The sequence below is a fragment of the Nocardia transvalensis NBRC 15921 genome, from assembly GCF_000308875.1.
GTDB lineage: Bacteria > Actinomycetota > Actinomycetes > Mycobacteriales > Mycobacteriaceae > Nocardia > Nocardia transvalensis.
Window position 1 is genome coordinate 1 of the sequence record NZ_BAGL01000067.1, and the last position, 57,057, is coordinate 57,057.

The following is a 57,057-nucleotide window of genomic DNA, read 5'->3' on the forward strand; positions in this document are numbered from 1 at the left end:
CGGGCGCTGCGAGGTGCTCGCCGGTGCGGACAATCTCGACGCCGTCCTGCTGCACATGGTCCTGCTGGGGCACGACTTCGAGGTCCTCGATCCGCCGGAACTCGGTGCGCGCTGCCGTGCGCTGTCGGAGCGGCTGCGGAAGGCCGGTGGTCCGCTCGCGGAGCGCGGCGACGCTGCCTGTAGCCTGGAACGCTGATAACGCGCATCCAGGCGGGTTCACCCCCGGCCCGGGGCCAGAAGGGAGATACGGATGGGTAAGCGAGGACGCAAGAAGCGCGGCCGCAAGAAGAACGCCGCCAACCACGGCAAAAGGCCCAACGCCTGAGTCGTGCGCACGGCACGGCCGTAGCACCGAAAAACGAAGAGCGGCACACCATTCCGATCAGGAACGGGTGCCGCTCTCGTCGTGTCTACGCTTGTCGCCGGCGGGTCAGACCTCGCCGGTCTCGATGCGCGTCTCGGTGATGGTGACGGATTTACGGATCTCCAGGGTCAGCCGCTCGCGCAGCGACTCCGGGGCGCGGTCACCACCGCACTTGGTGCTGAGCAGGCGCTTCAGCTTCTCCTCCAGGCCGTACGCCTCGATACACGGCGAGCAGTGGTCCATGTGGTGCTGCAACCGCTCGCGGGTGGCGTCGTCGCACTCCCCGTCGAGCATGAGCCAGACGTCGGCAAGGACCGCCGTGCAATCCAGTTCCAAGTCGTCACTCACTGGTTGACCTCCTGCCGAGCATTTCCCGTCCGGTCCCGATCGAATCCCCGCTCGTGCGCGACATCGGCCAGCAGGCCCTTGAGCTGCTTGCGGCCGCGGTGCAGGCGGGACATGACCGTGCCGATCGGAGTCCCCATGATGTCGGCAATCTCCTTGTAGGGGAAGCCCTCCACATCGGCGTAGTACACCGCCATCCGGAATTCCTCCGGTAGCGACTGCAGTGCCGCCTTGATGTCGTCGTCGGGTAGCGCCTCGAGCGCCTCCATCTCCGCGGACCGCAGACCGGTGGAGGTGTGCTCGGCGGTGGACGCCAGCTGCCAGTCGGTGATCTCGTCGGTCGGATACTGCGCGGGCTGGCGCTGCTTCTTGCGGTAGGAGTTGATGTAGGTGTTGGTCAGGATCCGGTACAGCCAGGCACGGAGGTTGGTGCCCTCGCGGAACGACCGGAAGCCCTGGTAGGCCTTGGCGAAGGTCTCCTGCACCAGGTCCTCGGCGTCGGCCGGGTTGCGGGTCATGCGCAGGGCCGCGCCGTAGAGCTGGTCCAGCAGCGGGAGCGCATCACGCTCGAACCGCCGCGCCAGCTCGGCATCGCTGGCGGTGCTGCGGGCAACTCCGGGCTGACCGTCAGCCGTCTCGTCTTCGGGGTCGTCGATCGCCGGATCGGCGGGCTCCCCGATTCCCGTGTGCTCGGCTTCCTCGCGCTCGCGCGCGGTGTCGTCGCTCGTCACGCCCATCCCTTCGATCGCCGTAGCTGTTGAATCTACCGCGAGCGGGGTGGGCGCCGGGAACCCGGTGTCGGGCGTCACGGCGTCGATCGGGGCGGACGACGAGGACCATCCGGCGATCACCGGGCGTTCGTCGACCAGCACGGTCACCGCAGTCTCCTTCGCATTCGATGGGTTGTGCGCCTCGTCCGGGTCCTCCCTGGACGGGCGGCGTACCGCGTGCAACATGGCCGACGCCCACTGTGTTCCCGGCCGTGACAGCTCACCCCTACTGTTGATCGGCATGGCAGGTGCTTCGACCCCGGCGATCCGCGCGCTGACCCAGGCGAAAGCCGCACATCGCGTGCATTCCTACGCGCACGATCCGCGCAGCGACTCCTACGGCGCCGAGGCGGTCGACGCGCTCGCGGCCGATCTGGGCGTGGTGGCCGAGCAGATCTTCAAGACGCTGGTCATCGAGCTGTCGACGGGCGGCCTGGCGGTGGCCGTCCTGCCGGTGCCGCGGACGCTGTCGCTCAAGGCCGCCGCGGCCGCGTTGGGCGCGCCGAAGGCCGCGATGGCCGACCGTGCGAAGGCCGAGCGAACCACCGGCTATGTACTGGGCGGCATCTCGCCGCTCGGGCAGAAGCGGGCGCTGCCCACGGTGCTGGACGACTCCGCGCTGCGCTGGGACCGGATCCTGTGCAGCGCCGGAAAACGCGGGCTGGAGATCGAGCTGGCGCCGGCCGATCTGATCCGGCTGACCTCGGCCGTGACCGCCTCGGTGCTCGCCTGAGCGGCTGTTGGACAAGAATGTAACCGTTGAGGGAGGTGACCGTCGCGTGGACAGTGACGAGGTGATCGACGTGATCGGCCAGCAGCTGATCCGGCTGGGCCGCATTCGCGAACGCACCAATGCGCAGGTCGCGGCCGCTTCCGGAGGTGAGATCGAGATCTCCGCCTACAGCATCATCTTCCGGCTGCTCGCCGACGGCCCGATGCGGTCCGGCGCGCTGGCGGAGGCCATGTTCTCGGATGCCTCCACGATCAGCCGCCAGGTGGCCGGGCTGGTGAAGCGCGAATTGATCGAGCGCCGCGCCGATCCCGACGACGGGCGGGCCAGCGTGCTGGTCGTCACCGACGCCGGCCGCGAACTGGCCGGCCAGCTGCGCCGACGCCGGATGGAGATGCTCGAGCACATCGTGGCGGACTGGGATCAGGGCGACCGCGAACAACTCGCCGTCCTGCTGCGCCGGTTCGTCGACGACTACGAGACGGCCCGCCCGGCCCTGCTGACGCAGCCGGACACGCCGGGCTCACGGGTGTAAATCACATAAACCACATAAACCACACCCGTATCTGTGCATTACTTGTCACGGCCAGATTCGTTCGACCGTGAGGATGTGATGCGGAAATGTCCCACCGGCAGCGTGTGCGCTCCATGGTCGTCGCCTGCGGCGCGATCCTCGTCGTGGGTTCGGGTGTGCTGACCGTCGCCCCCGCCGGGGCGGCGCCGGACCCCAACTTCCCGCTCGGCAACAGCCCGGGCGTGCCGAACCAGCAGTCTCCGGAGAAGCGGCTCGACAAGGTTCCGGAGAAGACCGAGAAGCTGGGCGGAAGCGCGACGGGCAAACTTCTCGATCTCGGCGAATACATCATCAAGTGCGGACTCAATATCGCCACGCCGACGGTGAAGTGCGAGTAGCACACATCGCGGTAGGAACGCCCGGATGACGGGCCGCCCGCTGGGGTTGGCGGGCGACCACGCGACACAGGACAGACGCGGGCGACCGGCAGGCCGGGGTTCAGATCAGACTGATCTGCCCGGCCTGTTGTGTATCCGCACCCGCCGCGGGCGCGCCCGGCGCGGCGGCCAGCAGTTCCGGCCCGTTGTTGCGGACGCTGTTGACCAGCGACGACACCGGCCGCGCCACGATATCCGACACCCGTTCCGGCCCAGGCGTTTCCAGCAGCTCGTGCGGGGCCGGGTGGTCGGGGTCCAGCCAGGCGTCCCAGTGCTCGCGGGGCAGCACCAGCGGCATGCGGTCGTGGATGCGGGCGAGGTCGCCGACCGCGTCGGTGGTCAGGATCGTGCAGGACAGAATCGGGTCCATATCCTCCACCTCCCGGTCGCGCCAGGTGGACCACAGGCCGGCCATGTAGAGCCGGGAGCCGTCGGCGTAGGACATGTAGAAAGGCTGCTTGACGGCTTTGCCCTTCTTCGCGCCCTCGCCCGGCGCGCTCTCGACCAGCCACTCGTACCAGCCGTCCATCGGCACCAGGCAGCGGCGGCGCTTGGTGGCGTCGCGGAAGGAGGGGGCGGTCTCGGCACGGTCAGCGCGGGCGTTGAACAGCGGTTTGCCCTTGGCCGGGACGCCGGGCTCGGCGGCCTTGGTCCACACCGGGATCAGGCCCCAGCGCATGCGCCGGATCCGCAGCTTAGCCTCGTCGTCCTGATGGTCGCGGTCGTGCCGCTCGACCACGGTGAGCACCTGGTTGGTGGGCGCCACGTTGTAGTTGGCGCGGTCGAGATCGGGCGGATCGCCCGTCTCGTCGACGGCGTCGAGCTCGGCCGCCAGCCGGGCCGGATTCGCGGTTGTCGCATATCTGCCGCACATGGTTCCCATGCTGCCACCGCCCACCGACGAATTCCGGCTCCGCAGCCACCAGCCGCCGACGAAGTTCGGCTCTCGGACGTCGGCCGCGTGGCCGAATGCCACGAAACATGGCCGAAAATCCAACTGAAGGCGGTTGACATCACATCTAGGGTATGAGAACTTCGAGCCGTAACTCTCTCACTAGGGGTCGCCGAATCATGTCCACCACCGAGTCACTCGCCGAGACCACGTTGACCTCGGTCGATCCGGCCACGGGCGAGGTCATCGCCAGCCACCGGATCGCCGACGAGCAGGAGGTACACGCGGCCGTCGACAGAGCCCGTACCGCCGCCGCGACCTGGGGTGCACTGACCTACGACGACCGCAAGCGCCACCTGTTGCGCTGGGCCAGCCGGCTGGTCGAGAAGTCCGACGAACTGTGCGATCTGATCCACGCGGAGAACGGCAAGCCCAAGGACGACGCCTTCCTCGAGCTGCTGCTGGCGCTCGAGCACATCTCCTGGGCGGCCAAGAACGCGGAGAAGGTCCTGAAGACCAAGAAGGTCTCCCCCGGCGCGCTGATGTCCAACTTCGGCGCCTACATCGAGCAGCGCCCGCTGGGCGTCATCGGCGTGATCGGGCCGTGGAACTACCCGGTCTACACGCCCAACGGCTCGATCGCCTACGCGCTGGCCGCGGGTAACACCGTGGTGTACAAGCCGAGCGAATACTCCACCAGCATCGGCAATTTCGTCGCGCGGGCGTTCTCCGAGGCCAATCCGGACCTGCCCGATGGCGTGTTCACCACCATCAACGGCTATGGCGCGACCGGCGCCGCGCTGGTGCGGTCCGATATCGACAAGATCGCCTTCACCGGTTCGGCGGCCACCGGCAAGAAGATCATGGCGGCCGCCGCCGACAAGCTCACCCCGGTCCTGCTGGAATGCGGCGGCAAGGACGCCGTGATCGTCGCCGCCGACGCCGATATCAAGGCCGCCGCCGACGCGGTCGCCTACGGCGCGACCATGAACAGCGGGCAGACCTGCGCCGGCGTCGAGCGCGTGTACGTGGACGCCTCGATCCGGGACCAGTTCGTCGACGAGGTCAAGAAGATCCTGTCGAACGTGCACCCGGGCTCGGACAGCAAGGCCAGCTACGGCCCGATGACCATGCCGAGCCAGATCGATATCGTGCGCCGCCACATCGAGGACGCGCTGAAGAACGGCGGCACGGCCGTGCTGGGCGGGCCCGAATCCGTCAAGGGCCCCTACATCGAACCCGTGGTGCTGGTCGACGTGGACGAGAACTCCGCGGCGGTGCGCGAGGAGACCTTCGGCCCGACCGTCACCATCCGCACCGTACAGAACATCGACGAGGCCGTCCGGCTCGCGAACGACTCCACCTACTCGCTGGGGTCGACGGTCTTCTCCCGCAAGCAGGGGCTCGAGATCGCCCGCCGCATCAAGGCCGGCGCCACGTCGGTCAACTCCGTCCTGGGCTTCGCGGCCATCTCCGCGCTGCCCTTCGGCGGCGGCCGCGACTCCGGTATCGGCCGCATCCACGGCGCGCCCGGCATGCTGGAGTTCACCGCGCCGCACTCGATCGCGGTGCAGCGCTTCGCGATTCCCGGAATGGCGCTGCTCAGCTACTCCCGCACCGAACGGACGATGAAACTGCTGCGCAGGGTCGTCCCGCTGCTGCACGGGCGGAACAAGTAGCCCGGGTGCCGGAGCCGCCGCATTTCCCCTGGTCGGAACTCGGATTCCGAAATCGACACGGAACAAGGTCATGACCGAGCGGCTACCGGCGCCTCCCATGAGCGAAGATGGGGGTGTGAGTTTCTGGCCCGCGCCCCATACCGCCCACGCCGTGCAGGCGACCGTGACCCTGCCCGGGTCGAAGTCGATCACCAACCGGGCATTGATCCTGGCCGCGCTCGCGGACCGGCCCTCGACGATCACCGGTGCGCTGCGCAGCCGCGACACCGAGCTGATGATCGGGGCCCTGCGCGCCATGGGCACCGAGATCACCGGTGACGCCGACACGTTGGCCGTCACGCCCGCGGAATCCCTGCACAACGCCACCGTGGACTGCGGGCTGGCGGGCACCGTCATGCGGTTCCTGCCGCCCGTGGCGGCGCTGGCCTACGGCAATGTGGCGTTCTTCGGCGACGAACAGGCCCGGCTGCGCCCGCTGAGCACCATCCTCGACGCCGTCCGGCAGCTCGGGGTCGAGATCGAGGGCGATTCGCTGCCGTTCGTCGTACACGGCTCGGGTTCGCTGCGCGGCGGCGCGGTGACCATCGACGCGTCGGGATCCTCGCAGTTCGTCTCGGGCCTGCTGCTGTCGGCGGCCCGCTTCGACGAGGGCGTGACCGTCCGGCACGAGGGCGCCCCGTTGCCGTCCCTGCCCCACATCGCGATGACGGTGCAGATGCTGGAGCAGGCGGACGTGCGCGTGCAGGCGCCGAGTAGCCCACGCGGCGAACAGGTCTGGACGGTCGAGCCCGGCCCGATCCATGCGGTGGACTGGGATGTCGAGCCCGACCTGTCCAACGCCACCCCGTTCCTCGCGGCGGCCGCGGTGACCGGCGGCGAGGTGACCGTCCCGCACTGGCCGTCGCTGACCACCCAGCCGGGCGACGTCATCAGGGAGATCCTGGTGCGCATGGGCGCCGAGGCCCGCCGCTCCGACGGCAAGCTCGTCGTGCGCGGACCGGACCGTCTCGCCGGCATCGATATCGACCTGCACGACGTCGGCGAGCTGACCCCGACCGTCGCCGCGCTGGCGGCGCTGGCCGATTCTCCGTCGCGGCTGCGCGGCATCGCGCACCTGCGCGGGCACGAGACCGACCGGCTCGCGGCCCTGTCCACCGAGATCAACCGGCTCGGCGGCAAGGTCTCCGAGACCGAGGACGGACTCCAGATCGAGCCCACCCCGTTGCAGGGCGGGCCCTGGCACTCCTACGCCGACCACCGCATGGCCACCGCGGGCGCCATCCTCGGACTGCGGGTGCCGGGCGTGGAGATCGAGGACATCGGCACGACGGCCAAGACGCTGCCGAACTTCGTGGAACTCTGGAACGCCATGCTCGCCGACGGCCACGTGGACGCCGAGGCGGCGGGGGCGGCGCACTGAGACGCCGCGAGTACGACGAGTCGGATGTCCGGGTGCGCCCGGGCAAGAGTTCGCGTCCTCGCACCAAGACCCGTCCGGAACACCGCGACGCGGTACCGGCCATGGTGACCGCCGTCGACCGGGGCCGGTGGAGCTGCGTCCTCGACGGCGATCCGGAACGGCCGATCGTGGCGATGCGCGCCCGGGAGCTGGGCCGCACCCCGATCGTGGTGGGCGACCGCGTCGACGTGGTGGGCGATCTGACCGGCCGGCCCGACACCCTCGCCCGGATCGTGCGGGTGGCCGAGCGCACGACGGTCCTGCGCCGCACCGCCGACGACACCGATCCGTTCGAGCGGGTGGTGGTGGCCAATGCCGGACAGCTGGTCATCGTGGTGGCGCTCGCCGACCCGCCGCCGCGCACCGGATTCGTGGAGCGCGCCATGGTCGCGGCCTACGCGGGCGGGCTGCGACCGATCCTGTGCCTGACCAAGCACGATCTGGCGGCCGAATCCGAATTCGCCGCGGAGTTCGCCGATCTCGACCTCACCATCGTCTTCGGCGGCCGCGACGATCCGCTGGACGCGATCGACGCGCTGCTGCGCGATCAGCTCAGCTGCCTGCTCGGCCATTCCGGCGTCGGAAAATCCACTCTCGTGAATCGCCTTGTGCCGGAAGCGGAACGGGCCGTGGGCGCGGTGTCGGGAGTCGGCAAGGGACGGCACACCTCCACGCAGTCGGTGGCGTTACCGCTGCCCGGCGGCGGCTGGGTCATCGATACGCCCGGAATCCGCTCGTTCGGCCTGGCGCACATCACCCCCGACGATGTCATCCAGGCGTTCGCCGACCTCGCCGACGCCATCGAGGACTGCCCGCGCGGCTGTACCCATCTGGGCCCGCCCGCCGATCCGGAGTGCGCGCTGGACGACCTGCCCGGCAAGCAGCGCCGCGTGGCCGCCATCCGGCTGCTGCTGGTCGCGCTCAATTCGAACGATCCGTGGGTGGTCGGCAACGGTTAGGGGCGATCGGAGATCTCGTAGATCACCTGCCGCCCGTCACGCACGACGATCGACATGTGCTGGCGGTAGACGATGACCTCGCCGGCCGGGCGGCGCTCCTCGACGTCGACGTCGAACTGGTCCGGTGCGCGTTCGACGATGTGGACGCAATGCGTTGTGCCGACCGGGATCTCGGCGTCGATCGCGCGCTGGAGATGGTCGGCGGAGGAGATGTTGACCGTGTCGCGCGCCACGAAATCCTGTGCGTGCCCGCCGTTGCGCTCGGTGTAGTAGGCGTATTCGAAGCCGAGGATCGCCGCGGCGCCGCTGGCGGTGTCGCCGGGTCCGTTGCCGACCGTCAGGCCGCCCGACCGCTCGGGGGCGCAGGCGGGCACCGGTGGCGGGGGTGCGGGTGTGGGCGTGGGTGTGGCGGCGGGAGCGGAGGTGGTGACGGGAGCGGCGACCGCGGGCACGGGGTTACCCGCCACCGGATCCATCTCGGCGGAGGCCATCGTGATGATCGCGCCGACGACGACGCCCGCGGCGGCCAGTGCGATAGCGACCACGATCCCCAGGCGGCTCAGTAGCCAGCTGCGCGGCTTGCGCGTCGCGGGCGCCAGTGCGCGCTGTACGACGTCCGGGTCCAGTGCCCATTTCGGTGATCGGCCTGTCTCCGAGCCCATCACTTCCCCTTCCTCCTGTCCCGCAAGAGGTCTCGCGCCTCGACGACAATGCACGGCGCGGCCGGAATCCACAAGTGGGGATACTTCCCGGCGCTGGGGATAATGGGTAGTTGCGGCGGGATGCTACAAGGCGCACGCGCGAGGGGCGCTTCGAGAGCGGTCGCACCGCCCATTTTCCGGAGCACATCGAGGATGCGGGCGGACGAAAACGGCGAACAATGAGTCGCGCGCCACAGAATTGCCGTATCTATTTTCTTTTCGAAGTAATTCGCTGCGCAATTCGTGAGTCGACCCATGTGATTACCCCGGCCGCGACATGATGCCGTCGCCGGAGAGCCGTCGGCACGCCCGCCTCGAGGTCCGCTATGAGTAACGCCCCGGAAACACGTCGATCGCGCAACATCCGCGAGCCCGGCGGCGTGCCCACGGCGGCGTGGCCAGCCAGGTACCGGACACAGCCCCGATAATCGTGACGCGCGTCTCAGACCAGCGATGTTAGTCGCATCACATAACAGACCAGAGGGCATGTTCGCGGGCGAATCGGCGCCGCCGGGCCCCGGACCGGCCCCCTTCCGCAAAACCCCACTGGAGAGACGAATCGGACAGCCCTACTCGCAAGTAGAAATTCTGAGTCGGAGACATTTCGCTAATGCGTTTGTGACCCAGCTCTCCGGAGGCGCACGCGATGGCGGTTGACCGGCGAACTGCATGGTTCTACGGTCGTTAACCGATGGTCGATGTCGCCCATTACTACATTTGGTTTCAAATAAATTCGACCGGAGCTGAAACGGGAGACCCCCGCTCACACTCCGGCTCGAGAAAAGATAGAAAGCTTCAGGCCCGCAACCAATGGTTCAGCCAAACCCACGGCACACCAACCAAGTCCGGCACGACCGCCCCGAGACCGGGCGGCAGCCATACGATCTCGCGGTCCCACCCAGTGACCCGCGCGTGAACTGGGGTTTCCTGTGTTCGGCGGCACTGAGCCTGACCACGTTCTCCCTGCTCTTCCACCCCTGGCTGACCGCCGAGGGCCCGAAGGGCCGGGTCACCTCCGATGCCTTCGGGCGGATGGAGGGCGTCACCTCGTCGTTCAACGACCCGCGGGCGGCCGAGGGCTTCGAGCCGCTGCACATCAATGGCAGCTGGGGCGTTCTCACCGCGGCCCTGGCCGTCACGACGGTCTTCGCGGCGCTGATCTACCTGTGCGACCGCGGTGCGTCTCTGGCCAAGTTCGTCATGGGATCCAGTGCGGCACTGGCTCTCTCGGTGTTCTGCACCCTGCTGTACCTCAATGCCAAGGCGCCCGAGTTCAAGACCCTCGCCGAGGAGTCGTCGAGCGGCAGCGGGCTGCGCAACCTGTTCTCGGGCAATAAGCCGGCCGCACACGAGGTCGCCAGCGCGGGGCTCGGATTCGCGGCCCTGCTGGGTGGCGTCACGGCCCTCGGCGCGGTCCTGATCGCCGTGGCCGCCGCCCTGCCGAAGCGCGTCGTCGAACAGTCGGACGCCGAGCAGCCCGCCGTCCTCGCACAGCAGGCCGTTCCGGAGCCCGCTCCCCAGGCGGCCGAGCCCGTGCTCACCGCACCGGCTCGCACCACCGCTCGCACCCGCAAGCCGCGCATCACCGCGCAGCCGCGCACGGCCACCGCGCGCGCCACGGCCCGGCGTCACCCCGACGTCGAGGGCCTGCGGATCCAGCTCCCCTACCGCCCGATCGCGGAGGGCAGCAAGGCCGAGTACATGTCGCTCGTAGGCTCCGCCTCCCAGCGCTAGCACCCGGCCCGACAGCGCCCGCTCCCGATCGGAGCGGGCGTTTCGTCATTACCATGGCGGTATGCCCGTCGAACCGGTTCGTGTCGCCGGAGCCGTGGTGGACGTCGCGGTCCCGGCCCGGCGAGGCGGTATGGCCGGGGTCAGGATGGCCGGATTCCGCGGCCGGACGGAGAGCATATTCGATCTCCAGATGGTTCCGTATCCGGCGTTGACGCTGCTCATCGATTCCGGTGACGCGATGCTCGTCGACGCCGCGGACGGCGAACAGCGGCGCGGGAACGTCGTCGTCGGCCTGGCACCGGTCGGCGTCCGGGCGGGTGCGCGGGAGACCGACGCCTTGCAGATACGGCTGTCGCCGGTGGTCGCGCACGCGGTCCTGGGCGCCGCCTCGGAGCTGGGCGGCGCCGTGGTCACCCTGGACCGGCTGTGGGGACGCGATGCCGTCCGGCTCCAGGAACGCCTGCACGCCACCACGTCCTGGGACGAGCGGTTCGCGATCGTCCACACCCTGCTCGCCCGGCGGTACGAGGCGGGCCGGCGGGTCGATCCGGAGGTCGCCTACGCCTGGCGCCGAATCATGCTGAGCCGAGGCGGAATTCGCGTCGACCACCTCGCCGCCGAAACCGGCTGGACCCGCAAGCGCCTGTGGTCCCGATTCCGTACACAGCTCGGCATCACCCCCAAGCGAGCCTCGCAACTCGTCCGCTTCGACCGTGCCGCCCATCGGCTGGCCCACGGCCACAGCCCCGCCGAGGTCTCGGCCGCGACCGGCTACGCCGACCAATCCCACCTGACCCGGGCCACCCGGAGCTTCACCGGCCTCACACCCACCGCCCTCGCCACCGCCCCATGGCTCGCCGTCGACGACGTCGCCTGGTCGTAAGGCTCCATCTTTCTTGTAATCAGCTTGCTACGTAACGCTTTTCGACATCGGGTCGTCGGCCTTCGAGCAATTCGAACAGGATGCGGCCCATCGATTCCCGCGCCGTCTGCTTGTCCTCGGCGCGGGTGATCGCCAGGGCGGCCGCGGACAGCGATCCGTACAGCACGTGTGAGAGGGCGGTGGCGTCGGCGGTGATGATCGACCCGTCCTCGCGCAGCGCCGTCAATGCCGCCTCGAGCGCACCCTCGACGTGTCGTTCGCCGTGTTCCCACCACTGCACGAATCCGAGCGCCGTAGGGCCGTCCCGGAAACAGATCTGCTGGTAGGCGGGGTCCAGACAGCGATCGAGAAAGGCATTCAGACCGGCGACGACCGCCTCCCACGGCGTCGTCGCCGACCGGGAACTCGCGGCGATCGCCGCGACGGTCTGCTCGTCGACCAGCTCCAGGGCGGCCTGGAACAGCGCCCGCTTGTTCGCGAAATGGTGATACACCGCGCCCTTGGTGACGCGGGCGGCCGCGGCGATCTGATCGGTCGAGGTGTTCTCGAACCCGTTGGCCGCGAACAGCTTCGCCGCACCCTCGACCAGCGCGCGCCGCGTATCGGCCGCGTTCTCGTCCCGCCTCGACAGCATACTCCGAGTATGTGACATTCCGGTCTTCAGAATCAACCCCGGCAGGCACAGACTGGGCCCCGACCACGAATTCGACACTCGGGAAGAACCTCGACAATGCCTGTGCGACAGACCCCTTGGGCCGCCCTCCGCGACCTCACCGTCACCACACCGTGGATGGACGGCACCGCGGCCTCCTCCGCCGGCCCGTACATGTTCAGCCTCACCCAGTTCACACCCACCCGGCTGACGGACCTCCCGCAGATCTGGCGCGCGAGCCGAGCACTGTCCGACCAACTCGTGCGCATCGACGAGGCCATCGGCGTCACGACCTACATCCGCCCCGCCCACCACGCCCAAGTCGGCTCCCTCTCGATCTGGACCGACCCGCGAGGCCTGAACACCTTCATGACCCTCCCCGACCACATCACGATCATGAACAAATACCGCACCCGCGGCCTCCCCGTCCGCTCCGCCACCTGGTGGTCCCACTCCCTCGACCCCGAAGCCGCAGTCCGCGAGGGCCTCCACCTCCTCGACACCCACGACACCCAACGAGTCAGCACCCCGAAGCCCGCAGAGGCCGACCACGCGCAATCACAGGATTGAATCGGACAAATCCGGATTTCGGTAGCTGTACCGATGTGGGCGATGTACCTACGGAGCCAATGTAGGTGCCGAATATCTCGTCGAATCCACGAATTCCGGGAGGAAATACCAGATGCGGAAAAGGCAGTTCGTGTTGCGGAGTGCGCTCGCCGTCGCCGCGGTGGGTGGCGTGATCGCGACGGTCGCGCCCGCCGCCGTCGCCGCGGGGCCCCGCGCCGATCTCGGTGATATCCACACGCTCGGCGATATCTGCTACGGGCGGGGCTGGGTGAGCGGGTCCGCCGATGACGCCCAACCCGGCGCCACGCAGTTCTGGGTGACCTTCACGAGGTGGACGCCCACGTTCGGAAATCAGTGCGGCGTCACGGTGATCGTGCAGTGGCGCAACCTCGACACCGGCGCTGAGGGCACGGTCCCGGTGCCGGTGGCCGACACGGGAACGGCGACCAACGCGAACCGGCCGGTGCTCGTGAGCGCCACGACCGGGTCGGGCCGCGTGTCCTTCACCGCCTCCACCGACCGGCCCCACCTGCCGCCGGCGACGGTCGAACTTCAGGTGCCGTAAGCCGCCCTGCTGCGGTAATCGACCGCGTAATCCACCCGAAAGCCATGTGTCGGCGCCGACGAATTTCGGGTGGACTCGCCGTCTGTACGTCTGAACAGACCGATACACAGGAGTCCGATATGACCAGACCGTTTCGATTCGGGGTCGTCGCCCCGCTCATGACCGACTTGCCGCCATGGCGAGACCACGCGCGCCGCATCGCCGACAACGGCTATTCGACACTGCTGGTACCCGACTTCCCGCTCACTCAACCGGCACCAGCCCCCATGCTGGCCACCATCGCGGCCACGACCGACCTGCGCGTGGGCACGTGGGTATACGCCTCCCCGTTCCGCCCGTCATGGATGACGGCCTGGGAAGCGCACTCCCTGTCACTGTTGACCGACGGCCGCTTCGAAATGGGCATCGGCACCGGCAGACCCGGAATCGAAGACGAACTCCGCGACAAGGGACTGCCCGTCACATCCCCGAGCGAACGCCTCGCCACGATACGCGAAACCGTCGAAAAGCTGAGGGAACTCGACGGCCCCGACCACCACACGCCTGTGGCGATGGCGGTGCTCGGCCCGAAAGCCCGCGCCCTGGCCGCCGATATCGCCGACACGGTCACCTTCGCGGTGGGACCTCAGCCCCGCGCCGAGGTCACCCAGCTGGCATACGACGTCCGCGCGCGCGGCGATGTCGAACTGGCACTTGCCATCTCGGTCGTCGGCGACTCCGCCGCAGCCCATATGGCGCCCCCTGACATCGATATCGCCGCACTCCACGCTGCGGACGCCCTGTCCGTACTCCCGGCCGACCCGGCGGCCGCCGCGGAGGAAATCCAGCGCCGACGCGAGGAAATAGGCTTCTCCTACTTCATCTTCGGCGCCGGCCAGGCCGACAACTTCGCACCGATCGTCGCGAAGCTCTCCGGAAACTAGCCCGCCGATGTCGGAAACACACTGAGAGACACTGACATGCGAAAGTTGATTCTGGGATTCTACGTCTCGCTGGACGGCAAGAGCGCCGACGGCGACAACGGAATCCGCGACGTCATGATGAGCATCGACGACCCCGAGCAGGAGAAGTACTTCGTCGACCAACTGTGGGAGGCCGGGGCCTTCCTGATGGGCCGCAACACCTACGAGATCATGGCCGGATACTGGCCCACCGCCGACCATCCGTCCGCCAAGGCCATGAACGAGATCCCCAAGGTCGTGTTCTCCCGCACCCTGAAGTCCGCCGACAACTGGCCCGAAACCCGAATCGCGAGCGGCGATACCGCCGAAGAGATCGCCAGGCTCAAGGCCGAGCCGGGCAAGGACCTCGTCGCCGCCGGCGGCACCGAGTTCATGCATTCCCTGATCAAGCTCGACGTCGTCGACGAGTACCGACTGTGGGTCCTGCCCGCCGCCACCGGCAAAGGCGCACCACTGTTCCCCGAACTGGACCAGGCCGTGAGATTGCGCCTGGTCAAAAGCACAGCCTTCCCCTCCGGAATCCTCGAACTGCGATACGCACCAGCCGACAGGTAACACCCGCCAACCACCAACTCCGCGGCCCCCGACACGCGTCAACCGAACTATCCGCACACGGATTTGCTGTCACGGACGCAGACGGCACTGTCGGTGAGTCGAACCTCGACGCAGCTGTTGGAATCCTTGCTGAACGAGGACTGATCGACCGGCTGGCACAGTACTCAGTCACCGCGTATGCGACGCTGCTCGGCAGCAGCTCCGAGTGGGCTCTCCACAGTGCGTGGCATCGATTGGCCGAGTTGTCTTTGGCCTACGGCGATTTGGCGCGAGAGATCGCCCTGCGCCGACGGCGGTTGCCTGATTTCTCGCCTGCGCAGCTTTCATCGCAGGGCAACTCAACCGAATCGCCACGCACATCACCACGTTCGTCGGCAGCTCCCGCAGCTTGCCGCCGCCGGGCACCCTGCGCGGCTCCGGAGGCGACAGCATCGACCTGTCCGCGCAGCCGAACGCGATTCCGGTGGCGAGTATGTCGTCCGCAATACTCTGCACAAATGGCTGTGGGGTGACGTGCTCGTCGACGCCGAATGCGCCACCCGCGACATCTCTGAAGCTTCGTCAGCGCGGTCGAAGGCCGCGTACCGTCCGGTCCAACTCCCCCGAGAACGCCGAGTTCATCGCCGAGGCCGGTCCCTTGACAAGCGACCACGTGCTCCGGATCAGCGTCCGCTCCGGACAGCACACCACGGCTGGCGGAACAGTACTGTGGAGCGAGCTGGCTCGTCCCGACCTGTTCCGATGGCAGTGAACGTTGCAGTGCAATACTGGTGACCTGGAACGTTGACTCGAGCGAATCCGACCGCGACAGCGTGGAACGAGGAACTGATGACCGCCGACCCGATGCCTCCGGCTCCCGAGCCGCTGCCGGGATGGCTGGTGCCTCCGCCCGGCGGGTTCACCGCAGAAGATCTCGACCGGCTGCCCGATCTGCCGCCGCACACCGAACTGATCGACGGGAGCCTCGTCTTCGTGAGCCCGCAGATGAACTTCCACGCTCTCGTCATCGACCTCTTGGTCGCTGGTCTGCGTCGGTTCGCTCCGGGCACCTTACGCGTACGACGTGAGATGACGGTGACTCTCGACCGCCGGCAACGGCCGGAACCGGATCTGATGGTCGTCCACGCATCCTCGGTCCTCGGTCCGGAACAGACGACATTCCAACCCGACGACGTGGTGCTGGCAGTCGAAGTCGTCTCACCGGACTCGGTCGTCCGCGACCGGGAACGCAAGCCGCAACTGTACGCACGCGCCGGGATACAGCACTTCTGGCGAGTGGAGAACGTGGACAGCCGGGTCGTGGTGTACGTGTACGAACTCGACCCTGCCACAAAGGCTTATGCGCCGACCGGCATCCACCACGATCGTTTGAAGCTGACGGTGCCATTCGACATCGACGTCGACTTGACGGAGTACACCGCGCTGTAAAGCGCTGCGCGTCAGCACTTCCGGGATAGCACACCGAATCATATTGACCGGCTTGACCTAGCCGCAGGCATAACAAAGCGCCCACCCCGGGACACCGGGGTGGGCGCTTCTTGGTGGCGGAACTACCTGCGGCGCTTGGACTTCGGGGGCTTGGCGCCGTGGCGGGAGTCGCGGGCGGCCTCGCGGCGTTCGCGGCGGGTCATGCCGTCGTCGGGGTGGCCGCCGTATTCCTCGGCGTCGGTGTGGCGGGCCGTGTGGCCGCCCTCATCCGGGCCCGAGTAGGTGAGGCCGCCTACGTCGCGCTGGTCGATTCCCTTGGCGCGCAAGGCGGCTGGGGCACCGGAGCCGTTGACGGGCTCCTCGGCCGGGGCGGCGGGGGCGCCGGCGCCTACCGGGGAGCGGAGGCCGGGGGCCACGCCGGCCTGCTGCTGGGGCTGCTGGACCTCGACCTGGAGGTTGAACAGGAAGCCGACCGACTCCTCCTTCAGGCCCTCCAGCATGGCGGCGAACATGTCGAAGCCCTCGCGCTGGTATTCGACCAGCGGGTCGCGCTGGGCCATGGCGCGCAGGCCGATGCCCTCCTTGAGGTAGTCCATCTCGTAGAGGTGCTCGCGCCACTTGCGGTCCAGGACCGACAGCAGGACCTGGCGCTCCAGGTTGCGCATGCTGCCCTCGCCCGCCAGCTCGTCGATCTCCTTCTCGCGCAGGCCGTAGGCGTGGTGGGCGTCGTCGAGGACGGCCTCGAGCAGTTCCTCGCGGGTGAGGTCACCGACCTCGCCGGACTCGTTCTCGCCGGTGAGATCCTTGTAGTCGATGCCGACCGCGTACAGCGTCTTCAACGCCGTCCACAGCTTCTCCAGATCCCAGTCCTCGACGTAGCCCTCGGCGGTCGCGCCGTTGACGTAGGCCGTGATCACGTCGGTGATCATGTTCTCGACCTGGCCCTCCATGTCCTCACCGGACAGGATGCGCTGACGCTCGGCGTAGATGACCGTGCGCTGCTGGTTCATCACCTCGTCGTACTTCAGGACGTTCTTGCGGATCTCGAAGTTCTGCTGCTCGACCTGGGTCTGCGCGCTCTTGATCGCGCGGGAGACCATCTTGGCCTCGATCGGCACGTCGTCGGGCAGGTTGAGCCGGGTCATGATCGACTCCAGCGCGGCGCCGTTGAACCGCCGCATCAGCTCGTCGCCCAGCGACAGATAGAAACGGGACTCGCCCGGGTCGCCCTGACGACCGGAGCGGCCGCGTAGCTGGTTGTCGATACGCCGCGACTCGTGCCGCTCGGTGCCGAGCACGTACAGGCCGCCGGCCGCGCGAACCGTCTCGGCGTCCTCCTCGACCTGCTGCTTCACCCGCTCCAGGGTGGGCAGCCAGTGCCGCTCGTACTCGTCCGGCGTCTCGACCGGGTCCAGGCCCTCCCGGCGCAGCATCGAGTCGGCGATGATGTCCGGGTTGCCGCCGAGCACGATATCGGTACCGCGACCGGCCATATTCGTCGCCACGGTGACCGCGCCCGGGCGGCCCGCCTCGGCGATGATCTGGGCTTCCTGCTCGTGGAACTTGGCGTTGAGCACGTTGTGCGGGATACCGCGCTTGGTCAGCAGCTTCGACAGGTACTCCGAGCGCTCGACCGAGGTGGTGCCGATCAGCACCGGCTGATCCCGCTCATGCCGCTCGGCGATGTCGTCGGCGACCGCGGCGAACTTCGACTCCTCGGTCTTGTAGATCAGGTCCGACTCGTCGACGCGGATCATCGGCTTGTTGGTCGGGATCGGCACCACACCCAGGTTGTAGATCGAGTGCAGTTCGGCCGCTTCGGTTTCGGCCGTACCGGTCATACCGGACAACTTGTCGTAGAGGCGGAAGTAGTTCTGGAGCGTGATGGTGGCCAGCGTCTGGTTCTCCGGCTGGATCTCCACCTTCTCCTTGGCCTCGATGGCCTGGTGCATGCCCTCGTTGTAGCGGCGGCCCACCAGGATGCGGCCGGTGAACTCGTCGACGATGATCACTTCGCCGTTGCGGACGATGTAGTCCTTGTCGCGGGTGTACAGCTCCTTGGCCTTGATGGCGTTGTTCAGGTAGCTGACCAGCGGCGAGTTGGCGGCCTCGTACAGGTTGTCGATGCCGAGCTGGTCCTCGACGAATTCGACGCCCTGCTCGTGCACGCCGATGGTGCGCTTCTTGATGTCCACCTCGTAGTGGACGTCCTTCTTCAGCAGCGGCGCGATGCGCGCGAACTCGGCGTACCACTTCGAGGAGGCGTCGGCCGGACCGGAGATGATCAGCGGGGTGCGGGCCTCGTCGATCAGGATCGAGTCGACCTCGTCGACCACGGCGAAGTTGTGCCCGCGCTGGACCAGATCGTCCAGCGAGTGGGTCATGTTGTCGCGCAGGTAGTCGAAGCCGAACTCGTTGTTGGTGCCGTAGGTGATGTCGGCGTTGTAGGAGACGCGACGCTCGGCCGGGCTCATGCCCGACAGGATCGACCCGACCTCGAGGCCGAGGAAGCGGTGCACGCGGCCCATCCACTCGGCGTCGCGCTTGGCGAGGTAGTCGTTGGTGGTGACGATGTGCACGCCGTCGCCGCTCAGCGCGTTGAGGTAGGCGGCCAGCACCGAGGTCAGGGTCTTGCCCTCACCGGTCTTCATCTCGGCGATATTGCCGATGTGCAGGGCGGCGGCGCCCATCACCTGCACCTTGTAGGGCTTCTGGTTCAGCACCCGCCACGCCGCCTCGCGGGCGACGGCGAAGGCCTCGAGCAGCATCTCGTCCAGCGTCTCGCCGTCGGCGTAGCGCTCCTGGAACTCCCGCGTCTTGGCCCGCAGCTGGCTGTCGGAGAGGTCGGCGTACTCGTCCTCCAGGGCGAGCACGTCGTCGGCCAGCCGCGCGAGCCGCTTGACGACGCGGCCCTCACCAATCCGTAGCAACCTCGTCAGTGTCAGCGCAGGCACGGGTCTCGTCAGTCCTCTGGTCGGGGTCGTGGTCTAGCGCGCTACGTGAGCGGCAACGCCCATGGTACGGCGGCATCCATGGTAGGTGCCGACCTCATCGCAGCCGCAGCGCGGCCAGCCGCCAGTCGCCGCGGCGCGCCACGATGCGGGCCGCGACGGCGAACCGCCGGTTGCCGCGATCGTAACCGCCGAAGACCTCGGCGCTTCCGGCCGCCACCGTCGTGGCTCGCACCGAGACCAGCAGCGCCGGGCCCAGCCGCCGTTCGGCCGCCGCGGTTCGGGCCAGCGTCTCGACCGCCGCCACGACCGTGGGCTCGGCCAACGGCCGCAGGTGGGCGGCCGGACGGCGGCCGTCCAGCACCTCCAGCACCAGCCGCAGCGACCGCTCGGCGAATCGCATTGCCGCCGAATTGTTTTCGGCCGGAGAAGCGTACGATGTAGAGCGTCCGTCGTGTGGTGTGCGGCGCTGTGCCCGATGCGGGGCGCCTGCCGCGGCGCGTCCGGGCACGCGGTGACGGCAGGGCAGTGCGGCCCGGCCCGGATGACCGGCGCTCCGCAATGGTGGCTCGAAGTTCGGCGCGACCGACAGTGACCGGCGTTGGCTGCCCACGAATTCCCCCTCGCAGTCGACTCCCCCTGACACGAATCGGACCAGCATGCCACGGCTGCCGCGGTGCGTGAAGGATTTCCCCGGTATCGCGAAATGTCCCACACGCCGGACCGAACGGGTTTGTGTGACCTCACAATGGAGCGAGTATCGGAAGGGAGCACCGGGCAGCGTGATCACGAGACTGACGCCGCAGGACGCGTCGTTCTACCGGCTCGAGTCGAGCAGCAATCCGATGCACATCGGCTCCCTCGCGATCGTGCGCGACCCCGCGCAGGACGAGTCCGAACGGTCCCCGCTGGACTACGACGGGCTGGTCGACCTGGTCGAATCCCGGCTCCCGCTGGTGCCGCACTACCGGCGCAAGGTGCGTGAGATCCCGTTCGCGCTGGGCCGCCCGGTCTGGGTGGAGGACGGCGACTTCGATATCGCGTATCACGTCCGGCGCGCGGCACTGCCCGCTCCGGGCAGCGACGAACAGCTGCACGATCTGGTGTCCCGCCTGGCGTCGCGCCCGCTCGAGCAGACCCGCCCGCTGTGGGAGATGTATCTGATCGAGGGGCTGTCCGGCGGCCGGCGCGCGATCTTCACCAAAACCCATTCGGCGCTGGTGGACGGCACCACGGCGCTGGAGATCGGGCACGTGATCCTCGACACCGGACCGTCGCCGCGCGAGGTCGCCCGCGACGCGTGGGTCGCCCGGCGCGAGCCCGGCGAGGCGGAGCTGCTCGCGATGGCGCTGATGGAGCTGGCCGGACAGCCCGGCGAGGCGCTCGACGTCCTGCGGCACGCGGGCGGCAACGCCTTCTCGATCGTGGGCGCGGGCGGCCGGGCGCTGGAGCGGGCGGTCTCGCTGGTGCGCAGCGCCGCGATCGGCTGCCCCGACAGCCCGTTCAACGCCCGCACCTCCCGCAATCGCCGCTTCGACGTGGTGCGGACCGATCTGGAGGACTACCGCAAGATCCGCAAGCGGTCGGACTGTTCGATCAACGACGTGATCCTGGCCGTCGTGACCGGCGCGCTGCGCATCTTCCTGCAATCGCGCGGGGAGATGCTGACCGAATCGGCGGTGCTGCGCGCGGTGGTGCCGATGTCGGTCTACGTCGAGGGCCCGGACGGCGACCGGCTCAAGCCCGCGAGCGAGGTCTCGACGATGCTCGTCGATCTGCCGGTGGGCGAGCCGAATCCGGTGATGCGGCTGTCGCACATCGCCCACGCCACCGAGGCCAACGCCCGGCACCGGCGCGGCGTGCGGGCCCGCACGCTGGTGCACATGGCCGGATTCGCCCCGGCGAGCCTGCACGCCATGAGCGTGCGCGCGGCGAGTACGTTCGCAGAGCACACGTTCAATCTGGTGATCACCAACGCGCCGGGTCCGCAGCAACCGATGTACATCGGCGGCGCGCGGATGCTGGAGATGTATCCGGTGTCGCCGCTGCTGCGCAACCAGGCCTCGAGTATCGGGATCACGTCCTACGACGGGCGCGTGTTCTACGGACTCAACGCCGACCGCGATGCGATGGCCGATATCGGAGTACTGTCCGCGGCGGTGCACGAATCCATGGAGGAGATGCTCGGTGCCTGCGTCCAGTGAGTCCGGCAATACCCCCGGCGACAGAAAGCTACGCGTCTACGTTCCCGCCACCGTTCCGATGCTGCGAGCGCTGGTGGCCGACCGGGAGATCCGCGCGATCAACGACACCGCGTTCGCGGTGACACCGGCGCTGCGCGAGGCCTATGCCTCCGGCGACGACGAGGAACTGGCCGAGGTCGCGATGGGCGAGGCCGCCCGCGCCGCGCTGCGCCTGCTCGCCGAGGAGCGCGAGGCGGCGACCCTGCACGCCGGCGACGATGCCGACGACCCCGACAATCCCTATTCCGGCCCGGTGTACCGGCGCGCGGTGATCGCCGCCGACGTCACCGGCGCCGCGCTGCGCCCCGATCTGGACGACGCCGTGGTCCGGCTGTCCGCACCGATCACCTACAACCGGATCGCGTCGGTGCACGTCGACCTCGCCGAGGCGGAGCCGGCGGTGGCCAAGGCCGTCGATGTCGTCGATGCCGCCGACCTGGGCGACGAGGACGCCGAGTTCGTGCTCGGGGACGCCGAGGACCATCAGTTGGCCTGGTACGCCACCCAGGAACTCCCTTTCTTGTTGGACCTCATGTAGTTTTCCCGCCCTAACCTACGATGCCGTAACCTTGTGCCGAGGGCGCCCGCGGGCGCATCGAACATCGTCAAATCCAGGGAAATGAGCATCCGCACGATGGTCCTGAAATCGGTACAAGGCGTCCGGGAGTGGCTGGAGGCCCCGGTCGCCGAGGCGAAAATGGCCGGCCGGACGCGGCTCAACGCACTGCGTGGAGCTGCCGCCCGGGTCACCACACCGCTGCTGCCCGACGACTATCTGCATCTGGTCAATCCGCTGTGGTCGGCACGCGAACTGCGCGGTCGCATCGTCTCGGTGCGCAAGGAGACCTCGGACGCGGTCACGCTGGTGATCCGGCCGGGCTGGGGCTTCGATTTCAAGTTCACCCCGGGCCAGTACATCGGCATCGGCGTCCTGGTCGAGGGCCGCTGGCACTGGCGCTCCTACTCGCTGACCTGCCCGCCGGATTGGACCGATCCCGAAAGCCGGTCGAAGCGGCTGATTTCCATCGCGGTCAAGGCGATGCCGGAAGGATTCCTGTCCAGCCACCTTGTCAACGGCGTGCCCGAGGGCACCGTCGTGCGGCTGGCCGCGCCGCAGGGCGGCTTCGTGCTGCCCGAGCCGCCGCCGTCGAAGGTGCTGTTCCTGACCGCGGGCAGCGGCATCACCCCGGTGATGGCCATGCTGCGCACCATGGATCGGCGCGGCACCTGGGCCGACGTGGTCCACGTGCACTCCGCGCGCACCGCCGAGGACGTGATGTTCGGCGGGGAACTGCGCGAATTGCACGAGCGGCACCCCGGTTTCACCTCCCACCTGCACCTCGCCGGCGAGCGCGGCAAGTTCGCGCTGGCGGACCTGGACGAGCTGCACCCCGACTGGCGCGAGCGCGAGACCTGGGCCTGCGGGCCGCTGGCGATGCTCGACGATATCGAGAAGCACTGGGCCGCAGCGGGTTTGAGCGATCACCTGCACGTCGAGCGGTTCGAGGTCGAGCGGTCGGCGGTCGGCGAGGGCGGCACGGTCACCTTCGCTCGTAGCGGCAAGACCGCCACCGCCGACGGCGCCACCACGCTGATGCAGGCGGGCGAGGGCGCCGGCGTGCAGATGCCGTTCGGCTGCCGCATGGGCATCTGCCAGACCTGCGTGGTGAGTCTCACCGACGGCCGCGTCCGCGATCTCCGCAACGGCAACGAACACCAGGCCGGAGAGAAGATTCAGACCTGCATCTCCGCCGCCGCGGGCGACTGCACCCTGGATGTGTAGGCGGCCGCACCGCCGCGTGTAAACGCCGGTTCATGGAAACCCGATACCCTCGGGGGACATCAAGGAGCTAGGGAGACCGCGGTGGCCATCACCGATATCAAGGCGTTCGCGCATCTGACGGCGACCGATATCGAGACCCTCGGGCAGGAACTCGACACGATCCGCCGGAATGTGGAGCAATCGCTCGGCGAGCGCGATGCCCGCTACATCCGGCGCACCATTCGCGCGCAGCGGATGCTGGAGGCGGCCGCGCGGGCGACGCTGTTCGCCAGCCGGAATCGGTGGGCCTGGGTGGCCGGGACCGCGATGTTGTCGGTGGCCAAGATCATCGAGAATATGGAGCTGGGCCACAACATCAGCCACGGCCAGTGGGACTGGATGAACGATCCGGAGATCCACTCCACCACCTGGGAATGGGATATGACCGGCCCGTCCTCGCAGTGGCGGCGGGCGCACAACTACTCCCACCACACCTACACCAACGTGCTCGGCAAGGACGAGGACCTCGGCTTCGGCATCCTGCGCATGACCCGCGACGAGGAATGGCGGCCGGTGCACCTCGCGCAGCCGCTGGCCAATCTGGTGCTGGCCGCGACCTTCGAATGGGGTATCGCGCTGCACGATTGGACCATCGACAAGGAACTGTCCGGCGTCCCGCGCTGGCAGGTGATGTCCGAACCGAACCGGGCGTTCGGCCGCAAGATCGGCCGCCAGGTGGCCAAGGATTTCGTGATCCACCCGGCGCTCACGGGTCCGGCGTGGAAATCGACGCTGAAGGCCAACGCGACCGCGAACCTGGTCCGCAACCTCTGGGCCTATGCCGTGATCTTCTGCGGCCACTTCCCCGACGGCGCGGAGAAATTCACCATCGAGCAGCTGGAGGGTGAGACGCGCGGCGAATGGTATCTGCGGCAGATGCTCGGCAGCGCCAACTTCTCCGCCGGACCGGTGATGGCGTTCGCGAGCGGCAACCTCTGCTATCAGATCGAGCACCACCTGTTCCCCGATATTCCGAGCAACCACTACCCGGAGATCGCGGTCAAGGTGCGGGAGCTGTGCGACAAGTACGACCTGCCCTACACCACGGGGTCGCTGGGCAAGCAGTATCTGCTGGCCTTCCGGACGATTCACAAGCTGGCGCTGCCGGACCGCTTCCTGCGCCGCACCGCCGACGACGCCCCCGAGACCTCCTCGGAGCGCAAGTTCGCGGGCCTCACCCTCCCCGCACTGCCGAGCACCGAGCAGTGGGCCGACAGCCACTGGCCGGTGGATCCGCTGACCGGGCAGCGGCGCGGGCTGCGTTCGGCGCTGGTCGAGGCGAAGGCGGCGCTGCGGGAGAAGGCGCGGCAGGAGAAAGAGGCGCTGCGCGAGGCCAAACAGGCCCTGCAGGAGAAGGCGCGCGAGGAGCAGACGGTGCTGCGTCGGCGGGCCCTGCGCGAGCGCGCGATCCGGCGCGTACGCCGCCGTCGGCGCGCCGATTAAGCACACGTTGGCCACGATCACAATGCGGCGTACGCCACAGTTGTGAGTCGATCCGGAGACAACCTACGGAGCCGTAACCTACGGTAGTGTAACCGGCATGGCGATCTCGGATGTCAAGGAATACGCACACCTCACCCCCGAGGACGTGGAGGCGATCGGCGCCGAGCTGGACGCGATCCGGCGCGAGATCGAAGCCTCCCGCGGGGAGCGCGACGCCAAGTACATCCGCAATGTGATCCGTCTGCAGCGCGCCCTGGAGATCTCCGGCCGCGCGGTCCTGTTCGCCAGCTTCCTGCCGCCGGCCTGGCTGGCCGGCACCGCCCTGCTGAGCACGGCCAAGATCATCGAGAACATGGAGATCGGCCACAACGTCATGCACGGCCAGTGGGACTGGATGAACGATCCGGAGATCCACTCCTCGTCGTGGGAATGGGACAACGTCGGCCCCTCCGAGCACTGGAAGATCACCCACAACTTCCTGCACCACAAGTACACCAACGTGCTGGGCATGGACGACGACATCGGCTACGGCCTGCTGCGCGTCACCCGCGACCAGCGCTGGGCGCCCTTCTACCTGGGCCAGCCGGTGTACAACCTGCTGCTGCAGATGTTCTTCGAGTACGGCGTCGCGATCCAGCACCTGGAGCTCGGCAAGGTGGCCAAGAAGAAGTGGCCCGCCGACAGCCCCGAGCGCAAGCAGTTCGAGGAGGACCGCCGCCTGGTCCTGAAGAAGGTCGGCAAGCAGGTCGCGAAGGACTACGTGATCTTCCCGCTGCTGACCGGCCCGGCCTTCCTGTCGACGCTGACGGCCAACCTCACAGCCAATGTGGTCCGCAACGTGTGGACCAACGCGGTCATCTTCTGCGGTCACTTCCCCGACGGTGCGGAGAAGTTCACCAAGGCCGATATCGACGGCGAGACCCAGGGCCAGTGGTACCTGCGCCAGATGCTCGGCAGCGCCAACATCTCCGGCGGCCGGCTGCTGCACTTCATGACCGGCAACCTCTCGCACCAGATCGAGCACCACCTGTTCCCCGATCTGCCGAGCAACCGGCTGTCCTCGATCGCGGTGCGCGTGCGCGAACTCTGCGACAAGTACGACCTGCCCTACACCACCGGCTCGCTGCCGGTGCAGTACGCCAAGTCGTGGCGCACCATCATCAAGCTGTCGCTGCCGAACAAGTACCTGCGCCGCACCACCGACGACGCCCCGGAGACCAGGTCGGAGCGCGCCTTCGGCGGCCCCGCCACGATCGACCCGTCGACCGGCCGCCGCCGCGGCCTGCGCACCGCGCTGAAGGAGGGCAAGCGCCGCATCGCCGAGCGCCTCCCCGCCCCCGTCGCCTGAACCACCGTATCCACGCACCCCGTGCCGGTCCCCCTCGCCGGCACGGGGTGCGTCTTTTCCCCCACCTTCTTCACGTGCGAGACGGGTCGCCTGATTGACTGTGGCCGTGTCAGCTGAGCCCGGTATTTACGATGTGATTCGGCGGCGGCGCGATGTGCGCGCGGAGTTCAGCGGGGATCTGGTGGACGACCGGACGCTGCTGCGGATTCTGGATGCCGCGCATCGGGCGCCGAGCGTCGGTAATTCGCAGCCGTGGGATTTCGTGGTCGTTCGGGATCGGGAGACGCTGACGACGTTCGCGGCGCACGTCGCGGACAAGCGCCTCGAATTCCGTGACGCGCTGCCGGCCGAGCGGGCCCGGACCTTCGAGCCGATCAAGATCGAAGGTATTACCGAGAGCGGTACCGGGATCGTCGTCACCCACGACGATCAGCGGGGCGGGCCGCACGTTCTGGGGCGGGCCAGCGTTCCCGAAACCGGGCTCTACTCCACGATTCTCGCCATTCAGAATTTATGGCTGGCGGCTACCGCGGAGGGCGTGGGCGTCGGGTGGGTGAGTTTCTACGACACCCCGTTTCTGGCGGATCTCATCGGGTTGCCGGTGGGGGTTCGCCCGGTGGCGTGGTTGTGTGTGGGGCCGGTGGATTCCTTTCAGGAGGTGCCGGATTTGGAGAGGTTCGGGTGGCGGGCACGGCGGTCGTTGGAGGAGGCCGTGCATTGGGAGCAGTTTCGGGGGTGAGGGGTTGGGACCCTTGTCAGCGGAATCTGATGTCGATGGTGGCGAGGCCGAAGATCTTGCGGCCGCCGGACTTTGCGACGAGGGCTATGACCGCGGAGCGGGTGTCCGGGTCGAGGGATTTCACACGGCCGGAGAAATCGATGCGGCCGCCTTCGTCCGCCGAGACGATCGCGGTGTTGGACAGGCGGACTCGGTAGCGGGTGATCGCGCCGGGATCACCGGACCAGGCGGAGACGAAGCCGGCGCCCAGGCCCATCGTGAGCATGCCGTGGGCGATCACGTCCGGCAGGCCCGCGAGGCGCGCGACCCGGTCGTCCCAGTGGATCGGATTCGAATCACCCGAGACGCCCGCGTAATTCACGAGATCGCCCCGGGTCAGATGCGCCTCGCGAATCGGCAGTTCGTCGCCGACGGACAGGTCGTCGAACGACAGCGTGGTACTCGGCTCGCGCTCGGCGCCCCGCGGCGAGAGGTTCATCTCCCCCTCGGGCCGCACCGGCATGTTCTCGCCCGTCTCCACCTCCGCCGCGGATCCGTTGCGGCCCAGCATCTTCACGTCGTGAATCATCACGTTCTCGACGGCGTCCGTGATCCCCGGATCCACGTCCTCACCCGAGACGCCGACCACCGTCGTGTGCATCACGTGCACCACCTCACCGGCCTCGTCGGTGAAGGTGTTGGTGACGGTGATCAGATCTCTGCCGGCGATCCGGCGCACCGACGACAGTTCGACATCGGTGACCAGCCGATCGCCCGACACGATCGGCCGGTACTGCTCGAACACCTGCTCCGTCTGCACGAACATGTCGTAGCCGACCACGACATCCTCGAAGAGTTTGCGGTTGGCCGCCATCGCCGGAATGGAGACGAACGTCAGCGGGACGACCAGCCCGCCGTAGCCGCACTCGACCGCCGCACTCTCGTCCCAGTGCGCCGGATGCCAATCCTGCACCGCTCTCGCGTACTCGCGGACCTTCTCCCGCTCGACTCCGTACGAGCCGTCGGCCAGGTAGTAATACCCGACCCTCGACGCCACATCGGGCGCATCGACCTCAACAGTCACAGTCAACCTGTCCTTATCTCGAGAACGCGGCCACCGGAGACTATCGAATTCCGGACCCGAAATGGGGTATGAAACCGAGCAGTATCGTCCCGCCGGGACTGGAAACCCTCACAGCCTCGGCCGAAGTCAGACGCGCTCCAGGACCGCGGACGCCCCGATGCCGCCCGCGGCGCAGATGCCGAGGAGTGCGGCGCTCTTGCCGGAGAGGGCCAGTTCGTTGGCCATGGTGGTGACCATGCGGGCCCCGGTGGCGCCGAAGGGGTGACCGAGGGAGACCGAACCGCCGTGCACGTTCAGCGTCGCCGGGTCGATCTCGCCGACGGCGGTGTCGCGGTCCAGCCGGGTCCGGGCCCACTCGTCGCTGCCCAGCGCCGCTAGGACCGACAGGGTCTGCGCGGCGAAGGCCTCGTGGATATCGACGAAATCGACGTCGGCGAGCGACATTCCGGCCTTCTCGAGGGCACGGGGCATGGAGATGGCCGGGCCGATGAGCACCTGATCGCGCGGGTCGACGCTGACGTAGCTCCAGGACCGGAAGGCCGCCAGCGGCTGCACGCCCAGCTCCCGCGCCTTCTCCTCGCTCATCAGCAGCACCGCGGACGCGCCGTCGGTGAGCGGGCTGGCGTTGCCGGCCGTCACGGTGCCGTTCTTCGCGAAGACCGGCGCGAGCGTCGACAGCTTCTCGACGCTGGTGTTCGCCCGCACCAGACCGTCGCGGGTGACCGACTTCCCTTCGGGCGTCACGACTTCCAGCACCTCGCGATCGAAGCGGCCGGAATCGATGGCCGCCGCGGCGCGGTGGTGCGAGCGGGCGGCGAACTCGTCCTGCGCCGCGCGGGTGACGCCGTGGATGCCGGCCATCTTCTCCGCCGACTCCCCCATCACCTCGCCGGTGGTGCGCTCCTCGATCTTGGGCCGCCGGGGCACGAGATCGGTGAACGGCGCCAGCTGCGCGACCGCCGAGAGGTAGTCCTTCGGCTTCGGCTTGCCCAGCGCCAGCGGTGCGGCCGCGTGCACCATCTTCTGCGGCAGCTTCACCTCGGCATTACTGGTGGAATCGCTGCCGCCGGCGATCATGATGTCGTATTCGCCGCGCTCGATGGCGGCCGCGGCCGACGTCACCGCCTGGAGCCCGGACGCGCACGCCCGGGTCACCGTGTGGCCCTCGCAGCCGGGGTCGAGCTTCAGGTCCAGGGCGATCTCGCGGGCGATGTTCGGCGCCGCGCTGGGCAGGATGACGCCGCCCCACACGATCGCCTGCACCGTCTCCTTGGGCAGGCCGGTGCGCTCCAGCAGCCCCGCGACGGCCGCGTCGGCCAGGTCGATGGAGTCCATCCGGGTGTAGTCCGTGAACGCCCGCACGAACGGCGTGCGCGCCCCGGAAACGATCACGGCACGGCGAGCGCCCTTGGTTGCCATGGAAATGTCCTTTCGAGAGACCACCTGGCACCGAACTTACTCCGAAGTAAGGAGAAAATCGAGACACGATGTCACAGACAAAAGGGCCACCGAACATGGTTCAGGGCCGACAGCGGGAGACCATCGGCCCTGACTGTGCTGCGACAGCGGCTACGCGAGCCTGATCAGGCCGTAGTCGAAGGCGTGCCGACGGTAGACCACCGAGGGCCGGTCCGTCTCACGGTCCTGGAAGAGGAAGAAATCGTGGCCGACGAGTTCCATCTGGTACAGCGCGTCGTCGACCGACATCGGATTCGCGGGATGCACCTTGGTCCGGACGATGTGACCCGGGCCCTCGTATTCGCCGGCCTCCGACTCCTCGGGCCGGTGGTCGTGCGGCGCGGATCCGTTGGCGCCCACCGGAATCGCCTCGTCCATCAGCGATGCGGTGGCCTCGGCGACCGACAGCGGGGTCTTCTCCCCGTAGTGCACGCGGCGCCGGTCCTTGCTGCGGCGCAATCGGCTCTCCAGCTTCATCACCGCGGACTCGAGGGCGGCGTAGAAGCTGTCGGCGCAGGCCTCGGCCCGGGCGACCGGACCCTTGCCGCGGGCGGTGATCTCCACGCGCTGGCAGTTCTTGCGCTGGCGGCGATTGCGTTCGTGGAAGAGTTCGACGTCGAACAGGTAGATCGACGGGTCGAAACGCTCGACTCGGGAGAGCTTGTCCGCGACGTGCACGCGGAAGTGATCGGGAACCTCGACATTGCGGCCCTTGACGACGACGTCCGCGCGGGGCGTCCTGGGCGGATCCGCTACAGGCGACTCGGCACCGTCGCGTTCGAGATAGAACGCACTGCCGTCACGGGTCGAGGGGTCTGCTGCTTTCACTGAAGGTCGTGAAGTCGTCACGCGTACCTCCCGGATTTGGCCACACAACCGATGCATGTGCGGCGGGATTCACTCGCGCCGAGTCGAGGACGTCCCCGGGGAAACTCGGCACGAAAGTCGTCCGAGGTGCCACCTCCAAACTCTGTGGTTCGGGTGTCATTCGCTCTGTCAGCAACGCTATTACGACAGCGATCCGACCGCCAGTGTTCACACGAATTTCAAAGGTTCAAGCCGCGCATGTCACCAACACGCCACGCACCGCCACGCCGAAACGGTCCAGTGTGCGGACCGCCTCGGCGACCGTGGCGGCGGTCGTCAGGACGTCGTCCACGATCACTACCTCGGCATTCGCCTGGAGTAGGGCGGCGGGCAGCGCTCGACCGGCGATGGTGATCCCGCCACGGAGATTGTGTCGACGGTCATCCGGGCTCAGACCGACCGAATCGCGCACGCCGCGCCGCGTGGCCAGCACCGGCGCGCATCGGCAATCCGGCAGCCAACCCGACGCGACCCGGGCGGTCCGGGTCACCGGATCGCCGCCGCGGCGCCGCGCGGCCGCCCGCCTGCTCGGCGCGGGCACCAGCACCAGCGGCCGACCGCGAGCGCGCAGACCCGCCAGCCCCCGCGCGACGGCCAGCCCGAGCGGCGCGGCCAGATCGCGCCGTCCGCACTCCTTGGCCGCCAGCACCGCCCGCCGCGCCGGCCCCGCGTACGGACCCAGCGCCCAGCACGGCACACCGGGGTCGGTGCGCGGCCGCACCCGAACCGGCGGCCCCGCCAGACTCGCGGCGCAGTCACCACACCAGAGGGCCCCGAGTCTCGCACATCCCCCGCACGCCCGCGGCAGAATCAGATCCAGCGGCATCCGAGAAGTATGCGCGCGCCCACCGACACGGTTCCCGCACAGGACGATTCAGCCCGGCAGCACCGGAACGGCGGTCGGGCCGAGGTTCTGGACCTCGCGCCAGAAGCGTTCGGTATTGGGCTCGGCGGACTGCAGTTGCATCACCGCGCGGGAGTCGGCGATGTACTGGGTGTCGACCGAGGCGCTCACCACCCGTACCGGCGGGGTGAGGTTCTGACTCGTCACCGGATCCGATTGGGAGCCGTCGATCAGGACCGTCTTGACCGGGTCGATGCTGCCCTCCCGGGCCAGCATGAGGGTGTCCCCGCTCAGCCAGTCCAGCGAGACCACCGAGGTACTCAGGCCGAGCGCGATCGGGAGCGGCGAGGTCAGCGCGTACTTCCCGTCCGGCTGCGGCACGACCACGACCACGTACGCCTTACCGCCGGCGACGATCGCCGCGCGGGCGCCGGTACGGGACATGCGCAATTCGGTGATCGGCGTCCGGAGCATCGGTTCCGAGGCCGAGGTCGGCGCGGAGAACAGCGCCGACGTGTCGACGTCCTGGACCGAGACGTTGCCGGTGCTGCGGTCGTGCACCGCCCTGACCACACGCTCCCCGTCGACCACCGACCACGCGGAACTGCCGTCGGCGGTCCACGAGGGCCGGGAGAACGTGTTGCCCTCCGCGACCGCCAGCGCGGTGCCGTCGTAGCTGCCGATGACCAGCGTGTGCGAGGGTTCGGCGGGTCCGCGGCCGCTGTCGGCGACCGCGGCGACCAGCTGGCCGTCCGGTGTCAGGCCGACGGACTGCAGATTGCGGGCCGCGCCGAAATACCCTGGCGTCGGGACGATTCCGCTATCGGTGACCTTGATCAGCGCGCCGTCGCGGACCGCGTGCAATCCGATCTTGTTGTGCATGCCGGCCGTCGGATTCATCGCGTTGACGTCCGCGACGGACCAGCCGGTACTGGCATATCGTTCGTCGAGCGGCTTCCCGTCACCGAGGATCAGATACGGTCCGAGAATGTCCGCACCGGACAACGTGAGCACCACCTGCGCCGCGAGCAGTTCCTTGCTGCGCTGATCCAGGCCCGACGCTCCGGCGAAATCTATCTGCACGCCGCCCAATCCGACGCCGACACCCTCGGTATCGCCGTTGGCCTTGGCGATCCCGCCGCGCACCGTCACCGCACCGGACAGCACGTTGCGCACGGCCGGCGCCAGCGAGGGCTCCGGGCCCTCCGCGAGCAGCGACAGCAGCCGCTGGGTCAGCTGATCCTTCCGCACCGACACCCAGCGCAGATCCGGAACCATCGACGTGCCCGACGGATTCGCGAAGTTCAGGGCGTAGCGCCGGTACGACTTGGAGAACGCGGTGGACTCCATCACGACACCGGGCGGCAGCTCGTCGATGCGCCACTCGTTGCCCACCTTGGTCATCTCGATCTTGTCCTCGAGCGTGTTGTCGAGGACGCGATAGGAACCGTCGGGTTCGAGTTCACCGATCTTGCGGGCCCGGACCTGATAGGTCGCCGTCTCGCCGGTACGCGATTCGCGCAGCGTGTCCGGCTTCTCCACGATCACGGTGCGGGCGGTGTCGTCCCAGCTCGCCGCTGCCGCCGGGGTCAGGTACTGGCGCGCGGTCTGGTGATGGTTGGACGGATCCGCGGTGGCCTGAAGGAAATCGCGTAGCAGCAGGTCGGGATCGCGGCCGCTGATCGGCTGCGAGGGGTTGGCCGACGTGGGCTCACGTTCGATGGTGCCCAGCGCCTGCGGAGCCGACGAATCCGGCAGATTGGCACATCCGGCCGAGGCCAGCACACAGGCCAGCACGATGCCGAGTACGGCGCGCGCCCAGCGGCCGGAACGACCGGACGGACGGCGCGGTGCGGACCCCATCCGCGTTGCGAACCGCACGTTCATTGTTTCTGGTCTCCGGTGTCGGTGTACAGCGCGTCTGCGGACGATCCCGCACCGTTCCCGGAACTGTCGGAAGGTCGCAGACCGGACGAATCTTCTGCTGCCGCGGTCGTATCCATATCTGAGGGGGCCGAGGTGGCATCGGGCGCCGCCGGATCGTCCCCGTCGTCGGCGTCCGGGGCGATGTCCGGATCGTCGGCCTCGCCCGAAATCTCCTGCGACGCGGCCGATTCCACGGTCAGCAGCTTGCGCTTGGGCGGTTCCAGCGACAGCGGGCTGTTGCCCAGCTTGCGCCCGCGCACCAGCGGCAGCGTCAGCCGGAAGCTGGCGCCCATCCCCGGCTCGCCCCACGCCTCCAGCCGGCCGTCGTGCAGATTGGCGTCCTCGACGCTGATCGACAGGCCGAGTCCGGTGCCGCCGGAGCGCCTCATGCGCGACGGATCCGAGCGCCAGAACCGGTTGAACACCAGCTTCTCCTCGCCCGCCCGCAGGCCCACGCCCTGATCGCGCACGACGATGCCGACCGCGTTGGCCTCGGTGTCGCCGCGCATGCGGATCAGCACCGGCTTGCCCTCGCTGTGGTCGATGGCGTTGGCGAGCAGATTGCGCAGCACGCGTTCCACGCGGCGCGGATCGACCTCGGCGACCAGCGGATCCTCCGGCAGGTCGACCACCAGTTCCACCGACGACTCCTTGGCCAGATGCCGCACGGTCGAGATGGCCGCTCGCGCGCACATGCGCACGTCCAGCGACTCCACCTGCAACTCGGCGACGCCCGCGTCGTGGCGGCTGATCTCGAGCAGGTCGTTGAGCAGACCCTCGAACCGGTCCAGCTCGGTGACCAGCAGCTCCGCGCTCCGGGCCAGCGCGGGATCGAGTTCGTCGCTCGAGCCGTGGATCAGATCGGCGGCCATCCGCACGGTGGTCAGCGGCGTGCGCAACTCGTGACTGACGTCGGAGGTGAAGCGGCGTTGCAGATTTCCGAATTCCTCCAGCTGGGTGATCTGATTGGACAGGCTCTCGGCCATCTCGTTGAACGACATGGCCAGCCGGGCCATGTCGTCCTCGCCTCTGACGAGCATCCGCTCCTTCAGCCGGCCGTCCGCGAAGCGGCTGGCGATGCGGGCGGCCGATCGGATCGGCAGCACCACCTGCCTGGTCACCAGCGCGGTGATGGCGGCGAGCAGGACCAGCAGAACGACGCCGCCGATCAGCATGGTGCCGCGCATCAGGTCGAGGCTGCGCTGTTCATTGTCGAGCCGGAAGATCAGATAGATCTCCAGCGTGGGCACCTCGGTGCTGGGACTGCCGATGACCAGGGCCGAGCCGCGGTACCCGTCGGTGTCCGAGACGGTCGTGAACTGGTAGCTGACCTGGTTCTGCTGCACGAAACGGCGCAGTTCGGCCGGGACGTCCTGGACCGGCCCCTCGGTGAGTTCCTGCTGGCCGTCGCCGACCATGGCCAGCGCCGCCTGGTAGCTGCCCGCCGCGCCCGCAGCCTGCGACGTGCTGCCGGTGGACAGGGTGCGCAGCGCGTCGAGCAACTGGATGGCCTGGGTGCTCGAATCGTGCGCGCCGGTCAGCTGCGTCTCGACGGTATTGCGGGCGCGGCTCATCTCCTCGACGGCCGCGTTGATCTTGGCATCCAGCAGGCGGTCGGTGATCTGGCTGGTCAGCACGACGCCGAGAATCGTGATGACGATCAGCGAGAGCGTGAGCGTGGAGACCACGACACGCAATTGCAGCGAACGCCGCCATACGTGGCCCAGTGCTTCCCCGACGGTTTTAGACCAGGCCACCGAAGCCGCCAGCAACCGCTTCGCGCGGTTTCTGGAGCTTTCGATCACGGGGGTCCGGCCTTGTAACCCACACCCCGGACGGTCAGCACGATCTCAGGATTCTCCGGATCTTTCTCGACCTTCGCGCGCAGCCGCTGGACGTGCACGTTCACCAGGCGGGTGTCGGCGGCGTGCCGGTAACCCCACACCTGCTCCAGCAGCACCTCGCGGGTGAAGACCTGGCGCGGCTTGCGGGCCAGCGCGACGAGCAGGTCGAATTCCAGCGGGGTCAGCGAGATCTGCTGGCCGGAGCGAGTCACCTTGTGGGCCGGCACGTCGATCACGATATCCGCGATGGACAGCAGCTCCGCCGGCTCCTCCTCGGTGCGGCGCAGGCGCGCGCGCACCCGGGCGACGAGTTCCTTCGGCTTGAAAGGCTTGACGATGTAATCGTCGGCCCCCGATTCCAAGCCCAGGACGACGTCGACCGTATCGGTCTTCGCCGTCAGCATCACGATCGGCACACCGGAATCGGCGCGCAGCACGCGGCATACGTCGATGCCGTTCATGCCGGGCAGCATCAGATCCAGCAACACCAGGTCGGGGCGCAGTTCCCGGACCGCGGACAACGCCTGTGTGCCGTCGCCGACCACGTGGGGATCGAAACCCTCACCACGCAAGACGATCGTCAGCATCTCCGCGAGCGCCATATCGTCGTCGACGACCAGAATCTTCGGCTTCATAACTACTATGTTGTCATCTCTCCGGCTCGGAACGGGCAACCACGCCAACACTGGTACATTACCGACGCACATCCAACCCTATCGGGCAACCTTTTCCGAGAGGCGCGCGGCGAGTGTTGCCGGATCGTCATGCGGCGCATGGATCCACCAGGGACCGTGCCACCGCGATTCGGCCAACACACGATAAACCGACGCCGTCCGTTCCTGCAGCCCTTTGTCGCGTTCGTAGGCATCCAGGGCGCGGGCGCTGTCGAGTTCGCCACGGCGGCGGGCACGTTCGGCCGCGAGTTCCGTCGGCACGTCCAGCAGCACTTGCAGATCCGGCACGGGCAATTCGAACCTGCCGAATTCCAATTCCGCTACCCAGGAGGCAATTTCACCATCCGCGGACTGGTCGGTACGAGCGGCGTTGTAGGCGGCATTCGAGGCGACATAGCGATCGAGCAGCACGATATCGTTGTCGGCCAACGACTTCAGCAGGTCGTCGCGAGCGTCGGCGCGGTCGAGCGCGAACAGCAATGCCATCGCGTTCACCGAGGCGGCGAGGTCGCCGTGCCGGCCGCGCAGGGCCTCGGCCGCCAGATCGGCGTGCACCGAGCGCCCGTAGCGCGGAAACGCCATCGTCTCGACCCGCAGTCCGCGCTCCCGCAGATCCGTGACGACGGCGTCGATCAGCGTGCGCTTACCCGCGCCGTCGAGCCCCTCGACCGCCACCAACGCTCCCATGCGCATCAGGTTAGACGGTCGCGACGCGCGCGAGCCCGTCACCCGCGTGACAACATGCGTTGCCTTTTCGTGGCTATGGTGACGCGAATGCAGCCCCTCCGAACCAGTTCCCCTCGCGTCCGCCGGGTGATCGCCGCCGCCGGATGCGCGGTGGCCGTGGCCGCGCTCCCCGCGTGCGGCGACGATTCGACCTCGACCACGTCCACGACGGCCGCGCCGGCGTCCCGCACGGTGGACCTGCAGGCCCATCGGGGCGGGCGCGGCCTGCTGACCGAAGAATCCCTCGCCGCCTATGCGCACGCCCTCGAACTCGGGGTCAGCACGCTGGAACTCGATATCGGGCTCACCGCCGACCGGGTTCCGGTGATCTGGCACGACGCCACCATCCAGGCGGACAAGTGCACCGATACCGCGCCGGCGTCCCCCGCCGATCCGCAGTACCCGTATGTCGGCAAGACGATCCACGAGCTGACCTACGCCCAGGTCCACACGCTGGACTGCTCGAAGAAGCTCGCGAACTTCCCCGAGCAGCAGCCCGTTCCGGGGAACCGGATCGCGCGGCTGCCCGAACTGTTCGACCTGGTGAAGAGCTATCCGGGCGCGTTCGAGACGATCCGCTACAACATCGAGACCAAGATCGAGGCGGAACATCCCGAGCAGACGGCCGCGCCGCAGGAGTTCGTGGACGTGATCCTCGACGAGGTGGATCGCGCGGGCGCCACCGGCAAGGTGGAGATCCAGAGTTTCGACTGGTCCAGCCTGCCGCTGGTGAAGCGTCGCGATTCGACCATCCCCACGGTCGCGCTCTACGACGACACGACGTTCAAGGCGGGGAGCCGGTGGCTGGGGCCCGTGCGTTTCGAGGACCACGCCGGTGATCCGCTCGGGGCGATCGCGGCCCTGGGCGCGAACATCTCCTCCCCGAGTTATTTCCCCACCCAGACCAGCCCCACCAAGGTCACCGACCCCGGCTTCACCTTCACCGCCGACGCCACCTACGTCCGCGCCGCCCACGAGAAGGGGTTGCAGGTGGTGCCGTGGACGGTCAACGACCAGGCAACGCTGGAGGCGCAGCTGGATACGGGCGTGGACGGGGTGATCACGGATTACCCGGATCGGGGACGGAAGGCGTTGGAGGCCAAGGGGTTTCCGCTGCCTGCTTCGTATCGGAAGTGAGATCCCGTTGTCGCGGCCCCAGGGGGCCGCGACAACGGGAAAGGAATAAGCCCGGGGCCCATCATTCAAAGAATCAGCCCAGGGCCGCGGGGATCTACGTCAGTAGCGGTAGTGGTCGGGCTTGTAGGGGCCCTCGACGTCCACGCCGATGTATTCCGCTTGGTCCTTGGTGAGCTTGGTGAGTTCGCCGCCCAGGGCCTCGACGTGGATGCGGGCCACCTTTTCGTCGAGGTGCTTGGGGAGGCGGTACACCTCGTTGTCGTATTCCTCGGGCTTGGTCCACAGTTCGATCTGGGCGATGACCTGGTTGGAGAAGCTGTTGGACATCACGAAGGACGGGTGGCCGGTGGCGTTGCCCAGGTTCAGCAGGCGGCCCTCGGACAGGACGATGATCGACTTGCCGGACTCCTTGAACGTCCACAGGTCCACCTGCGGCTTGATGTTCAGGCGGTCGGCGCCGGAGCGCTCCAGCGCGGCCATATCGATCTCGTTGTCGAAGTGGCCGATATTGCCCAGGATGGCCTGGTCCTTCATCGCCTTCATGTGGTCGAGCAGGATGATGTCCTTGTTGCCCGTGGAGGTGATGACGATATCGGCGTCGCCGATCGCCTTGTCCACGGTGACCACGTCGAAGCCGTCCATCAGCGCCTGCAGCGCGTTGATCGGGTCGATCTCGGTGACCTGCACCCGCGCGCCCTGGCCCGCCAGCGATTCCGCACAGCCCTTGCCGACGTCGCCGTAACCGCAGATCAGCACCTTCTTGCCGCCGATCAGCACATCCGTGCCGCGGTTGATGCCGTCGATCAGCGAGTGCCGGGTGCCGTACTTGTTGTCGAACTTGGACTTGGTGACCGAGTCGTTGACGTTGATCGCCGGGAAGGCCAGCTCACCCGCGGCCGCGAACTGGTACAGCCGCAGCACGCCCGTGGTGGTCTCCTCGGTGACGCCCTTGACGCTCTCGGCGATGGCGGTCCACTTGCCCTTGTCGGTCTCGAACCGCTCCCGCAGCAGGTTCAGGAACACCGTGAACTCGGCGGAGTGCGCCTCGTCCGCGGGCGGCACGACGCCGGCCTTCTCGTACTCGGCGCCGCGCAGCACCAGCATGGTGGCGTCGCCGCCGTCGTCGAGGATCATGTTCGCGGGCTCGCCCGGCCAGGTCAGCATCTGCTCCGCCGCCCACCAGTACTCCTCCAGGCTCTCGCCCTTCCAGGCGAATACCGGGGTGCCCTTGGGCTCGTCGGCCGTGCCGTGCGGGCCGACGACCACGGCCGCCGCCGCGTGGTCCTGGGTGGAGAAGATGTTGCAGGACGCCCAGCGCACCTGCGCGCCCAGGTCGACCAGCGTCTCGATCAGCACCGCCGTCTGCACGGTCATGTGCAGCGACCCCGAGATCCGCGCCCCCTTCAGCGGCTGCACCTCCGCGTACTCGCGACGCAGCGCCATCAGGCCCGGCATCTCGTGTTCGGCCAGCCGAATCTCCTTGCGGCCGAACTCGGCCAAAGACAGGTCCGCCACCTTGAAATCGATCCCATTGCGGTGGTCGGCAGTCATCTTGCTGCTCACTGCGGTCGTCATCTGCCTCTCCTGGTCGGCGTGTACTCAGAAGAGGCTAGCCCCTCGGATGCGTACGCGATACGCACGGGCGGAGCCCGGAGGCAAGATTCACACGAACGTACCCCTATTCGGACATATCCGACCGCCGACGACCGAGGAGCCGACCGCACGATCGGCGGTGCGACTCCCGATCCGCCGGCTAGGCCGGGGCGGCCTGCCCGTGTGCTGCGAGGATCCGATCGCGTTTGCGCGGTGCGATATTCGCGCGGCTCACGTCGCCGCCGTAGTGGGCAAGTACGCGCGGGTCCATCACCCGGCGCCACAGCGGCGGGAATGCCGCGAGCAGGATCATGGTGGCGTACCCGGCCGGGAGTTGCGGGGCCTCCTGGGAACTGCGGAGGGTCTGGTAGCGACGGCCCGGATTGGCGTGGTGGTCGCTGTGCCGTTGCAGGTGGAACAGGAAGATGTTGGTCACCAGGCGGTCCGAGTTCCAGCTGTCGGCCGGCGAGCAGCGCGCCCACAGCCCGTTCGGCCGCTTCCGCCGCAGCAGGCCGTAGTGCTCGACGTAGTTGACCGTCTCCAGCAGCCCGGCCGCCAGCACCGCCTGTAGTAGCAGGTACGGCAGCAGCGCGGGACCGAAGGCGATCACCAGGCCCGCGTACAGCACCACCGTCATGGACCACGCCTGCAGGATGTTGTTGCGCGGACTCCACCAGCCCGAATCCCTGCGCCGCAGGCGCTCTCGTTCCAGCCGGATTCCGGACCGGAAACCGCCGACCACGCTGCGCGGCAGGAACTCCCAGAGCGATTCCCCCAGCCGCGCGCTGGCGGGATCCTCCGGCGTCGCCACCCGCGCGTGGTGGCCCTTGTTGTGTTCGACGTAGAAGTGCCCGTACCCGGACTGTGCCAGCGCGATCTTCGCCAGCCATCGCTCCATGCGCTCGACGCGGTGGCCCAGTTCGTGGGCGGCGTTGATCCCGATCCCGCTCATGAAGCCCAGCGTCGCCGCCAGGCCGAGCTTGTCGACGACGGCGAGCCCGTCGTTCGCCCACAGGTAGGCCGCGATCCCCAGGCCGAACAGCTGGATCGGGAGGAACAGGTAGGTGCACCACCGGTAGTACCGGTCGTTGGAGAGGAGTTCGTAGTCCTCGTCACTGGGGTTGTTGCCGTCCTCGCCCACCACCCAGTCCAGCGTCGGGATGGCTATCAGGACGATGATCGGCCCGAGCCACCAGAACACCGGATATCCGGTGTACAGCACGAGCTGTGAGGGCAGCAGAGCACAACTCGGGGCAAGTAACCCCAGCACCCATAGGTGACGCTTTGGATCAGGCGAACCCGAGCGTTTGCCGATCGTTTGCAAGTCTGCCCCGCTAAGAAATACCCTGGAACTGTTGCCAGTAGATATCTACAGCCATGACGCCTGTTACACCTCACCAAAGCCGGGAAGGGTGGTCACCGTTACAAACCCCTCGGTTCTTTTTTAAGTCGTCGATAAGGTGACGCCTGTCACCGCATCTCACGGGCAAACGTCGGTCTCGCATGCACCCCGCTGTGCTCGCGTTCGGACGAACGGTGGCGACAGCGCAAGACTGTGCCAGTCGATCACGAGCTTCCACAATAGGGCGGCGGGGTAATTGTTATACAACACAGCACGATTCGCGCGCGACGACCCGGCTCAACGACGCCACACGTACCGCACCTGTGGCCGGCCCGCGCGACCGTAATCGCTGCGCCGCTCCACGACTCCGTCCTCGGCGAGCCGCTCAAGATACCGCCACGCGGTCACGCGCGAGACGCCGACCGCCCGGCCGGTTTCTGTGGCCGACAACCCCGCCCCTACCGCGCGCACCGCCCGTGAGATCTCCTCGAGGGTCTGGGGCGCGATCCCCTTCGGCGCGGTGGCTTTCGGGTCGGCGGTGCGCAGGGCGCTGAAGGCCCGATCGATATCGCCCTGGGTCACGGTCGCCGCACCCTCGGGCAGTGCGGCCCGGAACTCCAGATAGCCCTCCAGCTTCTCCCGGAACGCCGCGAACGTGAACGGCTTCAGCAGATACAGCACGACGCCGTGGGCGACGGCGGACCGCACCATCTCGAGGTCGCGGGCCGAGGTGATGGCGATGATGTCGGGCCGCGGGCGCAGCCTGGCCAGGGCCGCGGCGACCTCCAGCCCGCTGATGTCGGGCAGCCCGATATCCAGCAGCACCAGGCCGACCGGCTCGCCCGCCTCCGCCGCCCGCCCCGCGGCGCGCACGGCCTCGCGGCCCGTCCCCGCGACCGCGACGGTCGTGAAATCCGCCATCCGCTCCAGATAGACGCGGTGGGCCTCGGCGATCTGCGGTTCGTCCTCCACGATCAGCACCCGGACGGTCATCGCGGAATCCTCACCTCCACAGCGGATTCGGGGGTTCGCTCCGCGCGCAGCGTGCCGCCGTGGCGGGCGACCAGGCGCCGCACCAGGGCCAGGCCGAGCCCCTGGTGATCGGTCTTGGTCGAGTAGCCGCGTTCCATGGCGCGCGTGAACACCTCCTCCGACATACCGGGACCGCTGTCGGCGATCCGCAGGTAGAGCCCTGTATCGTCTTGGCGCACAGTCACTTCCACCCAGGCGTCGGGCGTCTGCGCGACCGCGTCCAGGGCGTTGTCCACGAGATTGCCCACCAGGGTCACCATCTCGTGCGCGGTCAGCGGGGCCGGTGACTGCAGCACCGTATCCTCGTCCACCGTCAGTTCCACGCCGCGCTCGATGGCCTGATCGACCTTGCCCAGCAGCAGCGCCGCCAGCGCCGGCTCCCGCACCGCGCCCGTCAGCCGGTCGATCAGCGCCTGGGACAGCCGCAGTTCGGCCGTCGCGAAGTCGACCGCCTCCCGGTAGCGGCCCAGCTCGACCATCGTGACGACGGTGTGCAGGCGGTTGGCGGACTCGTGCGCCTGGGCGCGCAGCGAATCGGCCAGGCCGCGTACGGAATTCAGCTCGCCCATCATGTCGCGCAGTTCGGTGTGATCGCGCACCGTGAGCACCGTGCCCAGCGGCCGGCCCGCCCACGTGACGACGTCCTGATTCACCACCAGCACGCGCTCGGCCGTCACGTGCATCTCGTCGCGCACCTGCTGGATGTCCAGGCGGCGCAGCGAGACCGGGAGATCGGCGCGGCGGACCGGACCGTCGGGCAGTTCCAGCAGGCGGCGGGCCTCGTCGTTGACCACCGCGGCCGTCTCGGCGTCGCGGTCGAATACCACCAGCCCCTCGTGGATGGAATGCAGTACGGCGTCGTGATGCTCGTAGAGCGTGCGCAGTTCGGCCGGGGCGAGGCCGTGTGTCTGGCGCAGCAGCCGGCGACGCAGCAGCAGCGAACCCGCCACCGCCAGTAGCAGACCCGCGCTCGCCGCGGCGATGATCAGCGGCAGCTGCTGCCGGACCTGATCGCCGATGCGGGCCCGAGTGACGCCCGCCGAGACCAGTGCCACGATCCGGCCGTCGCCGTCGTAGACCGGGGTGACCGCGCGGATGGACGGGCCCAGCGAGCCGGTGTAGGTCTCCGTGAAGGTCGTGCCCGCCAGCGCGCGGTCTATGTTGCCGCTGAACGGCTTCCCGATCCGATCCGGTTCGGTATGGGTGTAGCGGGTGCGGTCGGGGGCCATCACGACGATGAAATCCACCCCCGTCCGAATCCGGATGCGCTCGGTCACCGGTTGCAGTTCGGCGGTGGGATTCGAGGCGCGCACGGCGACGGCGGTCGAGGGCGCCTGCGCGACCGCGACCGCGATGCCGGTGACCCGCCGCGCGGTCGCGTCGTCCTGATCGCGCCGCAGCTCCCACACGGTCAGGGCCACCCCGACCGCGACGACCGCCACCAGGACGACCAGCTGGACGACGAAGACCTGGCCCGCCAGCGTCATCGCCCGGCCACGCCTGTTACGACGTTGCACCAGCACGCCTCCCGGTGAACGAAATGTACGAAACAGTGACCCCGGTCACGGTAGCGGCCACCATAATCTGCAGACCGCGTGACCTCACGCACAGCAGTACCGGAGGAACCCCAGCCTTATGTCAGAACAGACGACACGGACGCAGCGACGCGACCGTACCCACTGGCTCTACCTAGCCGTCCTCGTGGCGGTGGTGGCCGGCGTCTTCGTCGGCTGGCTGGCGCCCGGCTTCGGCAAGTCGGTGGGCGAACTGGGCACGATGTTCGTCAACCTGATCAAGATGATGATCTCGCCGGTCATCTTCTGCACGATCGTGCTGGGGATCGGCTCGGTACGGGCGGCCTCGCGCGTCGGCAAGGTCGGCGGCCTCACGCTCGCCTACTTCCTGACGATGTCGACCGTCGCGCTGGCGATCGGCCTGGTGGTCGGCAATCTGCTGCATCCGGGCAGCGGACTGCACATCGCCGAGCACGCGAAGGATGCCGCCAAATACGCCAAGCAGGCCGAGGGCGCGGGCGGTACCTGGCAGTTCCTGGAGAGCATCGTCCCGAACTCGCTGCTGTCCGCCCTGACCTCGGGCAGCGTGCTGCAGACGCTGTTCGTGGCGCTGCTGGCCGGATTCGCCATCCAGGCGATGGGCCGGACGGGCGAGCCGATCCTGAACGCGGTGGGCCTGATCCAGAAGATGGTGTTCCGGATCCTGACGATGATCCTGTGGCTGGCGCCCCTCGGCGCGTTCGGAGCCATCGCCAATGTGGTGGCGTCGACGGGGCTGGAGGCGGTCAAGCAGCTGGCGCTGCTGATGGTCGCGTTCTACCTGACCTGTGTGGTGTTCGTATTCGGTGTGCTGGGCGCGTTGATGAGGGTCACGTCCGGTGTGTCGATCTTCAAACTGGTCCGGTATCTGGCGCGCGAGTATCTGCTGATCGTCTCCACCTCGTCGTCGGAATCGGCGCTGCCGCGGCTGATCGCGAAGATGGAGCACCTGGGGGTCGAGCGGACCACCGTCGGCATCGTGGTGCCGACCGGGTACTCGTTCAACCTCGACGGCACCGCGATCTACCTGACGATGGCGACGCTGTTCATCGCCGACGCGATGGGCAAGCCGCTGTCGTGGGCCGAGCAGCTGGGCCTGCTGGTGTTCATGATCGTGGCCTCCAAGGGCGCGGCGGGAGTCACCGGGGCGGGCCTGGCGACCTTGGCCGGCGGGTTGCAGAGTCACCGGCCCGAACTGCTGGACGGCGTCGGCGTGATCGTGGGCATCGACCGGTTCATGTCGGAAGCCCGTGCGGTCACCAACTTCTCGGGCAACGCCGTCGCCGCCGTCCTGATCGGCACCTGGACCAAGACCATCGACCCCGACCGCGTGCGCTCGGTCCTGAACCGCCAACTCCCCTTCGACGAGACGACCATGTCCGACGACCACGCCCCCGAACCACCCGCAGAAGAAAAGAAAGACCTGGTCCCGGCCTAACCCGCCTTGTTCCCGGGCCGGGCCCAGTGCGCCGGCGTGCTCCACCACCCCCCGGGTGTGGGCACGCCGGCGCTTCCATGTCTCCGTCAGTGCAGGATCAGATCCGTATCACCCGGGGGCGCGTCCACCGGCCACCAGCGCAGGTCCGTCGACTCCGAACTCTTCACCGGGACAGCGCCTTTCGGGGCCTTGACCTTGAAGACCAGGTCCAGGTGGCGGGTGGGGACGCCGAGGGAGCAGGTGATCGGGTGGGCCTGAACGCCGTAGAGGCCCGGCTCGAGTGTCAGGTCCTCGATGCCGGATTCCTCGGTGGCCTCGCGCAGGGCGGCGGCGGGGACCGTGTCGTCGGATTCCTCGCAGTGCCCGCCCAACTGGATCCACAGGCCCACCCGCGGGTGCAGGGTCAGCAGGACCTCGCGCTCGTCGTGCGAGAACACCATGGCCGAGGCGGTGATGTGGCCGGCGGCGCACTCGCGCAGGCACCCGCGCGGCGCCGAGGCCAGGAACGCCAGCATCGCCTGACGCAGCGACTGCTCGGGAGAGGTTGGCGGCGACCAGGTTTCGAGCAGTTCGGTGGCGGATTTGTGCAGCGTTTCCGCGGTCATCTATACCTTTCGTCTCACAACTCGAGCAGCCCGAACCCGGTGTCGCGCGGCTCCCGGGGCGTCAGCTCCTCGGTCGGATAGCCGATGGCTATGCCGCCCAGCGGGTTCCAGTCGGGTTCCAGGCCCAGCACGTCGCGGGTGATCTCGGGGGCGAAGATCGTGGATCCGATCCAGCAGCTGCCGACGCCCTTGGTGGCGAGGGAAACCAGCAGGCCCTGCACGGCTGCGCCGACGGCCACGGTGAACATGGTCGACTCGGCGTCGCGGCGGCGCTGGTCCGGATAGTCGTGCGCGCCGTCGGGAACGCAGAACGGGATGATCACCTCGGGGGCGTCGAAAAGGATGCGGCCCCGGGCGATCCGGCGTTCCACCCGCTCGGCGGGCAGGCCGTCGGCCGTGAGGTCCGCGCGCCACTTGTCCGCCATCGCCTGCAACAGCCGCTCGCGCACGTCGTCGCGGCGCAGCCACACGAACCGCACCGGGCGGGTGTGGTGCGGCGCGGGCGCGGTCAGCGCCACGGAGACGGCGGAGCGGATCAGCTCGGGATCGACAGGCGTATCGGCGAACTGCCGCACCGAGCGCCGCAGCAGCAGCGCCTCGCCGCGACCTCGATCGAGGGCCTCGGCGGTGCCCAGCCAGAACAGGTCCTCCTCGCCGCCGCGCAACAGGGCCGCGGCGGTGGAGCCGTCGTCGTAGGGGGTCCAGCCGCGTACCACGGCGACCGGGACGCCACCCAGCTTCCCCTTCGCCAGATCGGCCGCGGCGGCCAGTTCGTCCGCGACGGCCACCTGCGTGACCTGAAGTTCGTTGCCCTGCCCGTCGATAGCGCCGGCGTAGTCGTGCAGGACGCGCAGCCCGGCCGCGCCGATCGCGGCATCGGTCTGGCCGACCCGCCACGCGCGGCCCATGGTGTCGGTGATGACCACGGCGACATCGACTCCCAGCCGATCGGCCAGCGCGGACCGCAGCGCCTTGGCGCTCCCGTCGGGGTCGGCGGGCAGCAGCACCAGTTCGTTCTGCTCGACATTGGAGCCGTCGATACCGGAGGCCGCCTGCACGATGCCGATGCGGTTCTCGGTGATCAGCGTCCGGCCCTTCTGGGCCAGCACCCGCACCGCCTCGTCGCGGACCAGCCTGCGCCGCAGCGCATCCCGCTCCTCGGGATCGGTGGGCGCGGTGACGACCCGGCCCTCGGCCTTCGCGACGATCTTGCTGGTGATCACCACCACGTCGCCGTCGCGCAGCCAGGGCGCCCGCGCCGCGAGGTGTTCGGCGACATCGTCGCCGGGGCGGAATTCGGGCAGCCCGGTCACGGGCAGAATGCTCAGCTCCCCGCCGGGCGCGTGGTCACCGGCGGGCGGCGGGACGAATCCGGGTGCGATCGGCTCGCTCACGGCTTCACCCCCGCGAGATCCAGTGCCTCGCGCACCATTTCGGCGGTGGCGGCGGGATCGGTCATCAACAGGGGCACGCTCCGCACCTCGACTCCCGGCACCTCGGCCGTATCGGTGGAATGGATCAGCCAGCCGTCCAGAATGCCCGTCTCCGTGCGGGCGCCGTAGTGCCGCCCGACGGCCTCCGCCGAGGTCTCGACGCCGATCACCGACAGGCATTCGTCCGCCATGCCGCGCAACGGCTTTCCGTCGATCACCGGGGACAGGCCCACCACCCGCGCGCGAGTGGTGCGCAGCGCACCGCGAATACCGGGCACGGAGAGCACGGAACCAATGCTCACCACGGGGTTCGAGGGGGCCAGCAGAACCACGTCAGCTTCTTCTATGATTTGCGTCACACCTGGGGCCGGTTTGGCCTGATCCGCCCCGATTGTGACGAATCCATGGGTCTCGACGGTCGCGCGATAGCGTACCCACCACTCCTGGAAATGAATCGCGCGACGTTCGCCAGGCTTCTCCGGGTCGCTGATGACAACATGTGTTTCACATCTGTCGTCGGTTGCGGGGACAAGTTTCACGCCGGGCTGCCAGCGGTTGCACAAGGCCTCCGTGACCGCCGAGAGCGGGTACCCGGCGCGCAACATTTCACTGCGAACCAGATGCGTGGCGATATCGCGATCACCGAGCCCGAACCAATCCGGCTGCGCGTGATACTTCGCCAGTTCCTCCTTGGCGTGCCAGGTCTCACCCACCCGGCCCCAGCCACGCTCGGTGTCGATGCCGCCACCCAGGGTGTACATGCAGGTGTCCAGGTCGGGACAGATTCGCAACCCGTGCATCCAGACGTCGTCGCCGACGTTGACCACGGCCGAGACGTCGGCCTCCGGCAGCAATTCGCGCACGCCCTGCAAGAAGCGCGCACCCCCGACTCCACCGACCAGCACGGCAATGCGCGGGCCGCTCACGGGCGCGATGTCCGCTTGTTCTCCAGTCACATCCGCACAGCCTATGCGGTGCCGCCGAGGTAGCGTTCCGGAGCGTATTAGCTGCTCATTTGCTACTCGAGGGTTACCGAACCGCGCCGAAGGCGGTCGCGGATAGTAACGGAATTGTGTCGGCAGCTTGACCATCGCCGCGTCCGGCGTGTCTAATCACAGACATGTCATTCCGGGCCCGCGCGAGAGTGCAAGGCGTGGGCCACTTTTCGAACACCCGTTCGTATCGGGATGACGCGCTCGGGGATGTCCGCGGGACAACGTCGCGGTGTTGGGCCGTCGGTGGGCAGATTGATTCCGACGGAAAATCATTCTGCGCTAACACATAGTGAGGAGGCGGAGCGATGGCCGAGAACTGGGCCCCGTCGGGCAATTCGAGCGGTGTATCGCAAACCGATTCCACAGCAGGCGCAGCACCTGGCGCCTGCGCTGACAGCCGGAACGACGAACGAGAGGGGGGAACGGTGACACCACCGCAGGGAGGACAGTGGGCACGGGCACAGCAAGCGCCCGAACCGCCGAAACTGAGCCTCATCGTCACCGACTTCGACGCCATGTTCGACAGCATCGAGGAGCAGTGGCAGGAACGGGCGCTGTGTGCCCAGACGGATCCGGAGGCGTTCTTCCCCGAGAAGGGCGGCTCGACCCGCGAGGCGAAGCGGATCTGCCTGGGCTGCGAGGTCCGTGACGAGTGCCTGGAATACGCACTCGCGCACGACGAGCGCTTCGGCATCTGGGGCGGCCTCTCCGAACGGGAGCGCCGCCGCCTGAAGCGCGGCATCAGCTGACGAAGCGGGCCCGACCGCCGCTGCGCTGCACGAGGGAAGCGCACGGCGGGCACGGCCCCTTCCAGAGCACCATGCCCATTACCCGGAGCTACCCGGGCCCATTACCCGGAGGCGTGATCCGGGCCCATTACCCGGAGGCGTAGTCCGGGCCCAGTACCCGGAGGCGTAGTCCGGGCCCATTACCCGGAGGCGTCATTCCTCCGGGTCGATGACGTCCGGATCTACACCCAGGTACGTGGCGATCTGCTGGACCAGCACCTCGCGCAGGAGGTCCACCAGGTCGTCGGGGTCGCCGGCGCGCAGTTCCAGCGGCTTGCGGAACAGTACGACGCGGGCCCTCGTGGCGGCGCCGTGCCGGTCCACACCGGCCGGGACCAGCCTCGACAGCGGGACCGGGCCGTCGGCGACGACCTCGTCCGGCCAGGTCACCGAATCCGGGTGCAGCGGGCGGATTTTCGGCACGTCGTCCACCGCGATATCCAGTTTGGTGAGTCGATCGTGCCACCGGCTGTCCAGCGGGGCGAACGCCTCGAGCACCAGCCGGTCGAACTGCTGTCCCCGGGTGCGCCAGGCCGGCACGGTCGGTGGCAGCATGGGTCCGCGCACCCCACGCCCACGACGTATCACCGACCGCGCGGTGGGCGGCCGCTTCCGTGAACGGGTCATGTGTCGAATCTAGTACTCGGTGGATTCGACCCCGAAAACCGGTGAACCCGGCCGCATCCTCGCGTGTCTCACAGCGCGCGGGGCCGCGGCGGGTTACCCTCCAAGACGTGATTCCCATGCGTCGTTGCTGCCGCCCCGGCTGCAAGAACCCGGCCGTCGCGACGCTCACCTACGTGTACTCCGACTCGACGGCCGTCGTCGGCCCGCTGGCCACGGTCGCCGAACCCCATTCCTGGGATCTGTGCGACACCCACGGCTCGCGGATCACCGCGCCGAAGGGCTGGGAGATGGTCCGCCACGAGGGCGGCTTCTCCGCTCCGGACGAGGACGACCTGACCGCGCTCGCCGAGGCCGTCCGGGAGGCCGGGATGCGCCGCCGCGCACCGGAACCCGACCCGCGCGGCTACCCCGGCTACCCGGGCCAATCCGAGTACGCCGCCCCCGCCCCGCAGCGTCAGCGCCCGGCCCGCCCCGGCCGTACCGGCCGCCGCGGCCACCTGCGCGTCCTCCCAGATCCCCCGAACTGACCGGCAGCGCCTCTCCACCGGCAGCGCCTCTCCACCGGCAGCGCCTCTCCACCGGCAGCGCCTCCCCACCGGCAGCACCTCCCGACCGGCAGCACCTCATTTTTCCGGCGTGCTTTTGGCCGGAAACCGTATGGCCAACGATGGTTTCCGGCCAAAAGCGTGCCGGAAACGAAGGGCAGCGGTCAGCCGGAACGAGGTGGATGTCAGCGGTCAGCCGGAACGAGGTGGATGTCGCTGCCGTATGCGTTGGGTGGGAAGAGCGGACTGGTCGGCCGATGTTCGCCTACGGCGAAGTAGGGCGGTTCTCAGAACACCCATAGGTGTACCGAATACTCTGCGGGCGGCTCGCCTACTAGGGTGTCTGTCATGACAGTCGCCCGGTCTGCCGAGTCCGTGAAAGCAGTTGTCAAGGCGTACGACGTTCGCGGTGTGGTCGGAGAACAGATCGATGCGGATTTCGTGCGGGACGTGGGCGCCTCCTTCGCCCGGCTGATGCGCGGCGAGGGCGCGACCAGAGTCGTCATCGGGCACGATATGCGGGATTCCTCGCCAGGCCTGTCCGGCGCCTTCGCTCACGGCGTGCTCGATCAGGGCCTCGATGTCGTGCAGATCGGCCTGGCCTCCACCGACGAGCTGTACTTCGCCTCCGGACACCTCGGCTGCCCCGGCGCCATGTTCACCGCGAGCCACAACCCGGCCCGCTACAACGGCATCAAGCTGTGCCGGGCCAACGCGCTGCCGGTCGGCCAGGACACCGGGCTGGCCACCATCACCGACGAACTCGTCGGCGGCGTGCCCGCCCACGACGGCCCGCGCGGCGATATGACCGAGCAGGACCTGCTCGACGCGTATGCCGAATTCCTGCGCGGACTGGTCGATCTGAGCGGCATCCGGTCGCTGAAGGTCGCCGTCGACGCCGGCAACGGCATGGGCGGCCACACGGTGCCCGCGGTCCTGGGCCCGGTGACGCAGCTGGAGATCGAGCCGCTGTACTTCGAGCTGGACGGCTCGTTCCCCAACCACGAGGCCAACCCGCTGGACCCGAAGAACCTCGTCGACCTGCAACGCTTCGTCCGCGAGACCGGCGCCGACATCGGCCTGGCGTTCGACGGGGACGCCGACCGCTGCTTCGTCGTCGACGAGCGCGGCGAACCGGTCGCGCCGTCCGCGGTGACCGCGCTGGTCGCCGAGCGCGAGCTGGCCAAGGAGCCGGGCGCGACCGTCATCCACAACCTCATCACCTCGCGGACGGTGCCGGAGCTGGTGACCGAGCTGGGCGGCACCCCGGTGCGCACCCGCGTCGGGCACTCCTTCATCAAGCAGCAGATGGCGGCCACCGGCGCGATCTTCGGCGGCGAGCACTCGGCGCACTACTACTTCCGCGACTTCTGGGGCGCCGACTCCGGCATGCTCGCGGCCATGCACGTGCTCGCCGCGCTCGGCGGGAGCGACGGGCCCGGAGGCGGCAGCCTGCGTAACCACGGAGGGACCCGTGGACGCCGCGTCGAACACAGCGAGAAGGACCGGCCGCTGTCGGAGCTGGCCTCGTCGTACACGACCTACGCCGCCTCCGGGGAGATCAACTCCACGGTGGACGATGCGCAGGACCGCACCCGCGCCGTACTCACCGCATTCGAGGGGCGGGCGAAATCGGTCGACCGCATGGACGGGGTCACCGTGCAGCTGCCGGAGGACGCCTGGTTCAATCTGCGCGCCTCCAATACGGAGCCGCTGTTGCGTCTCAACGTCGAAGCACGATCTCAGGAAGAAGTAGACGCACTCGTAACCGAGATCCTGAGCATCGTCCGCGGCTGACTGGAATAGTGGAATCACAAGGTGCGAATTCGTTCGCAGTTAAAGCTTCACCCGGGCGCGCACCCGGCCTGGTGACCCGATTGAGGGGAGGTGGCAACGCCCGATGATCGCAGGGACACCGGTACTCGATCTCGATGACGTCGCCTCGCTGGAGGCCGCCGACTCCGGAGGAACATTACGTTCGGCGGCGTCGGCGGGTGCGCAGGTGCGCGCCACCGCCGCGGCGGTCGACGAGGATGTGCTCGTGCGGCTGCGGGATATGAACCCGCGCAGCCTGGTACTCGTCTCCGGCTCCGGCCGGGCCGACCGCGCCGCCGCACTGCTGATCGCCGCGCTGGGCGACCACGCCGGCCTGCCCATCGTTCCCGCCACCGCCATCCCGCAGTGGGTGGGCCCGCTGGACGCGGTGCTGGTGGCCGGGGACGACGCGGGCGACCCGCGCCTGATCGGGGCCGTCGACCGCGCCGTCAAACGCGGGGCCGAGGTCGTCGTCGCGGCGCCCGAGGAGGGGCCGATGCGCGCGGCCGCCGCCGGGCGGGCCGCGCTGCTGCCGCCGCGGGTGCGCGTCCTCGACCACAACCGGATGGTCCGGTTCCTGGCCGTCGGCATCGCGGTGCTGCACGCCGTGGATCCGGTCCGGATCGGCCCGCTGGTCCCCGATCTGACCGTGCTCGCCGACGTGCTCGATGCCGAGGCGCTGCGCGACGGTCCGCACAACGAGGTCTTCCACAACCCCGCCAAGACCCTCGCCGCCCGGATGCAGGAGCGCCGCATCGTGCTGACCGGCGACTCCCCCGCCGCGGCCCAGGTCGCCGCGCATGCCGCCGAGGTACTGCTGCCGGCCGCGGGCCGGATCGCCGCCGCCACGGGCCTCGCCGACGCCGTGGCCGCGAACGCCCGCCTGATCGAATCGGCCGGGGTGGCCGCGCCCGGTTACGATCCGCTGTTCCACGACGAGCAGCTCGACGGCCCCGCGCCGGTCGAGCGCGTCCGGATCTTCGTGGTGAGTTCCGACGCCGACCAGGTGGCGGCGCGACGGCGGCTGGCGGTGTTCGGCGCGAGCGCGGGGCTGGTCGACGCCGACTTGGTGAATGTGGACACCGAGCTGATGAGCACCGAGGCCGGCGTGCCGCGGGCCGAGGAGCCCCGGCCGCCGGGCGCGAGCCGCGGCAGCGAACTGGAACAGCTTGCGGTGCTGGTACTCCGGCTGGAGATGGCGGCGGCGTATCTGCGCTTACTGGGTTGCCGCCCCGCCGACGACCGTCCCGAACGGTACGACGGGGGACCCTACTAGTGCACGAACTCGTTGGTGCGTTGCGTTCCTACGCCTGGGGTTCGCGCACCGCACTCGCTCAGCTGTGCGGCCGACCGGTCCCGTCCGCCCATCCGGAGGCCGAACTGTGGTTCGGCGCCCATCCCGCCGATCCCGCGCAGGTGCGCATCGACGGCCACAGCAGCTCGCTGCTCGATGTGGTCGCCGCGGATCCGGAACGCGAACTGGGCGCGGTCGCACCGGCATTCGACGGGCGGCTGCCGTTCCTGCTCAAGATCCTGGCCGCCGAGGAGCCGCTGTCCCTGCAGGCGCACCCCAGTGCCGCCCAGGCACGCGCCGGATTCGAGCAGGAGAACCACGCGCGGGTCCCGCTGGATTCGCCGATGCGCAACTACCGCGACGACAGCCACAAGCCCGAGCTGGTGGTGGCGCTGGGGCGGTTCGAGGCGCTGGCCGGATTCCGCGATCCGAACCGGACGGTCGCGCTGCTGAAATCGCTGGCGGTTCCCGAACTCGTCCCGTACGCCGATCTGCTGGGCGCCCAGCCGGATTCGGCCGGGCTGCGGACGCTGTTCACCACCTGGATCACGCTGCCGCAGGCGATGCTCGCGAAGCTGCTGCCGAAGGTGCTCGACGGCTGTGTGCGGTACCTGTCGGACAAGAACGGCGAGGCGGGTCCGGGCAAGGAGTTCACGGCCGAGGCGCAGACCGCGCTGGAGCTGGCCGAGGCCTATCCCGGCGACGCCGGCGTGCTGGCCGCGCTGCTGCTGAACCGGATCACCCTGGAACCGGGTCAGGGGCTGTTCCTGGCGGCCGGGAATCTGCACGCCTACCTGAGCGGCGTCGGGGTGGAGATCATGGCCAACTCCGACAACGTGCTGCGCGGCGGGCTGACCCCCAAGCACGTCGACGTGCCGGAGCTGCTGCGGGTGCTCGACTTCGAACCGCTGACCGTGCCGATCGTGGAGGCGGAGCCGGTCGAGGTGGCCGCGGACGGATCCGGCTCGTACGGCTACAGCACCCCCGCCCTCGAATTCGCGCTGCGCCGCTTCGAACTCGCGGCGGATGCGGAGCCGACGCCGGTGCCGCGCACCGGACCGGGCATCATATTGTGCACGGCCGGCACGGTGCGGCTGCTGCAAGGCACGGACGAGCTGCGGATCCCCCAGGGAACCGCGGCCTGGATCTCGGCCGCGGACACCACCATCCGCGCGCAGGCGGTCGACGGCGCGGCGCAGCTGTTCTGCGCGTGTGTCGGCGGGGAATGATGATCCCGGCCAAGAGCATGCCGGGAACACGAACGGCGGGCGGCGACGCGCCGGGACGATGACGGTAGGGTACTCGGGCAAACCGGACATGCCGGGTTTCGGCGTGCGGTGAACGAAAGGACCGATGCGGCACCATGTCTGCGGGTGGCGGTAAGAAGGCGATCCTCGCGGCGCTGAGCGCGAACCTCGGCATCGCCATCGCGAAGTTCATCGGCGCGGCGATCACGGGCTCCGGCTCGATGCTGGCCGAAGGCGTCCACTCGGTGGCCGACACCGGCAACCAGGGGCTGCTGTTGCTCGGGCAGAAGCGGGCCGAACAGGAGGCCGACGCGCTGCACCCGTTCGGGTACGGGCGCAATCGCTACTTCTACTCGTTCGTGGTCGCGCTGGTGCTGTTCTCGCTCGGCTCGATGTTCTCGATCTACGAGGGCATCCACAAGGTCCAGCATCCGGAGGAGCTGACGTCGCCGATCGTGGCGATCACGATCCTGGTGCTGGCCATCGCGCTGGAGGGCTACAGCTTCGTCACCGCCATGCGCGAATCGGCGCCGCTGCGCGGTAATTCGAGCTGGTGGCGGTTCATCCGCAATTCCCGCAACCCGGAACTTCCGGTGGTGCTGCTGGAGGACACCGGCGCCCTCATCGGCCTGGTGCTCGCGCTGGGCGCGATCCTGCTCACGATCGTGACCGGCGATCCGGTCTGGGACGGTATCGGCACCCTCGGCATCGGCGCCCTGCTCGGCATCATCGCCGTCGTGCTGATCGTGGAGATGAAGAGCCTGCTGATCGGCGAGGGCGCCACCCCCGACCAGGATCGGGCCATCCGCGAGAACCTGGTCGACGGCAGTCGCATCGATCGCGTGATCCACCTGCGCACCGAATACCTCGGCCCCGACGAGCTTCTGGTCGCCGCGAAGGTCTCGATCGTGCCGGGCCTGGAGATCAAGGACATCGCCGCGGCCATCGATGAGGCGGAGGGCCGGGTCCGTACAGCCGTCCCGATCGCCCGGGTGATGTACATCGAGCCCGATCTGTATCGCACGCAGCCGGTGTGAGGTCGTCTACGTGGCGGCTGCCGCCCCACGGAGCACTGTCAGCGGGTCTGTGGTGATGTGGTGGTCTCGTAGGGCGTGGCGGGCGGCGTGGAGGCCGGACATGCCGTGGACGCCGGGGCCCGGCGGGGTGGCGGAGGAGCAGAAGTAGACGCCGGGGATGGGTGTGCCGTACGGGTTCCAGCGGGGGGTGGGGCGGAAGACGGTCTGGGCGAAGGTCATCGCGCCCGCCGAGATGTCGCCGCCGACGTAGTTGGCGTTGTAGGCGGGCATCGCCGCGGCGGTGCGGACGTGCTGAGCCAGGATCAGGTCGCGGAAACCCGGTGCGAAGCGCTCGATCTGGGCGATGACGTCACCGCTGATGTCGCGGGTGGACCCGTTCGGCACGTGGGCGTAGGCGTAGAGCGTGTGGCCGCCCGCGGGGGCCCGCGAGGAATCCACGACGCCGGGCTGGATCACCAGCACGTACGGGCGATCGGCGTGCCGCCCGGCCGCGACCGCCCGCTCGGCCGCCACGGCCTCGGCGCGGGTGCCGACCACGTGCAGCGTCCCCGCCCGATCCAAGCCCGCGGCCGACCACGGCACCGGGCCCGACAGCGCGAAGTCGACCTTGCAGGCCGCGTCCCCGTAGCGGAACCGCCCCAGCCGCTTCGCGTACCGGGCGGGCAGGCGATCACCGGCGAGGCGCAGCAGTTCGGTGGGCGCGGTGTCGAGCAGAACCGTACGCACGCCGTCGAATTCGGCCAGCGAGTCGACGCGGTGGCCGGTCACGATCCGCCCGCCGTGCCGCTCGACCTCGGCCGCCAGCGCGTCCATGATCGCCTGACTGCCGCCGCGCGGCACCGGCCAGCCGCCCGCATGGGCCAGGCTGCCGAGTAGCAGGGCGACACCCGCGGCCGAGAACGCGCGCGGCGGGATAATGGCGTGCGCGCTCACCCCGGTGAACAGCGCGGGCGCGACCTCCTCGCGAAAACGCAGGTCCCACAGCGGCGTCGACTGTTCGAGCAGCCGCCGCCCGAACCGCACCCCCGTCACCGCGTCCAGCGGCGGATGCCGCATATCCGACATCCCGAGGTCGACGAGGCGTTCCCAGTGCCGGACCAGCGGACCGAACAGGCGTCGCCAGGCGGCCCCGTCGCGCCCCAGATCGTCGGCCGTCCGGTTCAGGTCGCGCCAGGCCACCCCGGCCGCTCCCCCGTCCAGCGGATGCGCGTAGGAGACCTCGGGCGTCAGCAGCTCGACGCCGTGCGCGGCCAGATCGAAGGCGCGGAAGAACGGCGACGCCAGCGCCATCGGCTGGGCGCCCGCACACACGTCGTGCCGATAGCCCGGCAGTGTCAATTCGGCCGTCCGGCATCCGCCGCCGACGGTATCCGCGGCCTCGTGCACCTCGACCTCCAGGCCGGCGCGGGCCATAATCACCGCCGCGGCAAGCCCGTTCGGCCCCGATCCGACCACTACCGCATCCGCCATGATCACCACTGTAGGCGCGGGGTCCGCCCGGTCGCGGTGGCGTCGCTCTCAGCCCCGGGTCCAGTGACGGACGAGAATGGCCAGGCGCTGGTCGCGAAAGTCGGGCCGCAGGCGGCCGTGCTCCTCCAGGGTCGCGAGGCCGTGCAGGGCGCTCCAGCAGACCTCGGTGAAGGTCTCGACATCCTCGTCGCCGGCGAAGGGCGCGAAGACCGCCGCCAGCTCGCCGAACGCGTCTTTCAGCGCCTGGGGCGCGTCCTCACCGAACCGGAGATCCACCTTGAGCACGAACATCGCGTCGTACAGCGCCGGGCTGCGGCGGGCGAACTCCAGATAGCCCCGGGCCACCGCGGTCAGCGCCTGTTCGGGCGTGGCCGCGGCCTCCCGCAGGCGCTTGGACTCGGCCGCCATCTCGGCGCAGCCCTGTTCGGCCACCGCGGCGACGATCGCGTCCTTCCCAGCGAAATGGCTGTACAGCACGGGCTGGCTGTACTCGATGGCATCGGCCAGCCGCCGGACGGTCACCGCGTCCCAGCCCTGCGCCTCGGCGATCTCGCGAGCGGTGTCGATGATCAGGCGATGACGCTCGGCCCGCTGCCGCTCCTTGCGTGTCTGGGTGCTCACCACCGAGATTCTAGCATTGCTAGGCAAGATAGCTATGCATTGCTTTTCCGTCGCGGCTACACGTCGGTGGAGAAGCGGATGCCTCCGTCGGGCAGGTCGACACCCGGCCAGATGCGGGCACCGCGCAGCAGTTCGCAACGCGCGCCGACGCTGGCACCGTCACCGATTACGGCATCGCGCACCAGGGCGCGCGGGCCGATGCGGGCGCCGAAGCCGATGATCGACCGTTCCACCGTCGCACCGGCTTCCACGCGAGCGCCGTCGAACAGCACCGCACCGTCCAGCCGGGCCCCCGCCCCGACCTCGGCGCCCCGGCCCACGACCGTGCCGCCGATCAG

General features: G+C 68.6%; 55 protein-coding genes and 1 pseudogene (1 of these 56 only partly in view). 29 read left to right on the forward strand and 27 right to left on the reverse strand.

What is annotated here, in order from left to right; all coding sequences use genetic code 11:
• A pseudogene (locus tag ON41_RS24820) lies at nt 1–196 on the forward strand (hypothetical protein); the annotation flags it as partial.
• Between the two features lie 54 nt (nt 197–250).
• On the forward strand, nt 251–325 hold the full coding sequence (locus tag ON41_RS43870; RefSeq protein WP_153805149.1) for a 50S ribosomal protein bL37: 75 nt from the start codon (nt 251–253) through the stop codon (nt 323–325).
• Between the two features lie 105 nt (nt 326–430).
• Here ON41_RS43870 and rsrA read toward each other — a convergent pair whose 3' ends face one another.
• Nucleotides 431–712, reverse strand: coding sequence for a mycothiol system anti-sigma-R factor (gene rsrA, locus ON41_RS24825; protein WP_040750180.1), 282 nt, complete (start codon nt 710–712; stop codon nt 431–433).
• Nucleotides 709–1,446 carry a sigma-70 family RNA polymerase sigma factor gene (locus tag ON41_RS24830; protein ID WP_085995794.1) on the reverse strand — a complete coding sequence of 246 codons (738 nt, stop codon included), beginning with the start codon at nt 1,444–1,446 and terminating at the stop codon, nt 709–711. The genes rsrA and ON41_RS24830 overlap by 4 nt, the downstream gene beginning before the upstream one ends.
• A 274-nt stretch (nt 1,447–1,720) precedes the next feature.
• On the opposite strand from ON41_RS24830, the gene ybaK reads away from it, so the two are divergent.
• The 3 genes from ybaK to ON41_RS24845 all read left to right on the forward strand — a co-directional run bounded on the left by ybaK (nt 1,721) and on the right by ON41_RS24845 (nt 3,121).
• Nucleotides 1,721–2,212 (forward strand): Cys-tRNA(Pro) deacylase, encoded by a 492-nt coding sequence (gene ybaK / locus ON41_RS24835; protein WP_040750224.1) that lies wholly within the window; start codon nt 1,721–1,723, stop codon nt 2,210–2,212.
• 46 nt (nt 2,213–2,258) lie between these two features.
• Nucleotides 2,259–2,744, forward strand: coding sequence for a MarR family winged helix-turn-helix transcriptional regulator (locus tag ON41_RS24840; RefSeq protein ID WP_040750181.1), 486 nt, complete (start codon nt 2,259–2,261; stop codon nt 2,742–2,744).
• 86 nt (nt 2,745–2,830) lie between these two features.
• Nucleotides 2,831–3,121, forward strand: coding sequence for a hypothetical protein (locus ON41_RS24845; RefSeq protein ID WP_040750182.1), 291 nt, complete (start codon nt 2,831–2,833; stop codon nt 3,119–3,121).
• 100 nt (nt 3,122–3,221) lie between these two features.
• Here the strand turns inward: ON41_RS24845 and ON41_RS24850 are convergent, their stop codons facing one another.
• Entirely contained in the window at nt 3,222–4,034 is an 813-nt protein-coding gene (locus tag ON41_RS24850) for an SOS response-associated peptidase (protein ID WP_040750225.1), read from the reverse strand.
• Between the two features lie 197 nt (nt 4,035–4,231).
• Between ON41_RS24850 and ON41_RS24855 the strand changes: the two genes are divergently transcribed.
• From ON41_RS24855 to rsgA, 3 genes are all read left to right on the forward strand, one after another.
• Nucleotides 4,232–5,731, forward strand: coding sequence for an aldehyde dehydrogenase family protein (locus tag ON41_RS24855; RefSeq protein ID WP_040750183.1), 1,500 nt, complete (start codon nt 4,232–4,234; stop codon nt 5,729–5,731).
• A 97-nt stretch (nt 5,732–5,828) separates the two neighbouring features.
• A complete protein-coding gene (gene aroA, locus ON41_RS24860; RefSeq protein WP_040750226.1) occupies nt 5,829–7,151 on the forward strand; it encodes a 3-phosphoshikimate 1-carboxyvinyltransferase in 1,323 nt (440 codons plus the stop codon).
• Entirely contained in the window at nt 7,148–8,149 is a 1,002-nt protein-coding gene (gene rsgA, locus ON41_RS24865; protein WP_040750185.1) for a ribosome small subunit-dependent GTPase A, read from the forward strand. The genes aroA and rsgA overlap by 4 nt, the downstream gene beginning before the upstream one ends.
• Here rsgA and ON41_RS39320 read toward each other — a convergent pair.
• A complete protein-coding gene (locus ON41_RS39320) occupies nt 8,146–8,811 on the reverse strand; it encodes a DUF8176 domain-containing protein (RefSeq protein ID WP_051162411.1) in 666 nt (221 codons plus the stop codon). The two genes, rsgA and ON41_RS39320, sit on opposite strands and share 4 nt — an antisense overlap.
• A 951-nt stretch (nt 8,812–9,762) precedes the next feature.
• Here ON41_RS39320 and ON41_RS24875 point away from each other — a divergent pair.
• Together ON41_RS24875 and ON41_RS24880 are read left to right on the forward strand one after the other, a co-directional pair.
• A complete protein-coding gene (locus ON41_RS24875; RefSeq protein WP_040750186.1) occupies nt 9,763–10,584 on the forward strand; it encodes a hypothetical protein in 822 nt (273 codons plus the stop codon).
• A gap of 61 nt (nt 10,585–10,645) precedes the next feature.
• A complete protein-coding gene (locus ON41_RS24880) occupies nt 10,646–11,467 on the forward strand; it encodes a helix-turn-helix domain-containing protein (RefSeq protein ID WP_040750187.1) in 822 nt (273 codons plus the stop codon).
• Between the two features lie 19 nt (nt 11,468–11,486).
• On the opposite strand, the gene ON41_RS24885 is transcribed toward ON41_RS24880, so the two are convergent.
• Complete coding sequence (locus tag ON41_RS24885) at nt 11,487–12,101, reverse strand: TetR/AcrR family transcriptional regulator (protein ID WP_040750188.1); 615 nt, start codon at nt 12,099–12,101, stop codon at nt 11,487–11,489.
• 96 nt (nt 12,102–12,197) lie between these two features.
• Here ON41_RS24885 and ON41_RS24890 point away from each other — a divergent pair, with 96 nt between their 5' ends.
• The 4 genes from ON41_RS24890 (at nt 12,198) to ON41_RS24905 (ending at nt 14,771) form a co-directional block, all read left to right on the forward strand.
• Nucleotides 12,198–12,689, forward strand: coding sequence for a hypothetical protein (locus ON41_RS24890; protein WP_157185613.1), 492 nt, complete (start codon nt 12,198–12,200; stop codon nt 12,687–12,689).
• A gap of 112 nt (nt 12,690–12,801) precedes the next feature.
• Entirely contained in the window at nt 12,802–13,254 is a 453-nt protein-coding gene (locus ON41_RS39325; RefSeq protein ID WP_051162413.1) for a hypothetical protein, read from the forward strand.
• 119 nt (nt 13,255–13,373) lie between these two features.
• Nucleotides 13,374–14,177, forward strand: coding sequence for an LLM class flavin-dependent oxidoreductase (locus ON41_RS24900; RefSeq protein ID WP_040750190.1), 804 nt, complete (start codon nt 13,374–13,376; stop codon nt 14,175–14,177).
• Between the two features lie 36 nt (nt 14,178–14,213).
• Entirely contained in the window at nt 14,214–14,771 is a 558-nt protein-coding gene (locus ON41_RS24905) for a dihydrofolate reductase family protein (protein WP_040750191.1), read from the forward strand.
• A gap of 47 nt (nt 14,772–14,818) precedes the next feature.
• Here the strand turns inward: ON41_RS24905 and ON41_RS43875 are convergent, their stop codons facing one another.
• Complete coding sequence (locus ON41_RS43875; RefSeq protein ID WP_083905621.1) at nt 14,819–14,932, reverse strand: DUF397 domain-containing protein; 114 nt, start codon at nt 14,930–14,932, stop codon at nt 14,819–14,821.
• Between the two features lie 667 nt (nt 14,933–15,599).
• Between ON41_RS43875 and ON41_RS24910 the strand changes: the two genes are divergently transcribed.
• Nucleotides 15,600–16,199: a Uma2 family endonuclease gene (locus ON41_RS24910; RefSeq protein ID WP_218003554.1), complete on the forward strand. Its 600-nt coding sequence runs from the start codon at nt 15,600–15,602 to the stop codon at nt 16,197–16,199.
• Nucleotides 16,200–16,321: 122 nt separating this feature from the next.
• Here the strand turns inward: ON41_RS24910 and secA are convergent, their stop codons facing one another.
• Entirely contained in the window at nt 16,322–19,153 is a 2,832-nt protein-coding gene (secA, locus tag ON41_RS24915; RefSeq protein ID WP_040750192.1) for a preprotein translocase subunit SecA, read from the reverse strand.
• A 94-nt stretch (nt 19,154–19,247) separates the two neighbouring features.
• Nucleotides 19,248–19,553, reverse strand: a complete 306-nt coding sequence (locus tag ON41_RS24920) for an Rv3235 family protein (RefSeq protein WP_051162415.1) — start codon at nt 19,551–19,553, stop codon at nt 19,248–19,250.
• Nucleotides 19,554–19,932: 379 nt separating this feature from the next.
• Between ON41_RS24920 and ON41_RS24925 the strand changes: the two genes are divergently transcribed.
• The 6 genes from ON41_RS24925 (at nt 19,933) to bluB (ending at nt 26,745) form a co-directional block, all read left to right on the forward strand.
• Nucleotides 19,933–21,354, forward strand: a complete 1,422-nt coding sequence (locus tag ON41_RS24925; protein ID WP_040750193.1) for a WS/DGAT/MGAT family O-acyltransferase — start codon at nt 19,933–19,935, stop codon at nt 21,352–21,354.
• Nucleotides 21,355–21,412: 58 nt separating this feature from the next.
• Nucleotides 21,413–21,931 (forward strand): DUF6912 family protein, encoded by a 519-nt coding sequence (locus ON41_RS24930; protein WP_040750194.1) that lies wholly within the window; start codon nt 21,413–21,415, stop codon nt 21,929–21,931.
• 96 nt (nt 21,932–22,027) lie between these two features.
• The gene (locus ON41_RS24935) at nt 22,028–23,176 is read left to right on the forward strand and encodes a ferredoxin reductase (protein WP_040750231.1); all 1,149 of its coding nucleotides are present in this window, start codon (nt 22,028–22,030) and stop codon (nt 23,174–23,176) included.
• Nucleotides 23,177–23,257: 81 nt separating this feature from the next.
• Nucleotides 23,258–24,658 carry a fatty acid desaturase family protein gene (locus ON41_RS24940; protein ID WP_040750195.1) on the forward strand — a complete coding sequence of 467 codons (1,401 nt, stop codon included), beginning with the start codon at nt 23,258–23,260 and terminating at the stop codon, nt 24,656–24,658.
• Nucleotides 24,659–24,755: 97 nt separating this feature from the next.
• Nucleotides 24,756–26,006, forward strand: a complete 1,251-nt coding sequence (locus tag ON41_RS24945; RefSeq protein ID WP_040750196.1) for a fatty acid desaturase family protein — start codon at nt 24,756–24,758, stop codon at nt 26,004–26,006.
• 106 nt (nt 26,007–26,112) lie between these two features.
• Nucleotides 26,113–26,745 carry a 5,6-dimethylbenzimidazole synthase gene (gene bluB, locus ON41_RS24950; protein ID WP_040750232.1) on the forward strand — a complete coding sequence of 211 codons (633 nt, stop codon included), beginning with the start codon at nt 26,113–26,115 and terminating at the stop codon, nt 26,743–26,745.
• A gap of 16 nt (nt 26,746–26,761) precedes the next feature.
• On the opposite strand, the gene ON41_RS24955 is transcribed toward bluB, so the two are convergent.
• From ON41_RS24955 to ON41_RS24990, 8 genes are all read right to left on the reverse strand, one after another.
• The gene (locus ON41_RS24955; protein WP_040750197.1) at nt 26,762–27,808 is read right to left on the reverse strand and encodes a fused (3R)-hydroxyacyl-ACP dehydratase subunits HadA/HadB; all 1,047 of its coding nucleotides are present in this window, start codon (nt 27,806–27,808) and stop codon (nt 26,762–26,764) included.
• Between the two features lie 126 nt (nt 27,809–27,934).
• On the reverse strand, nt 27,935–29,227 hold the full coding sequence (locus tag ON41_RS24960; RefSeq protein ID WP_040750198.1) for an acetyl-CoA C-acyltransferase: 1,293 nt from the start codon (nt 29,225–29,227) through the stop codon (nt 27,935–27,937).
• 150 nt (nt 29,228–29,377) lie between these two features.
• Entirely contained in the window at nt 29,378–30,151 is a 774-nt protein-coding gene (gene hpf, locus ON41_RS24965; protein ID WP_083905616.1) for a ribosome hibernation-promoting factor, HPF/YfiA family, read from the reverse strand.
• Between the two features lie 169 nt (nt 30,152–30,320).
• Entirely contained in the window at nt 30,321–30,959 is a 639-nt protein-coding gene (locus ON41_RS24970; RefSeq protein ID WP_040750201.1) for a ComF family protein, read from the reverse strand.
• Between the two features lie 48 nt (nt 30,960–31,007).
• Nucleotides 31,008–32,840: an MtrAB system accessory lipoprotein LpqB gene (gene lpqB / locus ON41_RS24975; RefSeq protein WP_063709951.1), complete on the reverse strand. Its 1,833-nt coding sequence runs from the start codon at nt 32,838–32,840 to the stop codon at nt 31,008–31,010.
• A 20-nt stretch (nt 32,841–32,860) separates the two neighbouring features.
• The gene (gene mtrB / locus ON41_RS24980) at nt 32,861–34,708 is read right to left on the reverse strand and encodes an MtrAB system histidine kinase MtrB (RefSeq protein ID WP_040750202.1); all 1,848 of its coding nucleotides are present in this window, start codon (nt 34,706–34,708) and stop codon (nt 32,861–32,863) included.
• A complete protein-coding gene (mtrA, locus tag ON41_RS24985) occupies nt 34,705–35,382 on the reverse strand; it encodes an MtrAB system response regulator MtrA (protein ID WP_040750203.1) in 678 nt (225 codons plus the stop codon). The genes mtrB and mtrA overlap by 4 nt, the downstream gene beginning before the upstream one ends.
• A 78-nt stretch (nt 35,383–35,460) precedes the next feature.
• Nucleotides 35,461–36,108 carry a dTMP kinase gene (locus tag ON41_RS24990; protein WP_040750204.1) on the reverse strand — a complete coding sequence of 216 codons (648 nt, stop codon included), beginning with the start codon at nt 36,106–36,108 and terminating at the stop codon, nt 35,461–35,463.
• Between the two features lie 87 nt (nt 36,109–36,195).
• On the opposite strand from ON41_RS24990, the gene ON41_RS24995 reads away from it, so the two are divergent.
• Nucleotides 36,196–37,284 carry a glycerophosphodiester phosphodiesterase family protein gene (locus ON41_RS24995; protein ID WP_040750205.1) on the forward strand — a complete coding sequence of 363 codons (1,089 nt, stop codon included), beginning with the start codon at nt 36,196–36,198 and terminating at the stop codon, nt 37,282–37,284.
• 99 nt (nt 37,285–37,383) lie between these two features.
• Here ON41_RS24995 and ahcY read toward each other — a convergent pair whose 3' ends face one another.
• From ahcY to ON41_RS25015, 4 genes are all read right to left on the reverse strand, one after another.
• Nucleotides 37,384–38,859 (reverse strand): adenosylhomocysteinase, encoded by a 1,476-nt coding sequence (gene ahcY, locus ON41_RS25000; protein ID WP_040750206.1) that lies wholly within the window; start codon nt 38,857–38,859, stop codon nt 37,384–37,386.
• 178 nt (nt 38,860–39,037) lie between these two features.
• Nucleotides 39,038–40,201, reverse strand: a complete 1,164-nt coding sequence (locus tag ON41_RS25005; protein WP_040750207.1) for an alkane 1-monooxygenase — start codon at nt 40,199–40,201, stop codon at nt 39,038–39,040.
• A gap of 315 nt (nt 40,202–40,516) precedes the next feature.
• Complete coding sequence (locus tag ON41_RS25010) at nt 40,517–41,212, reverse strand: response regulator (protein ID WP_040750208.1); 696 nt, start codon at nt 41,210–41,212, stop codon at nt 40,517–40,519.
• Nucleotides 41,209–42,738 (reverse strand): sensor histidine kinase, encoded by a 1,530-nt coding sequence (locus tag ON41_RS25015; RefSeq protein WP_040750209.1) that lies wholly within the window; start codon nt 42,736–42,738, stop codon nt 41,209–41,211. Before ON41_RS25015 ends, ON41_RS25010 begins: the two co-directional genes overlap by 4 nt.
• A gap of 148 nt (nt 42,739–42,886) precedes the next feature.
• Here ON41_RS25015 and ON41_RS25020 point away from each other — a divergent pair, with 148 nt between their 5' ends.
• Nucleotides 42,887–44,242: a cation:dicarboxylate symporter family transporter gene (locus tag ON41_RS25020; protein ID WP_040750210.1), complete on the forward strand. Its 1,356-nt coding sequence runs from the start codon at nt 42,887–42,889 to the stop codon at nt 44,240–44,242.
• Nucleotides 44,243–44,328: 86 nt separating this feature from the next.
• Here the strand turns inward: ON41_RS25020 and ON41_RS25025 are convergent, their stop codons facing one another.
• From ON41_RS25025 to cofD, 3 genes are read right to left on the reverse strand one after another with little or no spacing between them, the layout of a single operon-like run.
• The gene (locus ON41_RS25025) at nt 44,329–44,847 is read right to left on the reverse strand and encodes an NUDIX hydrolase (RefSeq protein ID WP_040750211.1); all 519 of its coding nucleotides are present in this window, start codon (nt 44,845–44,847) and stop codon (nt 44,329–44,331) included.
• A 14-nt stretch (nt 44,848–44,861) separates the two neighbouring features.
• Nucleotides 44,862–46,241: a coenzyme F420-0:L-glutamate ligase gene (locus ON41_RS25030; protein WP_246829606.1), complete on the reverse strand. Its 1,380-nt coding sequence runs from the start codon at nt 46,239–46,241 to the stop codon at nt 44,862–44,864.
• On the reverse strand, nt 46,238–47,206 hold the full coding sequence (cofD, locus tag ON41_RS25035) for a 2-phospho-L-lactate transferase (RefSeq protein ID WP_083905618.1): 969 nt from the start codon (nt 47,204–47,206) through the stop codon (nt 46,238–46,240). Before cofD ends, ON41_RS25030 begins: the two co-directional genes overlap by 4 nt.
• Before the next feature lie 584 nt (nt 47,207–47,790).
• Between cofD and ON41_RS25040 the strand changes: the two genes are divergently transcribed.
• Entirely contained in the window at nt 47,791–48,024 is a 234-nt protein-coding gene (locus ON41_RS25040; protein WP_040750212.1) for a WhiB family transcriptional regulator, read from the forward strand.
• 192 nt (nt 48,025–48,216) lie between these two features.
• Here ON41_RS25040 and ON41_RS25045 read toward each other — a convergent pair whose 3' ends face one another.
• The gene (locus ON41_RS25045) at nt 48,217–48,690 is read right to left on the reverse strand and encodes a metallopeptidase family protein (protein ID WP_218003555.1); all 474 of its coding nucleotides are present in this window, start codon (nt 48,688–48,690) and stop codon (nt 48,217–48,219) included.
• 116 nt (nt 48,691–48,806) lie between these two features.
• On the opposite strand from ON41_RS25045, the gene ON41_RS25050 reads away from it, so the two are divergent.
• The 5 genes from ON41_RS25050 (at nt 48,807) to ON41_RS25070 (ending at nt 54,628) form a co-directional block, all read left to right on the forward strand.
• Complete coding sequence (locus ON41_RS25050; protein WP_063709949.1) at nt 48,807–49,217, forward strand: DUF3499 domain-containing protein; 411 nt, start codon at nt 48,807–48,809, stop codon at nt 49,215–49,217.
• A 366-nt stretch (nt 49,218–49,583) separates the two neighbouring features.
• A complete protein-coding gene (locus ON41_RS25055; protein WP_040750215.1) occupies nt 49,584–51,032 on the forward strand; it encodes a phosphomannomutase/phosphoglucomutase in 1,449 nt (482 codons plus the stop codon).
• A 103-nt stretch (nt 51,033–51,135) separates the two neighbouring features.
• Nucleotides 51,136–52,326 carry a TobH protein gene (locus tag ON41_RS25060; protein WP_040750216.1) on the forward strand — a complete coding sequence of 397 codons (1,191 nt, stop codon included), beginning with the start codon at nt 51,136–51,138 and terminating at the stop codon, nt 52,324–52,326.
• A complete protein-coding gene (manA, locus tag ON41_RS25065; protein ID WP_040750217.1) occupies nt 52,326–53,573 on the forward strand; it encodes a mannose-6-phosphate isomerase, class I in 1,248 nt (415 codons plus the stop codon). Before ON41_RS25060 ends, manA begins: the two co-directional genes overlap by 1 nt.
• A gap of 134 nt (nt 53,574–53,707) precedes the next feature.
• The gene (locus ON41_RS25070) at nt 53,708–54,628 is read left to right on the forward strand and encodes a cation diffusion facilitator family transporter (RefSeq protein ID WP_040750218.1); all 921 of its coding nucleotides are present in this window, start codon (nt 53,708–53,710) and stop codon (nt 54,626–54,628) included.
• Between the two features lie 6 nt (nt 54,629–54,634).
• Here ON41_RS25070 and ON41_RS25075 read toward each other — a convergent pair whose 3' ends face one another.
• The 3 genes in view from ON41_RS25075 to manB are tightly spaced (at most 56 nt apart) and all read right to left on the reverse strand, a layout consistent with a single transcriptional unit that may run on beyond the window.
• Nucleotides 54,635–56,098 carry a phytoene desaturase family protein gene (locus ON41_RS25075; protein ID WP_040750236.1) on the reverse strand — a complete coding sequence of 488 codons (1,464 nt, stop codon included), beginning with the start codon at nt 56,096–56,098 and terminating at the stop codon, nt 54,635–54,637.
• A 48-nt stretch (nt 56,099–56,146) separates the two neighbouring features.
• Entirely contained in the window at nt 56,147–56,719 is a 573-nt protein-coding gene (locus ON41_RS25080) for a TetR/AcrR family transcriptional regulator (protein ID WP_040750219.1), read from the reverse strand.
• 56 nt (nt 56,720–56,775) lie between these two features.
• Nucleotides 56,776–57,057: the end of a mannose-1-phosphate guanylyltransferase gene (manB, locus tag ON41_RS25085; RefSeq protein ID WP_040750220.1), read on the reverse strand. The gene runs 816 nt beyond the window's last position; only the last 282 of its 1,098 coding nucleotides appear in the window; its start codon lies off the right edge, out of view; its stop codon occupies nt 56,776–56,778.

Coding starts and splice junctions, on each gene's coding strand:
- ON41_RS24830 (WP_085995794.1), bottom strand. CDS start 1,446: ATGGGCGTGACGAGCGACGACACCGCGCGCGAGCGCGAGGAAGCCGAG.
- ybaK (WP_040750224.1), top strand. CDS start 1,721: ATGGCAGGTGCTTCGACCCCGGCGATCCGCGCGCTGACCCAGGCGAAA.
- ON41_RS24845 (WP_040750182.1), top strand. CDS start 2,831: ATGTCCCACCGGCAGCGTGTGCGCTCCATGGTCGTCGCCTGCGGCGCG.
- ON41_RS24850 (WP_040750225.1), bottom strand. CDS start 4,034: ATGTGCGGCAGATATGCGACAACCGCGAATCCGGCCCGGCTGGCGGCC.
- ON41_RS24855 (WP_040750183.1), top strand. CDS start 4,232: ATGTCCACCACCGAGTCACTCGCCGAGACCACGTTGACCTCGGTCGAT.
- aroA (WP_040750226.1), top strand. CDS start 5,829: ATGAGCGAAGATGGGGGTGTGAGTTTCTGGCCCGCGCCCCATACCGCC.
- ON41_RS39320 (WP_051162411.1), bottom strand. CDS start 8,811: ATGGGCTCGGAGACAGGCCGATCACCGAAATGGGCACTGGACCCGGAC.
- ON41_RS24880 (WP_040750187.1), top strand. CDS start 10,646: ATGCCCGTCGAACCGGTTCGTGTCGCCGGAGCCGTGGTGGACGTCGCG.
- ON41_RS24885 (WP_040750188.1), bottom strand. CDS start 12,101: ATGCTGTCGAGGCGGGACGAGAACGCGGCCGATACGCGGCGCGCGCTG.
- ON41_RS24890 (WP_157185613.1), top strand. CDS start 12,198: ATGCCTGTGCGACAGACCCCTTGGGCCGCCCTCCGCGACCTCACCGTC.
- ON41_RS39325 (WP_051162413.1), top strand. CDS start 12,802: ATGCGGAAAAGGCAGTTCGTGTTGCGGAGTGCGCTCGCCGTCGCCGCG.
- ON41_RS24900 (WP_040750190.1), top strand. CDS start 13,374: ATGACCAGACCGTTTCGATTCGGGGTCGTCGCCCCGCTCATGACCGAC.
- ON41_RS24905 (WP_040750191.1), top strand. CDS start 14,214: ATGCGAAAGTTGATTCTGGGATTCTACGTCTCGCTGGACGGCAAGAGC.
- ON41_RS24910 (WP_218003554.1), top strand. CDS start 15,600: ATGACCGCCGACCCGATGCCTCCGGCTCCCGAGCCGCTGCCGGGATGG.
- ON41_RS24920 (WP_051162415.1), bottom strand. CDS start 19,553: ATGCGATTCGCCGAGCGGTCGCTGCGGCTGGTGCTGGAGGTGCTGGAC.
- ON41_RS24930 (WP_040750194.1), top strand. CDS start 21,413: ATGCTGCGAGCGCTGGTGGCCGACCGGGAGATCCGCGCGATCAACGAC.
- ON41_RS24935 (WP_040750231.1), top strand. CDS start 22,028: ATGGTCCTGAAATCGGTACAAGGCGTCCGGGAGTGGCTGGAGGCCCCG.
- ON41_RS24945 (WP_040750196.1), top strand. CDS start 24,756: ATGGCGATCTCGGATGTCAAGGAATACGCACACCTCACCCCCGAGGAC.
- ON41_RS24960 (WP_040750198.1), bottom strand. CDS start 29,227: ATGGCAACCAAGGGCGCTCGCCGTGCCGTGATCGTTTCCGGGGCGCGC.
- hpf (WP_083905616.1), bottom strand. CDS start 30,151: ATGCATCGGTTGTGTGGCCAAATCCGGGAGGTACGCGTGACGACTTCA.
- ON41_RS24970 (WP_040750201.1), bottom strand. CDS start 30,959: ATGCCGCTGGATCTGATTCTGCCGCGGGCGTGCGGGGGATGTGCGAGA.
- lpqB (WP_063709951.1), bottom strand. CDS start 32,840: ATGGGGTCCGCACCGCGCCGTCCGTCCGGTCGTTCCGGCCGCTGGGCG.
- mtrA (WP_040750203.1), bottom strand. CDS start 35,382: ATGAAGCCGAAGATTCTGGTCGTCGACGACGATATGGCGCTCGCGGAG.
- ON41_RS24990 (WP_040750204.1), bottom strand. CDS start 36,108: ATGGGAGCGTTGGTGGCGGTCGAGGGGCTCGACGGCGCGGGTAAGCGC.
- ON41_RS24995 (WP_040750205.1), top strand. CDS start 36,196: ATGCAGCCCCTCCGAACCAGTTCCCCTCGCGTCCGCCGGGTGATCGCC.
- ahcY (WP_040750206.1), bottom strand. CDS start 38,859: ATGACGACCGCAGTGAGCAGCAAGATGACTGCCGACCACCGCAATGGG.
- ON41_RS25010 (WP_040750208.1), bottom strand. CDS start 41,212: ATGACCGTCCGGGTGCTGATCGTGGAGGACGAACCGCAGATCGCCGAG.
- ON41_RS25015 (WP_040750209.1), bottom strand. CDS start 42,738: ATGACGCTGGCGGGCCAGGTCTTCGTCGTCCAGCTGGTCGTCCTGGTG.
- ON41_RS25020 (WP_040750210.1), top strand. CDS start 42,887: ATGTCAGAACAGACGACACGGACGCAGCGACGCGACCGTACCCACTGG.
- ON41_RS25025 (WP_040750211.1), bottom strand. CDS start 44,847: ATGACCGCGGAAACGCTGCACAAATCCGCCACCGAACTGCTCGAAACC.
- ON41_RS25040 (WP_040750212.1), top strand. CDS start 47,791: ATGTTCGACAGCATCGAGGAGCAGTGGCAGGAACGGGCGCTGTGTGCC.
- ON41_RS25045 (WP_218003555.1), bottom strand. CDS start 48,690: ATGACCCGTTCACGGAAGCGGCCGCCCACCGCGCGGTCGGTGATACGT.
- ON41_RS25050 (WP_063709949.1), top strand. CDS start 48,807: ATGCGTCGTTGCTGCCGCCCCGGCTGCAAGAACCCGGCCGTCGCGACG.
- ON41_RS25055 (WP_040750215.1), top strand. CDS start 49,584: ATGACAGTCGCCCGGTCTGCCGAGTCCGTGAAAGCAGTTGTCAAGGCG.
- ON41_RS25060 (WP_040750216.1), top strand. CDS start 51,136: ATGATCGCAGGGACACCGGTACTCGATCTCGATGACGTCGCCTCGCTG.
- ON41_RS25070 (WP_040750218.1), top strand. CDS start 53,708: ATGTCTGCGGGTGGCGGTAAGAAGGCGATCCTCGCGGCGCTGAGCGCG.
- ON41_RS25075 (WP_040750236.1), bottom strand. CDS start 56,098: ATGGCGGATGCGGTAGTGGTCGGATCGGGGCCGAACGGGCTTGCCGCG.